The sequence below is a fragment of the Arthrobacter sp. 10T425 genome (assembly GCF_056393985.1).
In genome coordinates this window covers 1-57501 of record NZ_JBFTGZ010000013.1, presented here as the reverse complement: position 1 = coordinate 57501, position 57501 = coordinate 1, and the positions used below count along the sequence as shown (strand labels likewise).

Annotated in this window: 51 protein-coding genes and 1 tRNA gene (1 of these 52 only partly in view); 14 read left to right on the top strand and 38 right to left on the bottom strand. The window is 67.6% G+C overall.

The window, feature by feature from the left end; genetic code table 11:
* From AC1DDH_RS15270 to AC1DDH_RS15255, 4 genes are all read right to left on the bottom strand, one after another.
* Positions 1-2 carry a 2-nt sliver of an ABC transporter ATP-binding protein gene (locus AC1DDH_RS15270; RefSeq protein ID WP_476947236.1) on the bottom strand. The gene continues 1102 nt to the left of window position 1, outside the view, so just 2 of its 1104 coding nucleotides fall inside the window; its start codon straddles the left edge of the window (only 2 of its three bases are visible, at positions 1-2); its stop codon lies off the left edge, out of view.
* A 226-nt stretch (positions 3-228) separates the two neighbouring features.
* On the bottom strand, positions 229-1395 hold the full coding sequence (gene rsgA, locus AC1DDH_RS15265) for a ribosome small subunit-dependent GTPase A (protein ID WP_476955755.1): 1167 nt from the start codon (positions 1393-1395) through the stop codon (positions 229-231).
* A gap of 355 nt (positions 1396-1750) precedes the next feature.
* Complete coding sequence (locus AC1DDH_RS15260) at positions 1751-2206, bottom strand: NUDIX hydrolase (protein WP_028275721.1); 456 nt, start codon at positions 2204-2206, stop codon at positions 1751-1753.
* 34 nt (positions 2207-2240) lie between these two features.
* On the bottom strand, positions 2241-3179 hold the full coding sequence (locus AC1DDH_RS15255; RefSeq protein ID WP_476931165.1) for an N-acetylglucosamine kinase: 939 nt from the start codon (positions 3177-3179) through the stop codon (positions 2241-2243).
* A 51-nt stretch (positions 3180-3230) separates the two neighbouring features.
* On the opposite strand from AC1DDH_RS15255, the gene AC1DDH_RS15250 reads away from it, so the two are divergent.
* Entirely contained in the window at positions 3231-4301 is a 1071-nt protein-coding gene (locus AC1DDH_RS15250; protein WP_476955754.1) for a nitronate monooxygenase, read from the top strand.
* Positions 4302-4470: 169 nt separating this feature from the next.
* Here the strand turns inward: AC1DDH_RS15250 and AC1DDH_RS15245 are convergent, their stop codons facing one another.
* The gene (locus AC1DDH_RS15245) at positions 4471-5493 is read right to left on the bottom strand and encodes a LysR family transcriptional regulator (RefSeq protein ID WP_476955753.1); all 1023 of its coding nucleotides are present in this window, start codon (positions 5491-5493) and stop codon (positions 4471-4473) included.
* A gap of 92 nt (positions 5494-5585) precedes the next feature.
* Between AC1DDH_RS15245 and AC1DDH_RS15240 the strand changes: the two genes are divergently transcribed.
* Positions 5586-6899, top strand: a complete 1314-nt coding sequence (locus AC1DDH_RS15240; protein ID WP_476955752.1) for an MFS transporter — start codon at positions 5586-5588, stop codon at positions 6897-6899.
* A gap of 16 nt (positions 6900-6915) precedes the next feature.
* Here the strand turns inward: AC1DDH_RS15240 and AC1DDH_RS15235 are convergent, their stop codons facing one another.
* The gene (locus AC1DDH_RS15235) at positions 6916-8079 is read right to left on the bottom strand and encodes a trans-sulfuration enzyme family protein (protein WP_476955751.1); all 1164 of its coding nucleotides are present in this window, start codon (positions 8077-8079) and stop codon (positions 6916-6918) included.
* A gap of 133 nt (positions 8080-8212) precedes the next feature.
* On the opposite strand from AC1DDH_RS15235, the gene AC1DDH_RS15230 reads away from it, so the two are divergent.
* Positions 8213-8710 (top strand): Lrp/AsnC family transcriptional regulator, encoded by a 498-nt coding sequence (locus AC1DDH_RS15230; protein WP_018773770.1) that lies wholly within the window; start codon positions 8213-8215, stop codon positions 8708-8710.
* 63 nt (positions 8711-8773) lie between these two features.
* Here the strand turns inward: AC1DDH_RS15230 and AC1DDH_RS15225 are convergent, their stop codons facing one another.
* Positions 8774-10012 (bottom strand): MFS transporter, encoded by a 1239-nt coding sequence (locus AC1DDH_RS15225; protein ID WP_476955750.1) that lies wholly within the window; start codon positions 10010-10012, stop codon positions 8774-8776.
* A 177-nt stretch (positions 10013-10189) separates the two neighbouring features.
* On the opposite strand from AC1DDH_RS15225, the gene AC1DDH_RS15220 reads away from it, so the two are divergent.
* Positions 10190-10729, top strand: a complete 540-nt coding sequence (locus AC1DDH_RS15220; RefSeq protein ID WP_476850369.1) for an Lrp/AsnC family transcriptional regulator — start codon at positions 10190-10192, stop codon at positions 10727-10729.
* Between the two features lie 7 nt (positions 10730-10736).
* Entirely contained in the window at positions 10737-11732 is a 996-nt protein-coding gene (gene corA, locus AC1DDH_RS15215; protein WP_230009012.1) for a magnesium/cobalt transporter CorA, read from the top strand.
* Here the strand turns inward: corA and AC1DDH_RS15210 are convergent.
* From AC1DDH_RS15210 to AC1DDH_RS15190, 5 genes are all read right to left on the bottom strand, one after another.
* Positions 11729-12052 carry a hypothetical protein gene (locus tag AC1DDH_RS15210; RefSeq protein WP_476850318.1) on the bottom strand — a complete coding sequence of 108 codons (324 nt, stop codon included), beginning with the start codon at positions 12050-12052 and terminating at the stop codon, positions 11729-11731. The two genes, corA and AC1DDH_RS15210, sit on opposite strands and share 4 nt — an antisense overlap.
* Before the next feature lie 158 nt (positions 12053-12210).
* A complete protein-coding gene (locus tag AC1DDH_RS15205; RefSeq protein ID WP_476955749.1) occupies positions 12211-12945 on the bottom strand; it encodes a hypothetical protein in 735 nt (244 codons plus the stop codon).
* 166 nt (positions 12946-13111) lie between these two features.
* Complete coding sequence (locus AC1DDH_RS15200; protein WP_476850316.1) at positions 13112-14704, bottom strand: ABC-F family ATP-binding cassette domain-containing protein; 1593 nt, start codon at positions 14702-14704, stop codon at positions 13112-13114.
* Positions 14701-15171, bottom strand: a complete 471-nt coding sequence (locus AC1DDH_RS15195) for a GatB/YqeY domain-containing protein (protein ID WP_018773763.1) — start codon at positions 15169-15171, stop codon at positions 14701-14703. Before AC1DDH_RS15195 ends, AC1DDH_RS15200 begins: the two co-directional genes overlap by 4 nt.
* Positions 15172-15196: 25 nt before the next feature.
* The gene (locus AC1DDH_RS15190) at positions 15197-15565 is read right to left on the bottom strand and encodes a hypothetical protein (protein ID WP_476850315.1); all 369 of its coding nucleotides are present in this window, start codon (positions 15563-15565) and stop codon (positions 15197-15199) included.
* A gap of 298 nt (positions 15566-15863) precedes the next feature.
* Here AC1DDH_RS15190 and AC1DDH_RS15185 point away from each other — a divergent pair, with 298 nt between their 5' ends.
* Entirely contained in the window at positions 15864-16730 is an 867-nt protein-coding gene (locus AC1DDH_RS15185) for a glycosyl hydrolase (protein WP_476955748.1), read from the top strand.
* A 17-nt stretch (positions 16731-16747) separates the two neighbouring features.
* Here the strand turns inward: AC1DDH_RS15185 and AC1DDH_RS15180 are convergent, their stop codons facing one another.
* Positions 16748-16939: a phosphodiester glycosidase family protein gene (locus AC1DDH_RS15180; RefSeq protein WP_476855744.1), complete on the bottom strand. Its 192-nt coding sequence runs from the start codon at positions 16937-16939 to the stop codon at positions 16748-16750.
* Between the two features lie 28 nt (positions 16940-16967).
* Here AC1DDH_RS15180 and AC1DDH_RS15175 point away from each other — a divergent pair, with 28 nt between their 5' ends.
* Positions 16968-17483, top strand: a complete 516-nt coding sequence (locus tag AC1DDH_RS15175; protein WP_476955747.1) for a hypothetical protein — start codon at positions 16968-16970, stop codon at positions 17481-17483.
* On the opposite strand, the gene AC1DDH_RS15170 is transcribed toward AC1DDH_RS15175, so the two are convergent.
* A complete protein-coding gene (locus AC1DDH_RS15170; RefSeq protein WP_476955746.1) occupies positions 17480-18109 on the bottom strand; it encodes a GNAT family N-acetyltransferase in 630 nt (209 codons plus the stop codon). The genes AC1DDH_RS15175 and AC1DDH_RS15170 overlap by 4 nt on opposite strands.
* A 216-nt stretch (positions 18110-18325) precedes the next feature.
* Entirely contained in the window at positions 18326-20152 is a 1827-nt protein-coding gene (locus tag AC1DDH_RS15165; RefSeq protein ID WP_476955745.1) for a hypothetical protein, read from the bottom strand.
* Positions 20153-20486: 334 nt separating this feature from the next.
* Here AC1DDH_RS15165 and AC1DDH_RS15160 point away from each other — a divergent pair, with 334 nt between their 5' ends.
* Entirely contained in the window at positions 20487-20678 is a 192-nt protein-coding gene (locus tag AC1DDH_RS15160) for a hypothetical protein (protein WP_476955744.1), read from the top strand.
* Positions 20679-20696: 18 nt separating this feature from the next.
* Here AC1DDH_RS15160 and AC1DDH_RS15155 read toward each other — a convergent pair whose 3' ends face one another.
* The 9 genes from AC1DDH_RS15155 to galU all read right to left on the bottom strand — a co-directional run bounded on the left by AC1DDH_RS15155 (position 20697) and on the right by galU (position 28991).
* Positions 20697-20825 (bottom strand): hypothetical protein, encoded by a 129-nt coding sequence (locus tag AC1DDH_RS15155; protein ID WP_476955743.1) that lies wholly within the window; start codon positions 20823-20825, stop codon positions 20697-20699.
* Between the two features lie 229 nt (positions 20826-21054).
* On the bottom strand, positions 21055-22041 hold the full coding sequence (locus tag AC1DDH_RS15150) for a hypothetical protein (RefSeq protein WP_476858947.1): 987 nt from the start codon (positions 22039-22041) through the stop codon (positions 21055-21057).
* A gap of 135 nt (positions 22042-22176) precedes the next feature.
* Positions 22177-24036 carry a hypothetical protein gene (locus AC1DDH_RS15145; RefSeq protein ID WP_476955742.1) on the bottom strand — a complete coding sequence of 620 codons (1860 nt, stop codon included), beginning with the start codon at positions 24034-24036 and terminating at the stop codon, positions 22177-22179.
* A gap of 288 nt (positions 24037-24324) precedes the next feature.
* Complete coding sequence (locus AC1DDH_RS15140) at positions 24325-24597, bottom strand: hypothetical protein (RefSeq protein ID WP_476955741.1); 273 nt, start codon at positions 24595-24597, stop codon at positions 24325-24327.
* A gap of 668 nt (positions 24598-25265) precedes the next feature.
* Positions 25266-25338 (bottom strand) — tRNA-Ala (locus AC1DDH_RS15135).
* A 46-nt stretch (positions 25339-25384) separates the two neighbouring features.
* On the bottom strand, positions 25385-26197 hold the full coding sequence (locus AC1DDH_RS15130) for an SDR family oxidoreductase (protein WP_476955740.1): 813 nt from the start codon (positions 26195-26197) through the stop codon (positions 25385-25387).
* A gap of 108 nt (positions 26198-26305) precedes the next feature.
* Positions 26306-27304: a hypothetical protein gene (locus AC1DDH_RS15125; protein ID WP_476887744.1), complete on the bottom strand. Its 999-nt coding sequence runs from the start codon at positions 27302-27304 to the stop codon at positions 26306-26308.
* A gap of 143 nt (positions 27305-27447) precedes the next feature.
* Entirely contained in the window at positions 27448-28068 is a 621-nt protein-coding gene (locus tag AC1DDH_RS15120) for a GNAT family N-acetyltransferase (RefSeq protein WP_476955739.1), read from the bottom strand.
* Positions 28069-28073: 5 nt separating this feature from the next.
* A complete protein-coding gene (gene galU / locus AC1DDH_RS15115; protein ID WP_476855733.1) occupies positions 28074-28991 on the bottom strand; it encodes a UTP--glucose-1-phosphate uridylyltransferase GalU in 918 nt (305 codons plus the stop codon).
* Between the two features lie 104 nt (positions 28992-29095).
* On the opposite strand from galU, the gene AC1DDH_RS15110 reads away from it, so the two are divergent.
* The 3 genes from AC1DDH_RS15110 (at position 29096) to AC1DDH_RS15100 (ending at position 31210) form a co-directional block, all read left to right on the top strand.
* Positions 29096-29758: a 5-formyltetrahydrofolate cyclo-ligase gene (locus AC1DDH_RS15110; protein WP_476955738.1), complete on the top strand. Its 663-nt coding sequence runs from the start codon at positions 29096-29098 to the stop codon at positions 29756-29758.
* 139 nt (positions 29759-29897) lie between these two features.
* The gene (locus AC1DDH_RS15105; protein WP_476955737.1) at positions 29898-30149 is read left to right on the top strand and encodes an FmdB family zinc ribbon protein; all 252 of its coding nucleotides are present in this window, start codon (positions 29898-29900) and stop codon (positions 30147-30149) included.
* 161 nt (positions 30150-30310) lie between these two features.
* The gene (locus AC1DDH_RS15100) at positions 30311-31210 is read left to right on the top strand and encodes an RcpC/CpaB family pilus assembly protein (RefSeq protein ID WP_476955736.1); all 900 of its coding nucleotides are present in this window, start codon (positions 30311-30313) and stop codon (positions 31208-31210) included.
* Between the two features lie 98 nt (positions 31211-31308).
* Here the strand turns inward: AC1DDH_RS15100 and AC1DDH_RS15095 are convergent, their stop codons facing one another.
* From AC1DDH_RS15095 to AC1DDH_RS15065, 7 genes are all read right to left on the bottom strand, one after another.
* The gene (locus AC1DDH_RS15095) at positions 31309-35622 is read right to left on the bottom strand and encodes an AAA family ATPase (RefSeq protein ID WP_476955735.1); all 4314 of its coding nucleotides are present in this window, start codon (positions 35620-35622) and stop codon (positions 31309-31311) included.
* A 308-nt stretch (positions 35623-35930) separates the two neighbouring features.
* A complete protein-coding gene (gene guaA / locus AC1DDH_RS15090) occupies positions 35931-37520 on the bottom strand; it encodes a glutamine-hydrolyzing GMP synthase (RefSeq protein WP_079550220.1) in 1590 nt (529 codons plus the stop codon).
* 174 nt (positions 37521-37694) lie between these two features.
* Positions 37695-38204, bottom strand: a complete 510-nt coding sequence (locus AC1DDH_RS15085; RefSeq protein WP_028275738.1) for a DUF3817 domain-containing protein — start codon at positions 38202-38204, stop codon at positions 37695-37697.
* The gene (locus tag AC1DDH_RS15080) at positions 38201-39133 is read right to left on the bottom strand and encodes an SURF1 family protein (protein WP_476873757.1); all 933 of its coding nucleotides are present in this window, start codon (positions 39131-39133) and stop codon (positions 38201-38203) included. The genes AC1DDH_RS15085 and AC1DDH_RS15080 overlap by 4 nt, the downstream gene beginning before the upstream one ends.
* A 169-nt stretch (positions 39134-39302) precedes the next feature.
* The gene (locus AC1DDH_RS15075; protein WP_028275739.1) at positions 39303-39791 is read right to left on the bottom strand and encodes a PTS sugar transporter subunit IIA; all 489 of its coding nucleotides are present in this window, start codon (positions 39789-39791) and stop codon (positions 39303-39305) included.
* 89 nt (positions 39792-39880) lie between these two features.
* Entirely contained in the window at positions 39881-41632 is a 1752-nt protein-coding gene (locus AC1DDH_RS15070; RefSeq protein ID WP_476850306.1) for a glycerol-3-phosphate dehydrogenase/oxidase, read from the bottom strand.
* Positions 41633-41724: 92 nt separating this feature from the next.
* Positions 41725-42861, bottom strand: a complete 1137-nt coding sequence (locus tag AC1DDH_RS15065) for a GuaB3 family IMP dehydrogenase-related protein (RefSeq protein ID WP_476955734.1) — start codon at positions 42859-42861, stop codon at positions 41725-41727.
* A 54-nt stretch (positions 42862-42915) separates the two neighbouring features.
* Here AC1DDH_RS15065 and AC1DDH_RS15060 point away from each other — a divergent pair, with 54 nt between their 5' ends.
* Complete coding sequence (locus AC1DDH_RS15060) at positions 42916-43548, top strand: hypothetical protein (protein WP_476955733.1); 633 nt, start codon at positions 42916-42918, stop codon at positions 43546-43548.
* Here AC1DDH_RS15060 and AC1DDH_RS15055 read toward each other — a convergent pair.
* From AC1DDH_RS15055 to AC1DDH_RS15045, 3 genes are all read right to left on the bottom strand, one after another.
* Entirely contained in the window at positions 43535-45385 is a 1851-nt protein-coding gene (locus AC1DDH_RS15055) for an ABC transporter ATP-binding protein (protein WP_476955732.1), read from the bottom strand. The two genes, AC1DDH_RS15060 and AC1DDH_RS15055, sit on opposite strands and share 14 nt — an antisense overlap.
* Positions 45386-45574: 189 nt before the next feature.
* Positions 45575-47086: an IMP dehydrogenase gene (gene guaB / locus AC1DDH_RS15050; protein ID WP_018773740.1), complete on the bottom strand. Its 1512-nt coding sequence runs from the start codon at positions 47084-47086 to the stop codon at positions 45575-45577.
* A 289-nt stretch (positions 47087-47375) separates the two neighbouring features.
* The gene (locus tag AC1DDH_RS15045; RefSeq protein ID WP_476887742.1) at positions 47376-49460 is read right to left on the bottom strand and encodes an acyltransferase family protein; all 2085 of its coding nucleotides are present in this window, start codon (positions 49458-49460) and stop codon (positions 47376-47378) included.
* 180 nt (positions 49461-49640) lie between these two features.
* On the opposite strand from AC1DDH_RS15045, the gene AC1DDH_RS15040 reads away from it, so the two are divergent.
* On the top strand, positions 49641-50609 hold the full coding sequence (locus AC1DDH_RS15040; protein ID WP_476931080.1) for a DUF389 domain-containing protein: 969 nt from the start codon (positions 49641-49643) through the stop codon (positions 50607-50609).
* 140 nt (positions 50610-50749) lie between these two features.
* Here AC1DDH_RS15040 and AC1DDH_RS15035 read toward each other — a convergent pair whose 3' ends face one another.
* From AC1DDH_RS15035 to AC1DDH_RS15020, 4 genes are all read right to left on the bottom strand, one after another.
* Positions 50750-52831, bottom strand: a complete 2082-nt coding sequence (locus AC1DDH_RS15035) for an acyltransferase family protein (RefSeq protein WP_476955731.1) — start codon at positions 52829-52831, stop codon at positions 50750-50752.
* Between the two features lie 269 nt (positions 52832-53100).
* A complete protein-coding gene (groL, locus tag AC1DDH_RS15030; protein ID WP_018773736.1) occupies positions 53101-54711 on the bottom strand; it encodes a chaperonin GroEL in 1611 nt (536 codons plus the stop codon).
* A gap of 81 nt (positions 54712-54792) precedes the next feature.
* Positions 54793-55089: a co-chaperone GroES gene (groES, locus tag AC1DDH_RS15025; RefSeq protein ID WP_028275747.1), complete on the bottom strand. Its 297-nt coding sequence runs from the start codon at positions 55087-55089 to the stop codon at positions 54793-54795.
* Positions 55090-55626: 537 nt separating this feature from the next.
* Positions 55627-56061: a hypothetical protein gene (locus tag AC1DDH_RS15020; protein WP_476873025.1), complete on the bottom strand. Its 435-nt coding sequence runs from the start codon at positions 56059-56061 to the stop codon at positions 55627-55629.
* Between the two features lie 66 nt (positions 56062-56127).
* Between AC1DDH_RS15020 and AC1DDH_RS15015 the strand changes: the two genes are divergently transcribed.
* Positions 56128-57351, top strand: coding sequence for a class I SAM-dependent methyltransferase (locus tag AC1DDH_RS15015; RefSeq protein WP_476955730.1), 1224 nt, complete (start codon positions 56128-56130; stop codon positions 57349-57351).
* Positions 57352-57501 lie beyond the last annotated feature (150 nt).

The following is a 57501-nucleotide window of genomic DNA, read 5'->3' as shown; positions in this document are numbered from 1 at the left end:
ATTTCCGGGCTTACCTAACTGTTGGCGGCAACATTGGTCGGGCCAGCGCACGGTTCGTCAGTGTGCTGGCCATAAAGCAGTTAGCTCATAGACTAACCAGCACCCCGGACTATGTCAGCGGCGCGGGGCTCCCGTAAGGCTTCGGAAGCACAACGATTTTGGATGGGTGGCGCGCCGGAAATCCTTCCGGCGCGCCACCGCGGCCCTTGTCTCACCCGGCGGTGTGCTTCAGCGGGGCCGCCGTGCACCCTTCGCGCCACTGTTATTTCTGCTATTTCCGTCCTGGCGGCTCTTTCCGCCGCCGTGCGCGTTCTCGTGGTTGTCCCGTTCGGCCGACCGCTGGCTCTTGCCCGCTACGACGATCTTCTGGTGCCATTCGCGCTGGTAGGCGCGCCGCGCGGCCGCGTCGTGGCGGCGCGCCAGGGCGGCGAGTTCGCGTTGCAGCTTCAGGTAGCTGGCCCACCGGCGGTCCTCCAGTACGCCGTCGGCGAGCGCGGCCTGCACGGCACAGCCGGGCTCCCGGCCGTGCGCGCAGTCCGAGAAGCGGCAGTGCTCGAAGAGCCCTTCGAGGTCGCCGAACATCTCCTCCATTCCTCCCTCGGCGTCGAAGACCCCGAAGCCGCGCACCCCCGGCGTGTCCATCAGGACGGCGCCGCCGGGCAGGGGAACGAGCGCGCGGGACGTGGTGGTGTGCCTGCCCTTGCCGTCGCCCGCCCGCACTGCCCCCGTCTCTTGGGCCGGGACGCCGGCGAGGGCATTGATGAGCGTGGATTTTCCGGCGCCAGAGGGCCCCAGCAGCACCAGCGTGCCGCCGGGCGGCAGATGGCCCAGCACTTCGTCGAGGCCATCGCCGTTCTCGGCAGAGGTGGTGACGACGTCGACGCCGGCTGCCTGGCGCACGACCGTCGCCACGACGTCGTCCGCGAGGTCCGCGATGTCCGCCTTCGTGATGATCACGAGCGGCGTGGCACCGGAGTCCCACGCCGCAACCAGGGTCCGTTCGAGCCGGTTGTGCGTGAGCGGACGATCCACCGGAACGACGATCCCGACGACGTCCATGTTGGCGCCAAGGACCTGCGCCTCGGACGAGGCCTCGAAGGCACGCTTGCGGCTCAGCTCCGAGTGGCGGGGCAGGATGCCCACGATGGCGGGCTCCCCCGCCGCGTTCGGACCCAGCCAGACCCAGTCCCCGGTGGCGGGAAGCTCCCCGCCGCGCGGGTAGGGCAGGTGGGCGGTTCCGCCGCCCTCGGCCACCAGGACGAGGTTGCGGTCCACCCGGATGACGCGGCCAGGGCGGTCGCCGCCCGGCACCGGCTGGGCCGCGAACCGCTCGGCGACGCCAGCCGTGTAGCCGTAGAGGACAGGCCCCTCGGGGCCAGACTCATCGGAGGGCACGGCCGTATGAGGCACGGACGTATGAGGCACAGATGAATGAGGTTCGGATGAATTGGTAATGAGGGCGCTGCCGGCGCCCCGGGATGCAGGATGAATGGTCAACGAAAACCCTTTGGTGGGGCCCCGTGGTGCGGCGCATTGCGGGCGGCGGCGGTTTGGATGCCGCGCGCGGAGACTAGCGCTCGATGGCTAGGCTGCGCCGTGGGACGGGGCAGGAGTAATGACATGGCTTGTATCGGTGCGCTGCGCGCTCAGAAATATCGCAGTCATTGCTTCCACCTCCCCGTCGATTGCCGGTCTGCTGCGGCCGGCGGTTTCTACAGGATAGCGATGGTGCCCGTGCCTGGCCAGCGGTTTAGCCGGAAAGTTTTCCGTTCAACGGCCGCTCACGGTACAAACGCAGCCCGGCATCCACGAGCGAGACCCGGTTTAGCTGCGCCACCTCATCCAGTGGAATCCAGGCCGCGTGGGTGGTGCTGCCGTTCACTTCGTGACGCAGCTCCCCGCCCGTGATCGTCGCCTCATAGACCAGCCGGAGCGACTGGAAGTCCCGTACGCCGCCGTCGAGCCGGACTTCGGACGGCCAGTGCCCGACGTCGATCCCCAGCATGGCGCCGACCTCGGCGTCGTAACCGGTTTCCTCGTGAATCTCGCGTCGGCACCCGTCCACCGGGTGTTCAGCCAGGTCCAGGCCGCCGCCGGGCAGCGTCCAGCCCTCGCGGCCGTCCTGCTTCCAGTACGCCAGGAGGATCCCGGCATCGCGGATGATGACGGCGTAGGCGGCGGGCCGGGTGTCGAATTGCATGCTCATCCCCCCAGCGTAGTGGCCGGAGGATTGCCTCCGCCTAGCCCTGTTCCGCCACCAGCTGCAGCACCCCGAACACCGGCTCCTGCGCCAGGACCCGGACATCGGTGATCCCCGCGGCGGCCAGTGCCGTGCGGAACGACTCCTGGAGCCCCGGCACGTTCATGCCGAGTCCGCCGCCCAGGATGACGGGGCCCTCGATGCCGAGCTGCCGGACGGTCTGCGCGGCGAGGTCGGCGAGGTCGCGCCCGGCCTGCTCCATGAGGGCCCGGCTCGGCGCATGCCCGGCGTCTGCAGCCTCCACCACGAGACGGGCCTGCTGGGCCCAGAACCGGCGCCCGGTCTCGGGCGAGTGGAACATGGCGATCAGCTTGTTCGGGTCATCCACCCCGCAGGATGCCAGCAGGGCAGTGGAGAGTTCGTCGGGTTCCAGCCCCTGGTTCATCCGGCGCAGGCTGTGGCGGACTGCCTCCCGGCCCAGCCAGTAGCCGCTGCCCTCGTCGCCGAGCAGGTAGCCCCAGCCCCCGGCCCGGGCCTCCTCGCCGCGGCCGTTCTTGCCCCACGCGGCCGATCCGGTGCCGGCGATGACGGCGACGCCGGTGCTGGCGCCGCCTGCGGCAAGCAGCAGCCGGGAGTCGTGGACCACAGTGATCCGGGCACCGGGCACGTGCGGGGCAATCAGTGCCGCGAGCGCCGCGGCGTCGTCATCGGTGTCGATGCCGCCGGCTCCGGCGTAGACCTGGGCGACGTCTCCCCCGCCGATCCTGGCGAAGAGTTCCGCGAGGTTGAAGGCGGCTTCCTCGGGGCTGACGTTCTGGACATTGGAGCTGCCCACCGATTCATCGGCAACGGGCGCGCCGTCCTCGAACCTGACGCCCCGGGTTTTGGTGCCGCCGATGTCCAGTCCGATCACGGCACCTGTCCTCGCCGTGGCAGATGGCGTGGTGGAAGATGGAACGGAGTCCGCCGCCGGCGGCATATCAGTGTTAGTCACTGGATCAGGTTACTGAATCGCTGCAAGGAGCCCGCAATGCCCCACGATCTTTTCGGCACACCCGTCATCGCGGCGCCCATGGCCGGCGGCACCTCCACACCGGCCTTCGTCGAGGCCGTGCACCGGGCCGGCGGGCTGGGCTTCCTCGCGGCCGGCTACAAGAGCGTGGCGGCCATGCAGGCGGAAATCCGCACCATCCGGGAGTCCGGCGCCCGGTTCGGCATGAATGTGTTTGTCCCGGATCCGGCCCAGCTGCCGCCCTCCGCGGCGGTGCTGGCGGAACTCGAGGACTACCGGCGGCAGCTGCGCCCCGACGCCCGGCGCTACGGCGTCGAGCTTCCGCAGTTGCGGCTCGACGACGACGACGAATGGCAGGGAAAGATCGATGCCCTGCTCTCAGAGCCCGTGGAGCTGGTCAGTTTCGCCTTCGGGCTGCCCGGCCCGGACGTCGTTCGGGCCCTGCAGCGGGCGGGGTCGGCGGTGCTGGCCACTGTCACCACCGCGGCCGAGGCCGTGCAGGCGGCAGGGCAAGGCGTGGACGCCCTCGTCGTGCAGCACACGAGCGCCGGCGGACACAGCGCAGCGTTCCTTCCGGCCCCGGAGCCGCAACCGGCTTACACAGCGGAGCCGGGCGGCACAACTGCGCAGCCGGGCGGCACGACGGCGGAGCTGCTCGCCGAGGTGCGGTCCGCCGTCGACCTTCCGCTGGTGGCTGCGGGCGGCATCATGGATGCGGCCGGGCTGGACGCCGTGCTGCGTGCCGGGGCCGTCGCAGCCCAGCTCGGCACCGCGTTTCTCCGCACTGACCAAAGCGGCGCCAAGCAGCTGCACAAAGATGCCCTGGCCGATCCGCACTTCACCCGAACCCGGCTGACACGCGCATTCACCGGCCGGCAGGCCCGGGCCCTGGAGAACGAATTCGTCCGCGACCACCCCGAGGCGCCGGAGGCCTACCCTGCCGTCCACCACCTCACGGCGCCCCTGCGGGCCGCGGCCACCGCAGCCGGCGACGCGGAACGCCTGAACCTGTGGGCGGGCACGGGCTGGCAGAAGGCACAAGCCGGACCCGTGGCCGGCGTCGTGCAAGGGCTGCTCGCCGGCCGCTGACCGCCGCCGCCCCCCGCCGACCCCGTCCGACCCCCACCATCGGAATCCGGCCGGACCTGGCCGAACTCCGAAGTCGCCGGAAACGTGCCAAACCGCCGTCACCTTACGGCGACCTCGGGGCCCACCGGCGACCTGAGCGCACCGGCCCCGGCACACCCGTCGGCCCGGCTCAGCCTGCCGAGCGTTCGCGCACGAAGCCTGCCAGGAGCGCCGGACCGTCGCGGAGCACGAATTCGCGGAACAAGCGCACGGGATCGGACTCGCCATCGGCCACGGCATTCCGCGAAACCGGCTCCCGCCAAGCGAGGCCGATCTCGCGGAACGCCAGGACTGAATCCAGGGGAATCTCAACCCAGCCCGGTCCGCCGTCGTCGGCTTCGGTGCCCCGCGACGGGTGGTGGCTGTTTTGTGCGGCTCTGCCGGGTGCGGAGCCGCCGGGCGGCAGAATGCTGACGCCGAGCCCGGCCGAGACGAGGCCGCGGACGGTGTGCGAGTCCTGGCTCTCGAAGGCAATGCGCGGGCGGAACCCCGCCTCCCGGAACAACGCGTCGGTCAGCGAGCGCATGCCGTAGCCGGACCCCATCGCCACGAAGGGCTCCTGCCGGATCTCGGCAACCTTGGCCCGACGGCGGCCGGCCAGGGCATGCCGGTGGTGGACCACCAGACGCAACGGTTCGCGGTACAGCGCGGCCGAACCGATTCGCTTGCTGGGTGTGGCAACGGGTGCCGTGAGCGCCACGTCGGCGGAGCCCGCGGCCAGTTCCGCGAGGCAGCCGTCCCGTGCACCCTGGCTGAGGTCAAAGGCAGTCTGCGGGTGCCTGCTCCGGAACGCACTGATGAGCAGCGGCAGCATTGCCTCGCCGAAGGTGTGCTGGAACGACACGGCGATCCGGCCGCGGACCACCTCCGACTCGTGCCTGACGCTGTCCAGCCCCGTCTGGAATTCGGCCAGGGCAGCCTCGACGTGGGGCATGAGCGCCTTCGCCGCGGGCGTCAACCGCACGCCCCGGCCGTCCCGGATCAGCAGCTCCGTCCCCACGATGGCACTGGCCCGCGCAATGGCACGGCTCACGGTCGACTGCGGCAGGCCCAGGAGCTCGGCCGTCTCGGTAATGTGCTCCGTCCGCCCCAGTTCCGCCAGCATCGGCAGCAGGGGCAGCAGCTGCACGAGCTGCCTGTGTTCGACGTCCATGTTCCCCTCCAGCACACTGATCCATATTTGCTATCTATTCTATGGAAATCATGCATTGGAAGCATCCCTCGGGCAGGCTTTAGCCTGAAGGCATGCCACGCATTTCCGCACCCACCGGCACCGGCCCACGCCCTGCGGCCAAGGACGCAGCTGATCCTGCAGCCAACGCTGCCGCATGGGCGGGCCACCCGAAGGGCTCCACGGCCTACCGCCGGATCCTCGCAGGGCTTGCCTTTGCCGGCGTCGCAACCTTCGCCCAGCTCTACTCCACCCAGGCGGTGCTCCCGCTCCTGGCGGCGGATCTTCGCGTCTCGGCCGCCGAGGCCGCGCTGACCATCTCCCTGGCAACGGTAGGGCTGGCCCTGACGGTGCTCCCCTGGTCCTTCCTGGCCGACCGGATCGGCCGGGTCCGGGCAATGATGTGGGGCATCACCGCGGCCACCGTCCTGGGCCTGCTGGTCCCCCTGGCCCCCAGCTTCCCCGTGCTGCTGTGCCTGCGGATGCTGGAGGGAATGGCCCTCGGCGGCATCCCGGCGATCGCGATCGCGTATCTCAACGAGGAAGTCAACAAGGCCCATGCCGCCGTCGCCGCCGGGAGCTATGTCGCCGGGACCACCCTGGGCGGCCTGGCCGGCCGGCTGGTCGCCGGGCCTGCGGGCGAACTGTGGGGCTGGCGGGCCGCGGCCCTGGCGGTATCCGTTCTGGCTACCGGAGCGGCAGTCCTGTTCCTTGTTCTGGTGCCCCGGGCCAAGGGCTTCACCGCCGCGGCCGCGGGCGGCTTCCGCGGGGCCTTCGGCACGCTGGCCGGCCATGGCCGCAATCCCCGGCTCCTGGCCCTGTACGTCCAGGCATTCCTGCTCATGGGCGGTTTCGTGGCCGTCTACAACTACCTCGGATTCCGGCTCTCAGGGGAACCGTTCAGCCTGCCCGCCACCGCGATCAGCCTGATCTTCCTGGCCTACCTCTCCGGAACCGTCTCGGCGCGCTGGGCAGCGGGCCTGACGTCGCGGTTCGGCCGGCGCACCGTCCTGATCGCCGGCACCGCACTGATGGCAGGCGGCCTGGCCCTGACGCTCACGGAACAGCTGACCGCGATCCTGGCGGGATTGCTGCTGTTCACGGGCGGCTTCTTCGCGGCACACAGCATCGGATCCGGCTGGACCGGGCTGATCGCCACGACGGGCCGGGCGCAGGCCGCCTCGCTGTACAACCTTGCCTACTACCTCGGCTCCAGCGTGCTTGGCTGGGCCGGCGGCCTGGTCTTCCAGCGGTTCGGCTGGAGGGCCCTTGCGCTGACGGTCATCGGACTGGCCGGCGCGACGGCGGCAATCACCGCCGTCGCGCATCCCGCGCCGGTGCCCGCAGCCGGCACCGCGGCCGCCGGCAGGGTCACGGCATCGGGCTAGGCACCGGACCCGCGGGCTACTGCGTTGCCTCGATCGCCTGCACGAGGTCGGCGACGATGTCGGCCGGGTCCTCCAGCCCCACCGAGATCCGCAGCAGGTTAGCGTGCGGCTTGGCCGCGGCTTCGACCGGCCGGTGGGTCAGGCCGGCCGGGTGCTGGATGAGGGTATCGATCCCGCCGAGGGACACGGCGTGGGTGATCATGCCGACGGCGGCCGGGATCCGCTCGGCGTGCTCGGCGCTGGCGAGCTCGAAGGCCATGAGCGATCCCGGCCCGGACATCTGTGTGCCCACCAGGCCCTGCGGGTCGCATTCGGCCAGTCCCGGGTAGTAAACCCGCCTCACGAGCCCGTGCCCTGCCAGGGCAACCGCGACTTTTTCGGCGCCGGCCTGCTGGGCGCGGACCCGGACCGGGAGCGTTGCCAGCCCGCGGTGCAGCAGGTACGCCGGCCACGGGGTCAGGATGCCGCCGGTCACGGCCCGGATCTGGCGCAGGCGCACCGCCCATTCAGAGCCTGCGGCCACCACGCCGCCCATGGCGTCCCCGTGGCCGCCCAGGAACTTCGTGGCGCTGTGCAGCACCATGGCCGCGCCGTGCTTGAAGGGTTGCTGCAGTACCGGGCTGGCGAAGGTGTTGTCTACCAGGAGCGGCACACCGTCGGCGGCGGCTGCCACGCGGGAGATGTCCACCAGCTCGAGGGTCGGGTTGGCCGGCGTCTCGAGGATCACCAGGCCGGTGTCCGGGCGGAGGGCAGCGCCGACGCCCTCCGGCGTCGTGAAGGTGACCTCGTTGCCAAGGACGCCGGAGGCCAAAAGGTAGTCGCTGCCGCCGTACAGCGGACGCACGGCGACAACGTGCTTCTTGCCCGCCGCCACAACCGCGAGGAGCACGGCGCTCAGCGCCGCCATTCCGGTGGCAAAGGCGACAGACTCGGGCGTGCCTTCCAGGACAGCGACGCCTTCTTCGAAGCGTGCCACCGTGGGGTTCCACAGCCGCTGGTAGACCGTGCTTTGCCCCTCCACATGTGAGCCGCCGGTGGCCATGTGCTCGTAGGCAAGGCCTCCGTCGTGCACGGACGGCAGGGGCGCCGTCGTGGACAGATCGATGGGCACCGCGTGGACGCCCAGTTCCGTGAGCCCGCTCCGGCCTGCGTGGACCGCCAATGAATCTTGAGAAAGCACCCTTGCTCCTTACGAATATTCACCATTGAATTCCGCAAGTATCTGGCAATAATTCGCGCTTTTGTAGAGGATCTGAATGGAACTGTCGGATAACGCCGTTTATGATGAACGGAGAACACTACTAGGAGGATCCGTGAGCAGCACCGCGAAGAATGTTCGGCCGGGAGCCAGCGAGCCGCTGGACGCGATCGACGAGCGCCTGCTCGCTGCCCTCGTCGCGGACGCCCGCATCTCGAACAAACAGCTGGCAGAGCTCGTGGGGATCGCGCCGTCGACCGCGCTGATGCGCACCCGCGCCCTGTCCGAGCGCGGCATCATCGAGGGCTTCGAGGCCAATCTGAGCCTGTCCGCGATCGGGCGTTCGGTCCAGGCCCTCATTGCGGTCCGGCTCCGGGCCCATGACCGCGAGCAGATCGACCGTTTCACTGCCCGGGTGCCCAAACTGCCGGCAGTGCTCTCGACCTTCCACACGTCCGGGTCAGTGGACTACCTGCTGCACATCGCCGTCGCCACCACCGAGGACCTCCGGGACTGGGTTCTGGACAACCTGGCCACCGACCCCGTGGTGGGCCACACCGAAACCACGCTGGTCTTCGACCACATCCAGGGCAACCACGGCCCGCTGCCCTAACGGGCCCGGCCGGCGCAGTTAGACCCGGCGCAGTCAGCCCCGGCGCAATTAGACCCTGGGCAGTCAGCCCCGGCGCAAAGCGCCTCGCAGCGTAACGGCCGCCAGCGTCAGCGCGGCGGCCGCGCACACCGTGACGAAACCGGCGACGGCGCTCTGCAGCCCGACCATCCCGGCCGCGAGCCCCAATCCGATCACCGGGAAGGCGCTGCCAAGGTACGTGATCACATAGACGGTGCTGATGATCTGGGCGTGCCGCGCGGCCTCCACCCGGCCGGCAACATCGTTGAACACGGTCCGGAAGGCCACGCCCTGCCCCACGCCGGCAGTGATACTGGCCAGAATCAGCAGCCACGGGCTGCTCCAGGCGGCGGCCGCGGCGATCAGCAGGACGGAGACGCCCAGGACGGCCAGGCCGGCGGACACGGCAAATCGTCCCCGGATGGCCAGCAGCTGGCTCAGGGCTGAGGACCCCAGCGTCAGCCCTGCCAGCAGGCCGATCAGCGGCCGCGAATCGGCGTGGACAATCTGGGCGAAATAGCCGGGCGCGAGCGAGAGGCAGAAGCCAAAAACGGTGAAGCTCAGGAAGCCCACGGACGACGCCAGCCAGAAGGCGCCGCGCGCGTCGCTGGAGACCGAGGGCCGCCGCGGTGCCAGGACCCGCAGGGTCTGGGGACCGGCGTGCAGGCTGATGGCGGGCCGCGCCTTGAGCAGGTACAGGGGCACCAGCACGGCGGCGAGGACGATGGAGTGCAGGTAGTACGGCGTCGACGTCGGGCCCGGCAGGAGGGACAGCATTCCGCCGATTGCGGGGCCGGCCGCCACCCCGCCGGCGGAGGCCAGGAGCGTGAACCGTGAGGCCCACTCCGGCCGGCTGGGCAGCAGCTCGCGCAGGGCAGCCGAGCTGGCCCCGGTGGCGAGCGCTACGGCGACGCCCTGCAGGGCGCGCCCGGCGGAGAGCGCCACGAGGTTGCCCGCGGTGGCGAAGACAAAGCCGCCGGCCAGGCCCACCAGCACTGCCAGTACGAGGGCGGCGCGGCGGCCGATGTGATCGGACCAGTGGCCGGCCAGGACGAGTGTGGCCACGAGGGCCAGGACGTAGGCCGAGAACGCCACCGTGACATCGAGCGCCGTGATTCCAAGTTTTGCCTGCAACAGCGGGTACAGCGGCGTCGCAAGATTCGCGCCGACCAGCAGCGTAAAGATCACAACCCCGGCCATCCCGAGCCGTGCGGTGGTGGAAGCGTCCCAGCCCCAGCGGTCAGCTGTGGCCGGGCGCATGCGGAGTTCGCTAAAGACTGTCATGGCCGTGCCCTTGCATGAAATCGGGCCGCATGCGTTCCCTGTGGGGAACACCGACGGCCCGGTCGAAAAGATTGGTACCTACAGAATGCAATACCAATGATCTGGATGTCCAAGTTCTGTGCCAAAATTGAGCAAAACAGTCATTCTCAGACTGCTCAAGTGAACCGGAGTGATGATTTGAACAGTCTGGACCCCACCGACCTGAAGATCCTGCTGGAGCTGATCCGGGATCCGCGGATCCAGATCGGCGAGCTCAGTGACGCCCTGGGCATCGCCCGGAACACCGCCCAGTCGCGCGTGCGGCGCATGCTGCGCTCCGGTGTGCTGCACGACGGCGGCCGTGAAATCGATCTGGAGGCGGTGGGGTACGACGTCGTCGCCTTCGTGACGATCGAGGTCAACCACCGGGAACTCGACGGCGTCGTGGGGGCCCTGCGGCTGATCGCCCAGGTTCTGGAAGTCCACGAGATCTCCGGGCGCGGCGACGTCTGGTGCCGGGTGGTGGCGACGGATACGCACAATCTCCAGGCGGCCCTCCGGTCGATCCTTCGGATCAAAGGCGTCATCCGCACCGAGACCGTCCTGGCGCTGCACACCCATATCCCGTACCGGACCGAGCCGCTGATCAGCCGGCTCGCCCAAGGCAACGCGCTCGCCCCCGGCCGGTCCGCGTCGCGGCGGGCCGGGTCCGCCGAATTCCAGGTGGACAAAGGATAATGTCCCGGTGACTATCATCGACAACGCCGTCTACGTTGACGGCATCCGCAGCGCCGAGCCGCGGAACCTCGAGCAGACTTTTGAGACCCTGACCGAGCACGGGGGCATGGCCTGGATCGGCCTGTACCGGCCGACCACTGAGGAAATGGCGGCCGTGGCGGCAGAATTCAACCTGCACGGGCTGGCGGTGGAGGACGCGATCTCTGCCCATCAGCGCCCCAAACTGGAACGCTACGACGACAATCTGTTCACTGTGCTCCGCCCCGCCAGATACCTGGACGAGACCGAAACCGTGGAGTTCGGCGAGCTCCACGTCTTCACGGGGCGCAACTTCGTGGTCACCGTCCGGCACGCCGAGACGAAAGTCGTGGGCCAGGTCAGGCGCCGGATGGAGGGCCGGCCCGATCTGCTGCGCCACGGGCCCGAGGCCGTCCTGTACGCGCTCATGGACCAGGTGGTGGATGACTACGGTCCCGTGGTAGCCGGGCTGGAAAACGACATCGACGAGATCGAGGACCAGCTCTTCAGCGGCGACCCCCTGGTGTCCCGGCGGATCTACGAGCTCGCCCGTGAAGTCATCCATTTCCAGCGCGCCATCCACCCGCTCCCGGCAATGATGCAACAGCTCCGCCGGGGCTTCGAGAAGTACCGGGTGGACATCGAACTGCAGCACAGCCTGCGCGACGTCGAGGACCACGTGGAGCGGCTGATTTCCCGCGCCGATTCGTTCCGTGACCTGCTGCAGAATGCGCTCACCCTGGACGGAACCCTGACCGCCAACCGCCAGAACGAGGCCAGCGCGGAACAAAACGAGCAGGTCAAGAAGATCTCGTCGTGGGCCGCGATCTTCTTCGCGCCGACATTTGTGGCCGGACTGTATGGCATGAACTTCGACAACATGCCGGAGCTGCACTGGACGCTTGGCTATCCGATGGCAATCACGCTCATGGCCGGCACGGCGGCGCTGATGTACGCCATCTTCAAGAAGAAAGGCTGGCTCTAGCCAGCGGCGCGGCGGTTCCGGACCTGGACCATGAGCCGTCGGAACGCCAGGACGAACACGACCTCGATCAGCACCATCAGCCCGAGCAGCAGCCACTTTCCGCTGCCGATGAAAACGATGGCCCCGGTGAGGACCAGAATGCTCCCCAGCGCCAGGGAGTAGACGGCAAATCCGAGGGCTACCCTGGCGCTGCGGACGCCCGTGCGGAAGCCGAAGCCCTGCGGTTTCCCACCGGGGTACCCGGCAACCCGGTCCGGACCGGCGGGCTGGAGCTTGTCGAACTCCTCCCACGGGTCGCGGTCCTGCTGCTGATTGGTCATGGTTCCATTATCCCGCGGGCCCGGAAACGCCGCGCCCCTGAGACCGAACCGTTGGACACTTTCGCGCTGAAACACTTTCGCGCTGAAATATTTTCGTGCCGTCACGACGACGGGGCCAGGACCAGTGGTCCGGGCCCCGTCATTGCATGCCGATTGGGCTACTTGCTGTGGCCGTGCCCGCCCGAGTCGCCGCGCTTGCTGTTCTTGGCGGCGTGATCGCTTTCAAGACCGGCCGGAGCGGCACGGTGCTCGGCGGCTTTGGCCTGGCTGGCCGCGCGGTGCTCGGCGGCCTTGGCCTGGCCGGCGGCGCGGTGTTCAGCGGCGTTGGCCTGGCCGGCCGCGCGGTGTTCAGCGGCGTTCTGGTGTGCCCATCCGCTGTTGCCGTTCGATGCGTGGGACGCGTCGGTTTCCGGCGCGTCGGCCGAATCCTTGGCATCGTCTTCGGCGGGCGCCGGGGCCGGAGCAGCGGGCGCCGGAGCCGGGGCAGCAGGCTCCTGAGCGTCCGCGACCTCTTCCGCGCCATGGTCGTCCGCGTTCTGGTCGTCCGCGACCTCTTCCGCGCCCTGATCGTCCGCGTTCCGATCGTCCGCCTCCTGGTCATCCGACTCAGCCGGATCGCCCGGTTCAGACGATTCAGCCGGATCGCCCGGTTCAGACGATTCAGACGATTCGTGATCGGCGGCTTCCTGGTCGCCCACTACCGGAGTCTCCGACCCGGCCGGCTCAGAGGTTTCGGTGCCGGTCGCCGTCATGGTTGACGTCGGGTCAGCCGGGAGATTGGTGGTCGCGGTGGCCGCCGCTGCGCCGGCGCCGCCAGTGACGACGACGGAGGCCACTACTACTGCCTTGCCTGTGGTGCCCAGAGCACTGAGCCAGCCGATGATTCCTGCCACGGGAGATTCCTTTCAAAGCGGATAAGAGACCGCTGCCGTCCCCCCGGTCGGCAGCCAGCGCCACACTACCGCTCGGAAACGACCACTTGTCCGCCCTTTAGCCGCTCAGGCCACATCCTGAGCCAATGTTGAGCAAACACTGAGCCTCGGGGCAATCACCACGTCATTAGGCCGCGCGTACGTCGACCTCGCCGGGTTCTGCCCCGTCAGTGCCGAAGACCAGCTGACGGGTGGCGATCTTCTCGGTGAAGAAGCGGTCGTGGCTGACCACGACGACCGCGCCGGGGAAGTGGAGCAGTGCCCGCTCCATCACCTGGGTACTGGACATGTCCAGGTGGTTGGTGGGCTCATCCAGCAGCAACACCGAGGCCCCGGACAGCAGGCACTGGGCCATGGCGACGCGGGCTTTCTGTCCGCCGGAGAGGTTCCCGATCTTCTGTTTGAGGTCGGCCTCGGAGAACTGGAACATGGCGAGGAACCTGTTGACGGACTTCTTCGTGGCGCTGAAGGCCAGGCTGTCCGGCAGCGCGTTCACCGCGTGCGAAACGGTGTCGGCGTCGTCGAGCTCCTCCAGCATTTTGTTGTAGGAAACAAAACCCGGCCCCTTCGCCCAGACCACTTCACCGGAATCCGCCGGTTCCTCCCCGGTCAGCACTTTCAGCAGCGTGGACTTGCCGCTGCCGTTGGAGCCCAGGACCACAATCCTGTTGCCGCGGCGGATCTCAAAGCTCAGGTCCTCGAACAGGACCTTGTCGCCATAGGACTTGCCCAGTCCTTCGACCCGGCAGAGGACATCCTTCACGTGCAGCCCTCCGTAGATCTCGGTGACGATCTGGTCCACGGGACGTGGTGTCCGCGCTTTCTTGATCTTGGCCAGCTGGTTCCCCAACCCGCGGCTGGCGGCCTTGGCGGCCTCCCGGCGGTCGGCGATGCCCTCCGCTTCAAAAGCCAGCAGCTCGGACTCATGGACGAACTGGGCCTCGAGCGTCTTGAGCCGGAACTGCTTCTGGACCACGTACTCGGCGAAGTTTCCGGGGTACTCGTGCAGGTGGAAGTTTTCCACCTCGATGATCCGGGTGACCACCGCGTCGAGGAACTTCCTGTCGTGCGAGACGATGATCGCGGCGCCGCGGTAGTCGCGGAACCAGTTTTCGAGCCATTCGACACCGGCCACGTCGAGGTAGTTGGTGGGTTCATCCAGCAGCAGGACGTCCGGGCCCTCCAACAGGATCTTGGCCAGGGCGGCGCGGTTGCGCCACCCGCCGGAGAGTTCGTCAATCGCGCACGTGCGGTGGGCGTCGCTGAACCCCAGAGTGGTCAGGACCGTGTCGATGCGCCGCTTGTAATCCCATCCGTCGAGGCGGTCCATGTCCTCGAACAGCTCGGCCTGGCGCCGGATCAGCCGGTCCAGCTCCGCCTCGGCGGGGTCAGCCGCAATGGCGGCGTCGATGGCTGCCAGCTCGGCCTCGGCAGCCTTGATCTCGACAAACAGTCCGTCAAGGACCGCAAGGATGGTTGCCTCGCCGTCGAGCTCGGAAAACTGGGAGAAGTACCCCACCCTGGTCCCCTGCTCCACGGTGACCGTTCCGGTGTCCGGGGAGACCTGGTCCAGGACGAGCTTGAGGATGGAGGTCTTCCCGGAGCCGTTCTTGCCGATCAGGCCCACCCGGTCCCCGGGCTCCAGACGGAAGAACGCCTCGCGGAGGATCTGTGTGTTGTCGAAGCGGACGCTGACGTCGTGCAGCCGGACCAGGCTCACTGCTGCGCGAGACGGTTGCGGACGATTTCGCTGACGGCCTTGCCGTCAAAACGTCCGGCCACCGTGGCGGTGACGGGCTTCATCACTGCCCCCAGCTGACGCATGGACAGCTCGACGCCGTCGGCCTTGAGCGCCGCGATGGCCTCGTCCACGATCGTCTCGACTTCCGCCGCGGTCAGTGGCTTGGGCAGGTAGGCCTCGATCACCTCGGCCTCGGCGATCTCGGCCGCGGCGCGCTCGGCTTCGCCGGCCTCGGTGTAGATGCGGGCCGTGTCGCGGCGCTTGGCGGCTTCCTTTTGCAGGAGTGCGGTCACCTGTGCGTCGTCCAGCACGATTGGCGTCTTGCCCGATTTCTCCCGGGTCTCGATCTCGCCCAGGACGTTGCGCACGGTGGTCAGGGCAACCTTGTTGCGGTCCTTCATGTGGCTCACGACGTCGGCGTGCAGGCGTTCTTTCAGGGTGGTCATAGTTCTCCTCGTGTTGTTAACAAGGCTAGCGGCAGAACCCGTTGGCCCCGATCGCCGAGATGATCCGCTGGGCGTCTTCGTCCGGGAGGGCGGGGACGTCCCCGCTGAACTCCGTCTTTGCGGCAGCGATGAGCTGGTCCGCCGTCGATTGCCCCAGCAGTCGGCCGCACAGGCGGCGGGCCTTGTCGATTGCCTGGTCGTCTGGCAGGCGGGGGTTGATCTTGGCCAGCGCGGCCAGGAGGGCTTCCTGCTGGGCCGGGTCAGGCTTGGGCAGCGACGCCGGCAGGCCCGCCGCAGGGGTCCCGGCGGACGGCTCGGGGCTCGGGGAGGCGGAGCAGGCCGCGGTCAGCAGAACAGACAGCAGGGCCAGGGCGATCGGGGTGGTGTTCTTCATCGGTGGTGGCCTTGTCTGCGCTGGATGTCTGTCTTGGATGCCTGCGCTGGATTCGGCTGCCTTGCCGCTGGATTGCACGATGGTCTTGCCGCGCGGATTGCTGCGCCGGCGCGGCCACGGCGCCGTTCACGCAGGTTCACACCATCTCATGAAAACTCTTTTTTGGCCCGCACCCGGGGTCGCCGGTAGTGCGACACGTTGCGGCTGTTCCAAATGTCGAGAGACTGGCGTAGCGTGACCTTCGTCACATCCGGTTGAGGATTGGTATCGGCCCGCTTCGCTTCGGAAGAAGGAATCCATGGATCGCCGGACTTTTCTCACTGCAATGCTGACTGCCTTGGCCACGACCGGGGCCAGTTCCGCTGCCACACGCCCTAGGCCGATTCCGGCCCTCTTCACACCGTCCCTTGCCCGTACGGCCATCGCTGCCTCCCGGGCTCTCAAAGGCGCAGCCCACGGCGGAGATGATGCGCTGGCTTTGAGACAAATCCGGAGTCTCAACGCCAACTGGTACTACTCCTGGGGATCCGCGTATACCGTCACGACCAGCCCGGCCTTTGTCCCGATGGTGTGGAGCGCGAATGCTCTGCTCAGAAAGGACGCCCTTGGCGACGTGGCCAGGCAACTTCCCCAGACGAGGACCAAACACCTCCTAGCTTTCAACGAGCCGGACCACCCAGGCCAGGCCAGTATGTCCGTCGATGAGGCCATCCGGTTGTGGCCCCACCTTCAATCCACCGGCCTGCGTCTGGGATCTCCGGCCACGGTCGATGTCAGGAGCCCGTGGCTGGACCATTTCATGGCCAGGGCGGGGCAGGCGAACCTCCGCATCGACTTCATGACGATGCATCACTACGGCTCGCCGAACCCAGAGAGTTTCCTCGCAAAAGTCTGGTACTTGCATCACAGGTATGGAAGGCCGGTCTGGGTTACCGAATTTGGGGTTGCGGACTGGCAGGCAACCCCGGCACGCCCCTCCCGGTACACGACCCGCGAGACCGCCTACTTCATGCAGGTTGCGGTCGCCGGCATGCGCCTGATGCCCTTCGTCGAACGGTTTGCGTGGAAAGCCAGAGATCCCAGTGACCCCGCCATGGGCCCGTCTGCGCTCTATCAAACGAACGGCCGGCTGACCTCACTCGGCCGGCTGTACGCTTCGTTGTGACCGAAGCGGACCTGCCGCTACTTGTCCGTGCTGTCCGGCTCATCCTTGCGGGTTGGCAACACGGGGAGCGCGTCGCCGACGGGCCGTTCCGCACCGCCCGAAGGAACATTCAGGACGGTTCTTCCGGCAACAGCTGTTGTTGAGCCGCCGCCGTCCAGGTTGATCGCCTGGACCATGCCCCGTGACGCTGCGACGTCCGCATCCCTCACTGTCCGGGCCGCGGCTTAGGCTGGTCGCATGCCGCCAACACCTGCCCCGTCTCCGGTTCCGGTTGAAGTCCTCCTCCACGCGGGTCCGGCCGAGTGGTGGCAGATCGTTGCCGCGCTTGCCCCTGTTGCTGTACTTGTAGCGGCAGCCGTGGGAGCGTTCATGGCCTGGCGGACTCTGCGCCAGAAGGCCGTCGCCGACGACCGGGCCGAGTGGTGGAAACGGACCCAATGGGCGCTGGACCGTGCCCTGGGCGAGGACGGGGACAGCAAAGCCCTGGGGTTGGCAGCGCTGGATGTGCTCGCCCGCAGCGAGTTGGCCCGCAACGAGGAGCTTGAGCTTCTGGACATCGCGTGGGAGTCCGTGTACGGGGCCGGTGAAAGCACAGGCAGCGGGCAGAACGTCGCTGCGCAAGTTACCGGCTCGGCGGCCCTCTCGCATCACCGGGTTCTGGTCGCCGGCGCCAGGCTGCGCGTCAGACTGGACGACCGGCTCGGCCGCACAACCCCTCCCGGCGCTGCGGCCCTGGCCAAGGAAGCGCCCTAGCCGCGGCTGGCCCTGCCTCCGAGTGGGAGCACCAGGATGACGGCCACGCAGACGCACCCGGCGCCGCAGAGGGGGCAGAGGTAGCCGGCTGCCTGTTGGTCGTCCGCCCAGAAGCAGGGGATCGTCGCCACCTGCGCAAAACCGGCCCGTTCCAGCATCCCCAGGGAAGAGTGCTCAGGATCGGCCGAGACCCAGGACGCGGACACGACATCGCGGCAGCCGCGGGCCTTCAGAAAGTCCAGGCTGGCCGCGAGCATGGTCGAGCCGACGCCCGTCCCCCTGGCTGCGGGCGCGACGACGATGGACTTCAGCTCCCCGACCCGACGCCCGCCCAGGCCGGCATCGACCCCGGTGAGACGCAGGCGGTCCTGCAGTACGGCGTGGGACGCTTGGTCCAGGACGCGGGCGGTTGCCGCGCCCAGGAGCCCGCCGTCCCGGCCGCGGGCGCGGAAGAGGACTTCACCGCCTTCGACTGTGAGTTGCGCCAGAGCCGACGGCTGGATGAAACCGAAGCCGAGGGATTCGTTGAGCAGCGCTGCGGTCTCGCGGGCCACGGCGGGCCCCGGTGGACCGACGTGCAAGGTGACGTTCGACGTCGGCCGGGTCCCGATCTCTGCGGCAGTCACTTTGCTCCTCGTCTTGCGGGCGTGAGCGTGCGCCCTGGCGTCGCCCTGGAGCATACATGGACGATCCGGCCGGAGGCCTACAGGCGAGCCGACCGGGGTCGTGTCGGATTACGAGTACGTCAGGCCAGCAGCATGTAAGGCCAGTGTGGAGCCGGGACGGGCTAGCCTGGCCTCCCGGACCACGCGGGCATGCGGCGGGCCCGGGAAAGCCGTTGGTCAGCGGACGAGGTACGCTCCGCTGGTCCGCGACACGGTGGTGTAGCCGAACCGTGAGCCGGTGACGCGGACGGTGAGCTTGGTGCCGTTGTCGGCGGTCCGGACCTTGTAGGTCGACTCTGTGGCTCCTGAGATCGGGACGCCGTTGCGCAGCCAGCGGTACGTGAAGGCGGTGCCCCAGGTCCAGGTGCCCCGCTTCACGGTCAGGACGTTCCCGGCCGTGACGGTGCCTGCAATCGTCGGTGTGGCCGACGTCAGGGGCAACCCCGCCACCCTCGACGAAGCGTTGAGCGTCTGGCCCTTGCCGCCCGAGACAGTCGGGTTCACGTTGATCGAGAGCTTCGTGCCGGCGTCGGCCTTCGTCAGGACGTAACTCCAGCCGTAGGCCCCGGCGATCGGGGCGCCGTCGCGCAGCCACATTACGTCCGAGGTGATCCCCGCCCGGTCATACCAGGGGTCGGGAGTCAAAGTCACCTTCGACCCGACGGTCAGGGTCCCGCTGATGGCCCGCGTCGACTCACGCACGGTCACGGGCTTGGGTGCGGTGACTTGTACCCAGGCGGTCTCGTAGCCGGGGGCGGACGCGGTCACGACGACGGTGAGGGTCTTGCCAACTTGGGGCGTGTCCGGGGTGAACGTCGGGCCGCTGGCCGGTTCCTTCCCGGCCGAGGAGAGCCAGTTGTAGGTGAATGTCAGCTTGTCGGCCGGTGCGGACCAGGTGCCGGCCGAAGCCTTCATCACAGAGCCGGTCACGGCGTCCCCGGTCACGACCGGCTTGGTGACGTTCGTCAGCTGCTTCAGCTCCCCGGCCGCCGGCACGGCGACCGGGTTGGAGTAGATGTGGGTGTCGTACCAAATGCCGGACTCCAGGACAAGGGTGTGGCCCTGGTCCTTGGCCGTGATCTTGTAGGTCAGCGCGGTGGCTCCGGAAATCGCGACGCCGTCGCGCAGCCACTGGTAGGTGTGCGGGCGCGGGCTGGAAGTCCAGGGAACATCATCAGCGGCGGTGAGGACGTCCCCCAGGCCGGTGCCGCCGGTGACCACGGCGCCGGGGGCTGGATCGAAGTCAGAAACCTTTCGCTGTTTAGAGGTCACGGTGGCCGGCTTGAACCCGGGCGCGTGACCCGTGACCCTGACGCTGAATAGCCCCGTTGAACGGCAGCCCCTCGGGTCGAACATTTCCGCGGTGGCACCCGGGATGGGCTTGCCGTCGCAGAACCACTGGAACTGCTCGTGGATGACCGGAGCGCCCTTAAAAGTCGCCCCACCGGACACGAGGCGGCTGGGCCTATCCGGGTGGGTGTTAAATGAATAGATACCAACATACCCCGCATACACGACAGACGCGACGGTGCCGCCGGCGTTCGTGACAGGGGCGGTTTTGGTGGACTGCAGGGTCGTCTTTGCATAGCTCGGCGCTGCCGCCGTGGTCTTGACCCGGATGCCCTTGCCGAGGTCCGCCGTGGTGAGCAGATACGTGGGGCCGGTGGCGCCCAGGACCGGCACATCGTTGCGCAGCCACTGATGCGTGAGCTTCGCGGCGGCGGGGTCCCAGTCACCGTCAACAACGGTCAGGGTGCTGCCGACCTGGAGGGCCCCGCTGATGCCGGGCTGCGTGCCGGCGACGGCACCGCCGTTGACCTGCACCGGGTACGGATGCCCGTCCGGCGCCGTGCAGAACCTGACTGAGTCGACCACCGGGCCGCAGGAGTCTGAGTTCGGAGTGGCCCACATTTCCTCATCGGCCTGCGCCGGAACGGCGAGGCCCGCAAGCGAGAGCGCAGCGAGTGCCCCGGCCATGCCGAGGCGGATGGTCTTCTTGTTCAATTTTCCCCCAGTCTTTGAGCCGGCTCCCGGCTCCCCCGTCGCCGAGCATAGTGCTTAGGCACCAGTTCCACAATGATTGCGCAGGTCAGGGGCCTGAAGCGATGTCGCAGCTCGCCACTGGTCACGGGTATGCGGTCAACGCAGCCGGAGTCCAGGACCAGCGCTGGGCCGGCTTCATGCAGGCGACCGCCTGCCCTGACTACGTCGCGTTTGGCCCTCAGCTCGCCATTGAATCGGGTTAATTCCAATGCGGTCGCTCGTGATGCTCGCCTGCACCGCCAGTCCGAATCAGTAGCCGTGGTTCAAAGCTGAGGTCGCCACCCTCCGGGCCGGCATGAAGGCCCCCCCCACCGGCCGGACGCCTGTCCTTGGCATGCGCTACGGGGAGCTGGCCGTTGCTGTCCGCGACGCTGGCGGCTCACTCTTCGGCTGGGTGGACGACGCCGACGCGCGCGCCACGGTGGAGCGGATCGGCGCAGCATACCTGGGCCTGATGAGCAGGATCGTCGCCCGGGCCGTTGCCTGAGCGGCACGTATTCGCTTGCTAGTAGAAGTGCAGCTCGTGGGCAGTGCCCGGCGCAGGGTGCACCACCCGCGCCTGGCCGAGCTCGAGCAGGACGTCATTGATGCTCGGCTGGCCCTCCAGCTGCGTGACCGGGAGCGGCCGCGGCATCTATTTTCATGCCCCGATCCTATGTGCGGGCAGTTGGCACTCCCCAGGCCACGCCGATGGTCGTCAGGTCGGCGGAGTCACCGGACGGATACCGACGGGAGGACAGTGAACTGGGCCTGGTCCTCGTCGAGGAACATACGCTGCGTCAGACTCACGGGACCACCGTGACTGACAGGCTACAAAGCGAGAATGCCCCAACCGCAAAGGCTCGGTCAAGGATGCTCCCGGATTAGCCGGCGGAATACACGCTGCTGGTCGTGGTGACGGTCTTGTAGCCGATCTTGGAACCGGTGACGCTGACGGTGAGCTTGGTGCCCCTGTCGGCGGTCCGGACCTTGTAGGTCGAATACCAGGCTCCCGAGATCGGGACGCCGTTGCGCAGCCAGCGGTATTTGAAGGACGAGTCCAAGGTCCAGGTGCCCCGCTTCACGGTCAGGACGTTCCCGGCCTTGACGGTGCCGGCGATCGTCGGCGTGGACGAAGTCAGGGTCCCGGCAGCCACCTTCGCCGAAGAGAAGGCCCCTTGGGTCTTCAAGATCCTGCCATTCAGCGTCGAGGTGACCCAGATGTCGATCTTCTTGCCCAAGTCGGCACCCACAGGCGTGTAGTGGCGGCCAGTGGCCCCGGAGATCGTCACGCCGTCGCGCAGCCATAGGTAGGATTCACGCACCACGTTCATTTCATTACGTGCCCAGAGGCCGGGGACGACGGTCAGGGCCTTCCCCACGGTCGGCGTGCCTTGGATGTAAGGCGGTCTGGTTTGGGCCGGGTCACGCAGGGTCACGGGCTTGGGTGCCGTGACCCGCACCTCGGCGGTGTCGTAGCCCGGGGCTGTGGCCGTCACGAGGACTGTGACGGTCGCACCGACCTCGGACACGCCTGGCGTGAACCTCGGGCCGCTGGCCAGCACCTTCCCGTCCGGGGAGAACCAGCTGTAGGTGACCGTCAGATTGCCGGTCGGTTCCGACCAGGTTCCGGCCGTAACCTTCATCACAGAGCCGGTGATGAAGGTCCCGGTAACGACCGGCTCGGTGACGTTCGACAGCGGCTTCAGCTCCACGTCCGCGGCCGCAGGCCCGGCTGGCGCCTTGGGGTAGGTCGTGACGGGCGGGGCAGGTTGGGATATGTCATCGGCATGGGCCGGGACAGCGAGGCCGGCCATCGAGAGCGCAGCGAATGCCCCGGCGATGCCGAGGCGGATGATCTTCTTGTTCAATTTTCCCCCAGTCTTTGAGCCGGATCCCCGGCCACTGTCGTTGATGGTAGCCCCCTGCCCGGAATAAGAACACTCCGAGGAAGGGCGTCCGGTGATGCCAGGATCCCTTGCCTCACGCCTGGGCAAGGCCTGCGATCAGCGGGCGAAGTACGCTCCGCTGGTCTGGGAGACTGTCGTGTAGCCGAGCCGAGAGCCGGTGACCCGGACGGTGATCCTCTTATCCCGGTCGGCGGTCCGGACCTTGTAAGTCGAATCCGTGGCTTCGGAGATCGGAACGCCGTTGCGCAACCAGCGGTACTTGAAGGCGGTGCCCCAGGTCCAGGTGCCCCGCTTCAGGGTCACCACATTCCCCACCTTGGTGGTGCCGGCGATCGTCGGCGTGGCCGAAACCAGGACCGCCGCGGCCACTTTCGCCGTGGCATCGGTCGTCTGGGTCTTCAGGATCCTGCCGCCCAGGGTGGAGGTGACCTTGACTGAGATTTTCTTGCCGAAGTCTGCTCCCACCAGGGTGTAGTCGCGGCCTGTGGCGCCGGCGATCGGGGTACCGTCACGCAGCCACTGGCGGGTCTCGGTCAGCCCCAGGGCATAGCCGGACCACGATCCCGCGGAGACGGTGAGCTTCTGCCTCACGGTCGCGGTGCCGCGGATAGCGGGGGCTTTGGTCTGGGTCGGGTCAGGTGCGGTCACGGGTTTGGGCGCGGTGACCTTTGCCCAGGCGGTTTCGTAGCCGGGAGCCGTGGCGGTCGCTATAAGCGTGACGGTCGCCCCGAGCTGGGTCATGTTTGGGGTGAACGTCGGGCCGGTGGCTGAGACCTTCCCGTCTGGGGACTGCCAGTAGTAGGTGACGGTCAGTTTGTTGGCTGGCTCGGACCAGGTGCCGGCCGTTACGGTCATCGGAGTGCCTGCCACGCCGGTTCCGGTCAGGACCGGTTTGGTGACGTTCGTCAGCGGCTTCAGCTCAACGTCCGGGACCGACGGCACCTCAGCAACCGGAACAACCACCGCGTTGGAGTATGCATCGAATGTGTCCGTGTCGGTGAACAGGACCAGGGTGTGCCCCTGGTCCTCGGCGGTTATCGTGTAGGTCAGATCGGTGGCGCCAGGGATTGCCGCACCGTCACGCAGCCACTGATAGACGTGCGCGTAGTCCGTCTCGCCCCGGCCGTTGAAGTCGATCCAGGGAACGTCATCAACTCCGGTGAGGACATCCCCGAGCCCGGTGCTCCCCGTGACCACGGCACCGGGTGTCGGGTTCCAGGGTGAGATGGCTACCCCGGCGGAGGTCAGGGTGGCCGGATCGTAGCCCGCGGCGTAACCGGTAATTCTGACGCTGAACAGGGCTTTCCCCTCGCCGGTCGTGTTGAACGATGCCGCGGTGCCGCCAGGGATGGCCGTACCGTCCCGGAGCCACTGGTAACGGAACCTGATGCCCGGGGCACCAGCCCAGATGCCGGGGGCGGCGTCCAGGATGGGGTTGGGCGCGTCCGTGTCGCTGTCGCGCCGGCTGACCCCTACGGTCGCCGGCGCCTTGACCGACGGAACGGCGCCGGCGGCGCTCGTGACAGCCGCGGTCTTGAGGGACCACATGGTTGTCGTGGCATAGCCCGGTGCCGTCGCTGTGGTCTTGACTCGGACGTACTTGCCGATGTCCGCCCTGGTGGGCGTGTAATTGGTGCCCGCAGCGCCGAGGATGGGAACGTCGTTGCGCACCCACTGGTGCGTGAGCCTCGCGTCCGAGGGGTCCCAGGCGCCGTCAAAAACGCTCAGGGTGTTACCTACCAACAGGGCTCCGTCGACAGTGGGCCGGGGGCCGGAGGCCGCGCTGTTGAGCAGCACGGGATACCGCGTCCCGTCCGGCGACGTGCAGATCTTGACCGAATCAACGATGGGACCGCAAGACGCTTCGGTTGCGGCGTGCGTCGGAACGGCAAACCCGGCCAGGGACAGGGCGATGAGTGCCCCGGCGGCTCCGAGACGGATGGTCTTCGTGTTCAATTTTCCCCCAGTCTTTTAGCCGGCTCCCCGGCCCCATAGCAGATCGTAGTGCCTATCGGCCCGATGACGCGATGATTGAGCACTGAATGACAGCGGCGATCTCCAGCCGTCCGCGAATGCAGCGTCGGCACCGAGGCCGCCGGTGTCCACGCCGACCAGACAGCCGGCACCACAAGACCGGGAAGACCAGCCGGGTCGGCACCCGCAACGCCCAGCTGTGCGCCGTCCTCCACCACGGGTACAGCTAGCCCGGCCTCTCCGTCCCCGCCGGCAAGTAGCACCGACGTGTCAGCGGACGGCGTAGGCGCCACTCGTTTTGGTGACCGTGGTGTAGCCGAGGCGCGAGCCGGTAACCCGGACCGTGATCCTGGTCCCCTTGTCGGCGGTCCGGACTTTGTAGGTCGAATCTGTGGCCCCGGGAATCGGGACGCCGTTGCGGAGCCAGTGGTACGTGAAGGCAGTGCCCCAGGTCCAGGTGCCGCGCTTGACGGTCAGGACGTTGCCGGGCTTCAGGGTGCCGGAAATCGTCGGGGTGGCCGCAACCAGGGGCGCAGTGGCCACTTTCGTCGGGGTGTTGATCGTCTGGGTCGTCAGGATCTTGCCTTCGATCGTGGAGGTGACCTTGACGGAGATCTTGCTCTTGTCGCCGGAGCGGCACCGGCCCAGGCGCTAGCCTACGATTCCATCATCACCGGAAAGGTCGTCGGGCCGGACGGAAAACCCGTCCCGAGCCTCTTCGTGGCCCCTTTCACCGACGCCGACCAGCCCTACGCTTCGTCAAATCAGGACATGGCCCTGCCATGGACGAAATCATCTAAGGCCTGGGTTGGCAGCGCGCCAACAAGAGTTCTTCAGCGTGCCGTCGCTAGGGTGGCTCCATGCTGACACTGACGATTGGCGGTCTTACGGTCTCCTACGATGTGGCCGAACGTTGGGCTAGGGAATACCTCGTCGAAAATCCCGAACGGTCAGGCTACCCGGCGTATGATTCCTATCCGGGCCTGTCGTTCCGGCATCGTCGGGGTACAAACGCTGCCGTATGCTCACGCCTTCCCCTGTCCACATCCGCGGCTTGCTCAGCGTTGGAAATCCTAAGAGATCGTGCTGGTCCTCACTACACTGAGCGCATGACACAGAAATGTATAGCCCCGGCTGAGCAAGGTTCTGAAGCAAAGTGTTATCAAAGTATTTATTCGAGCACTCAAAGGTTCAAAAACCCTTTAGATCTGTGGAGCTAAGGAGATTCGAACTCCTGACCTCTTCGATGCGAACGAAGCGCTCTACCAACTGAGCTATAGCCCCGAAGCAACGCCGGTCCTGACGGAACGGCGTTGCCGGTGTCCCTAGGCTACAAACTATCTGCGCTGTTTTCCAGCCAGCCCCGGAAAGTCTCGGTGCCGTGTCGCGCCTCCGGCACCAGGTTCAACCCCTCGCGCAGGTAGCGGCCCATCGCGCCGGGCAGTGGTAAGCGCACGAGTTGACCCTTTGCGCGAGTGGCCCGCTGCCATTCCCGGGCAAAGTCGACCATGTCTTTGGATTCGGGGCCGCCGAGGTTCAGTACCCGGTGCCGCGGGCCCGCGGCTGGAACGGACGCCGGCTCAAGGGCGGTCTCCAGCAGAACCGCGGCTGCGTCGGCCGGCGATACCGGCTGGAACCGGGCACCTCTGACCACGGGGATGATCCGCAGCTTTGAGCCGGCGTCGAACATCATCGCGAGCAACGAGTGGAACTGGGTGGCCCGGACCACCACGGTCTCGAGTCCGGACAGCTCGTAGGCGTGTTCTTTGGCAGCTTTCGACCGGTAGAAGGAGGAGTTGCTGCGATCGCAGTTCACGATGGACAGCATGACGGCTCTGGCCGTTCCCGCGTCCTGTGCAGCGGCCAGAAGCCGCGCACCGCCGTCGGCGAAGTTCTTGCGCGCCTTCCCGGCGCGCCCTTCCAGGCAATCGATCACGACGTCGGCGCCGGCCAGGGCGGCCGCTATCCCCTCTCCCGTCGTGACGTCCCCGCGGAAGTATTCCGCGCCCGGGATGTTACCGGCGGCGCCGGCCCCCGGCGGGTTGCGGCTGAGGACGGCCACGGCGTGCCCGGCGTCGACGGCCAGGCGCACCACTACTCGGCCCACTTGCCCGGTTCCACCGGCAACGCAGATCCTTGTCATGACCCGAGGCTACCGCAGCGAAGCCCACCGGCGACGCTGCGGGGACATGAAAAACCCCGGGCCGCCATCGCTGGCTGCCCGGGGTAATCTCCGGAAGGACGGGTCGGATCAGGCGCGGCGCCGCTGGAGGACATCATCCAGGTTGCTCAAGGCGCTCTGGGCCTTGCTGAGCTGCTTAGTCTCAGAATCGTCGGCGGTCTGCGGATCGGACGCCGCCGGTCGCGCCGAGGCCTGCTTGAGAGACGGTTTCCCTACGGCCTTCGGCGCCTCGGGAAGGTCAAGGGGCATTGGGGCTGCACGTTCGGCCTTCGGGGCTTCGACGTAGGTGGGCTTGGGAACCTCGACGGGCTCCCAGCTCGTGCCCTCCGCTACTGCACCCGCGTCGGCTGCCATGGCCGCCGAGGCATCCCCAGAGGCGACGGCTTCAGCGAGGGCGGCCTGGCGGAGTTCCAGTGCGGTCAGCGGCTTCGGCGCGGGCTCGGGCGTGTCGCGGCCCGCTTCGGCGTCGAAGAGCGGGCTTTCCGGCCGGGCAGCGGGACGTCCGTCGGGAAGGGAGGGGGTCTGTTCGGGCACCGACGGCCGCGCAGGGGTGCGTTCCGGGCTGCCCATGGCTGCACGGAATGCAGCGTTCATCTTCCGCCGGCGATCGCGGACGGCAAGACGACGAAGCAGCGCCACTGCGGCGAAGGCGCCCAGGAGGGCGGTCACCGGCAGCCAGCCTGAACCGATGCCGAAAAGCCGAAGGGCTCCGGACACCACTGCCGTGAGGAGAGCCAGGAGCCCGGCTACCGCCAGCACCAGCCGCGCCCAACGAATCCGGAATGCCGGGGAGCCCGACGCAGCAATCGGATTCACCCGAGGGGTCGCCGCTTTGCCCGCCCCAGTCCCAGGTGTGCCGCCGGCCGGGTCTGCGCGCTGTGTGCTGATCATGGGTTTCTCCTGCTGCGCCGCCATTTTCATAACCTTCCCCGCATGTGGATCTGCTGGTTCCATGTCAATGACATCCGCCAGGAAGTCGCCTGCAGGCTGCAGCTGGTGGCGTCCGTTCCGGAGAACGTAAGGCGCCACCCACACGATCCAGAGCGCAACAGCAATGACAAGGATCACAGAGCTGCTAAGAGGGAAGTCCACACTCAAAACCGTATGAGGTATATGGGGTGCTGCCCCGCATTGTCAGGGGTGTGTCGCGCGCGCAGCGGCGACTGGCCGGCGTCGGGGCGTCGTGGCTGGTCAGGCGGCTCTCATGGGCCTCAGGACTGGCGGGTTCTCAGCCACCGCGCGAGGAGGCCTTCCGGCACTTCCTCAGCCGTGAGCGCGAACGTCCGGTGGTCTGCCCATTCACCGTTGATGTGCAGGAACCTGGGCCGGAATCCCTCATCACGAAACCCGAGTTTTTCCACCACGCGCAGGCTCGGCGCGTTCTCCGGCCTGATGTTGATCTCCATGCGGTGCAGGCCAAGGGCGCCGAAGCAATAGTCGGTCGCCATGGCCACGGCGGTCGGGGCGATCCCCCGGCCGGCCCGTTCCTTGTCGACCCAATAGCCAAGCGTCGCCATCATGGCCGACCCCCAGACAATCGAGGACACCGTCAGCTGCCCCACGATCACCGGCGCCTGATGGTCTGGTGTCCATTCCGCGATGACGAACGGCAGGGCCGTGGCCTGCGCGGCCTGGGCCTTGAGCGAGCGCACCATCTGCCGGTAGTCCGGCAGGCCGCCGCCGGGGACCGGGTTCGATGCCTCCCAGGGGGCCAGCCACTCGCAGTTGCGGGACCTGAGCGCTGTCCACTCCTTGCGGTCCCGGTACCGGATCGGGCGCAACACGATTTCGCCGCTCTCCAAGGTCACCGGCCAGGTGAAGCTGCCCCCCACGGGAGTTATTTGGCGAGGCTGGGGGCCAGGCTGGACGCGAAGCCGGGCAGCCATTCGCGCAGGCCCGGGCCGAGGTCCTCACTGTCGCAGGCGAGCTGGACACAGGCCTTGAGGTAGCTGAGCTTGTCGCCGGTGTCGTAGCGGCGGCCGCGGAAGATGACGCCGTACACGCCGTAGCCCTCGCCGGTGCCGGCCGAGAGTTCCTGCAGGGCGTCCGTGAGCTGGATTTCCCCGCCGCGGCCGGGCGCGGTGCGCTCCAGCACTTCAAAGACGGCCGGGTGCAACACGTAGCGGCCAATCACGGCCAGGTTGGACGGGGCGTCCGCGACATCGGGCTTCTCCACGAGCTGGTTGATGCGGACGTAGTCCTCACCGCCGATTGCCTCGACGTCCGCGCAGCCGTAGGCACTGATCTGGGACGGGTCCACCTCGATCAGAGCGACCACTGACCCGCCGGTCTTGGCCTGGACCTCGATCATGGTGCTGAGGAGCTCATCGCGGGCGTCAATGAGGTCATCTCCAAGGAGGACGGCGAACGGCTCATGCCCGACGTGCTGCTTGGCCCGGAGGACGGCGTGGCCGAGGCCCATGGGATCGCCCTGGCGGACGTAGTGGATGTCACCGAGGTTGCTGGCGGCCTGGATGGATTCGAGCTTCGCAGTGTCACCCTTCGCCTCCAGGGTGGACTCCAGCGCGGGGACGCGGTCGAAGTGGTCCTCCAACGCCCGCTTGTTGCGGCCAGTGATCATCAGGATGTCGTTCAGGCCGACATTCACGGCCTCCTCGACGACGTACTGGATGGCCGGCTTGTCAACGACAGGCAGCATTTCCTTGGGCATGGCCTTTGTGGCCGGGAGAAACCTGGTACCAAGGCCCGCGGCGGGGATAACGGCCTTGCGGACGGAAGCGATGGGTGTATTCACACGACTAATCTAACGGAGGGACCAATCATTGCGTAATCATTATGCGAACCGCCTGCCGGGCCCCCCGGTGCAGCGCGGCCGCAAAAGGCAGAGGACGGGCCAAGATGGCGTCAAAAGAGGAAATTCGCTCCAGCCACAGGGCGGCGCGTTCCGCACTCCCGCTGGCCGCACAGGACACCGCCGCGGCGGGCATCGCCAGCCACGGGCTCGCTTGGGCCTCCGGGCTTGGCCGCGGCCGCCAGGGCACCTTCGCGGCGTACCTCGGGGTGGGTGCCGAACCGCCCACATTGCCACTGCTGACTGCCCTGGTCGAGGCCGGGCACCGGGTGCTGCTGCCCGTTTGCGAACCCGACATCGAGCTCAGCTGGGTGTACTGGACTCCCCAGTCCGGGTTTGTCCGCAGCCGGTACGCGCCCATCCAGGAGCCTGTCGGAGAGCGCCACGGAACCGAAGTCATGCGGGACGCCACCGCAATCTTCCTGCCGGCCACCGCGGTGGATTTCTCGGGCAACCGAATCGGGCAAGGCGGCGGCTACTACGACAAGTTCCTTGCCGCCCTGGCTGCCATGTCCTCCGCATCCGACGGGGCGGACGCCGGGGCGGCCGACCCTGCGGCCGACGCTGTCGCGTTGCCGACTGCCGCCGTCGTCTATGACACGGAGGTGCTGCCCGCAGGCAGCATCCCCGCGGAGTCGTTCGACCGGAAAGTCGACACGGCGCTGACCCCGGGCGGGATCGTCCGGCTCGGCCGATCCCGGCCCGCCTGATCCGGGACCCCGCCAAGGTGATAGAATTGGCACTCAGGCCCTGCGACTGCTAAGGACGGAACAGGTCGATAGACATATCGGCGGTGATCCGGACTCCGCAGTACGGGACCTGCTCGATTGCCCCTGAGGAGGATTTCCAGTGCCCACGTATGCATACGCCTGCAAGGACTGCAGCCACGCCTTCGAGATCGTGCAGTCGTTCAGCGACAACTCCTTGACGTCCTGCCCCGAGTGCCAGGGCACGCTGCGCAAGAAGTTCAACAGCGTCGGCGTAGTGTTCAAGGGCTCCGGCTTCTACCGGACCGATTCGCGCGACGCCAAGGGCAGCACGGTTTCCCCGGCTCCTGCAGCTCCCGCGGCCAGCCCCGCGCCCGCCGCAGCGGCCAGCTAAGGTACCTGCCGGATTGGCGCCGGCCGCCGGCTGGGCTCCGGCCGGCTGATTCTGGGCACTGCCTGAATCCCTGTCCGCTGTTGCCGTTGCCGCTGTTGCCGTTGTCCACATAGGACGTTCCGCGGCTGCCGCCGCTCTGCGCGGATCCGTAGCGTGGCGGCATGGAACTTTTCCTCACCGCGGTTTCCCCGCCTTCGTTCAAGACGGCTGCCCCGGCGGCGCCTGTGCCGTCTTCCACGCCTTTGTTCAGGCCTTTCCGCGCCGCAATGCCTGAAGCTGGCCCCGGCCGCTGGTCCCGTACCGGTATCCGTCCAACGAGCCTTCCTGCCGCCACGTTTTCCGCCGCAGGCCTTCCGTTCCGGAGCCGGATCGGTCCCGTGAAACCCCGCCGGCGTCCGCCCCGCGGCCGTCCGTCGTGGCGCCGCCTGCGCGGCTGGCTGAATCGGAACCGGCGGCTTATCGCGGCCCTCCTGTTCTGCATCCCCGCCGGACTGACAGTTCAGCAACTGGCTCCAGCGCCCACTGACACTGTCGCAGCCTTCGCCGCCGCGGCCGATCTGCCCGCTGGAAAGTCCCTGGAACCCGGCGATCTCAGTAGGATCAGCGTGCCACCCGGCCTTATTCCTGCGGGCAGCCCCGGCAGCGAGACCGCGTTCGAGGGAAAACAGCTGGCCGCACCGTTGCGCCAGGGCCAGCTCCTCACCGACGCCCAGATCCTGGGACCGGGCCTGCTCGCCGGAAGCCCGCGAGGCTCTGCGGCCGTGCCGCTGAGGATGGCAGATCCGGCCTCCATCCAGCTGGTCTCCCCCGGGCAGCTCGTCAACGTGGTGCTCACTGCCGGCAACGGCATGGAACAACCCGGCGAAAGCCAAATCCTGGCCGAAGCCGTACCAGTGCTCTGGACGTCGACGCAGGGCGGCAAAGCCGGCTCCTGGCCCGCCACTGCGGAGACTGACGGGCTGGTGGTGGTGGCAGCGACGGCCGACCAGGCCCGCAGGCTGGCGGGCGCGTCTACCCAGGGCAAATTGTTTTTCGTGCTTGTGGCGTCACCGCCGGGCTAGCCGTCCAGCCAGCAGGGCGTTTCCGCCGGGCCAGTGGCCCGGGCCGTAGGCTCCGACGCGGGCCGCGCCCGCAGGCTCTGGGCTGCGGGCGCGGCCCGTCAGCCCCAGTGCGGCGGCTTCTGTTCCTGGAGCCAGGCGTCGTGATCGTAATTATCAGGCTGGTCACCCCAGCGCCGGGGGTCGTCTTCCGCCGCCTTGTTCGGCAGCACACCCTCCGGAACGGTGGCCTGTGCGTCCGAACGGCGCGACGTCTCCTTCGCGGCCTCCTGGTCCGGCCCGTCGCCGGTCGATTCCCCGGTCGATTCGCCGGCCTTCGACCCTGCGGTGTCGGCCGCGGCCCCCGTCGACTCACCGGTCTTCGGCCCCGCGGTGTCGGCCGCGGCGCCCGCCGCGCCGGCTTCGCGGGCGCCGGTGGCGCCGGCGTCGTTCGTGTTGCCGGCGTCGTTCGTGTTGCCGGTCTTGCCGGTGTTGCCAGTGATGCCGTCTGCACTCATGCCGCCGGCCTCCTTACTGCCTGTATTGCCTGTCATTGCTGATGCTGGTGCCTGCCGGCGGAATTCTTGGCCGGCAGTTTCATGGCCGCGGAACACCTGTCCCGAGGGTTCGGCCGCCACGTGGTACTCGGCGGCCCGCGCCTCGTCGATCGCCAGGTGTTCGATGCCGTCGTCGAAGAACCCGTGCGATGTCCGCAGCCGGCTGGACACGGCGGGCTTCTCCAACCCGAGGTAGCCGCCAATCCGGTCGGCGCAGGCCGAGGGGTCGGTGAAGACCTCTATGGTCCACAGGGGCATGTACCGCCAGCCAAGCCGCTCCAGGAGCTGCGGCCGGAGCCTGCTCCGTTCGCGGACGCTCATTCGCCGGTAGTGGCTGGTACCGTCCGACTCGATCGCCACCGGACGGGGAATCTCCGCATCGTCCTGGCCGATCGTGGTCATCGGATCGGCGGCCGCCACCATGTTCAGGACGCCGTCGTACTGGTGCCACACACGTGCCCCGCGGGCCCGGAGCCGGTCACCCAGGTCGGCCACGAGCGGATCGGCGCCGAGCGCCTGCTCGCTGGCCGCGGCCCGGGAGGCGGGGCTGCCAAGATCCGTGTTGCCCGCGATCTCACGGTCCAGGAGCTCGTAGAAGTCCACGGCGCCGTGGCTGAGGCGGCTGACATCAAGGTCTTCGGGCCGGAAGCAGCTGAGCACGTGCAGGGACCGGCGGGCACGCGTCATCGCCAGGGCGAATTTTGCTCGGCCACCTTCGGCGGAAAGCGGCCCGAGGCTGTGGAGGGTGCGCCCATGCGGGGTACGGCCATAGCCCGGGGAAAAAATGACGTGGTCGCGGACCAGGCCCTGGGCCCGTTCCAGATCCACTACGCGGAAGGACTCATCCCCCGCAGTGAAGAAGCTGCCCAGCATGGGGTAGTTGGGCAGTTGCGCCCTGATGGCCTCGCCGATCCGGGCGGCATGGCGAAGGCTGCCGGTCACCACGGCCAGCGACGTCCGGGGGCGGAGCCGGGCGTGCTCGAAGACCAGCTCCACCGCGCGGTTGACCTCGGCAACAACCGATTCGACGCCGTCGTGGTCAGCGCTGGGCAGCCCCGTGCCGTCGGGGAGGTACTCCACGCTGAGGGTACGGTCCAGCCCTGTGGCGGATTGGCCCTCCGGGAGGCGGGTGAGTTCCCCGCCGTAAAAACCCTTGCTGAGCTGGCGCACCAGGTCTTCATCGACCGCACGGTACACGGTCCTCAGGTTCCAGACCGGAAGCACGGCAGAGAGTGCCCGGTACGAGCTCTCAACGCTTTGGTAGGAGCTCTCCCCCGCGGCGAGCCGTTCGACGCCCACGGTAAAGGTCCGGGGGCTGGCGATCTGTTCGTCGCCGAAGGCGATGACCTGCCGGGACCGGGCGATCGCCGGGAGGACGGCCTGCAACGAGGTCGTCTCGGCGTCGAGGATCACGACGGCATCGAAGGTCTGCTCGATCGGCAGCAGGCCCGTCATGAGGTAGGGGCTGACGGACCACACCGGTACCAGGGTGGGCAGCAGCTCCTGCGCCTGGCCGCTCAGGGCTGCCAGGGTCACCCGGCCGTCCTTCAGCAGGCTGCGCAACAGCTCGGCCTGGCGGGGGTACGCCGCGATGGCAGCGCGCCAGCGCTCAGACAGGTTCCAGCGCAGCCGGGCAGCGCCGCTGGCGATATGGGCGTTGTCCGCGAGACGGTACTCCGCCTCAAGCTGGCGCAGGGCGTCGCCGTCGGACATGGCGAGGTAGTCATCGCCGCTGATCATGGCCTCCAGGGCCGACTGCCACCAGGCCAGCTCGAGTTCGGCGGTCACCGAACCCTCCGGGACCTCGCGCTCGGCAAGGTCGGCGAGAAGCTCGCCCAGGCCATGCTCTCGCATGCTTTCGACGAGCAGCGTGCGCTCCGGAAGGGTTTCAAGGGTCGCGGTGTCGGCGACGAGCCGCCGCACCCGGGGCAGGAGTTCGTCGTAGGGTGCGCGGTCCAAGTCGCCGCCGGCGGCGGTGTGCTTGACAGCCAGGCCCAGTTCAGCCAGTTCCGCTGCGAGCTCCCGGTAAAGGCCGCTGATTTCAGCCAGCCCGGACGGCACGGCCGGGTGCCGCTGCGTGGTCGCGTAGCCGGACCAGGCGGCGCGCTGTTCCTGCACGAGGACCAGGGAGCTGTGCAGGTCCGCGATGTGCACGCCGGGCCGGACGTACTCCTTGGCCACCCTGCGCAGGCGTGAGCGCTGCATGGACGGCATTTCGATCCCGCGTTCCCTGCGCCAGGCAGAGGACGCGGTGGCCGAGATCAGGTCGTGGACGGGCCGGTCAAAGATGTCGGGAGTGAACTTGTCCAGACTTTCGCGGACGGCCACGAGAAGTTCGATCTGCTCGCCCCATTCGGCGAAGGTCCGGCCGAGCCGGATCTCTGCGTGTTCCGCCACGGCATCCATGCGCCCGCGCAGCAACGGCAGTTTTTCCGCAACGGACTGGGCAACGCCCTGCGCTTCCTGCGTCTCCTTGCGGGTCAGCAGGCGCGCGCCGTGCCAGGGGCTGGTGGTCGACGCCCGGCTGAAGCTGCCGAGCTCGGCGGCGCGGCGGAGCCGGCCTGCGAGCTCCTCGCGGTCCCGGATATTGTCCAGCACGCTGCGCTTGAGCCGGACGGTCGTCGCCGGTGCCGGCTGGATGGAGGTCAGCTCTGCAAGGGACTGCATGGCCTCATACGGCGAGCAACCCCAGCGCGCCCGGACGTTGTGCAGGGAGGCTACGTGGTCCATGAGGGCGTGGCGGTGGCCGGTCAGGGTGGCGTGCAGGTTGCTCAGTTGCGGCTGCAGCGACTTCTCGTTGCGGACGATCGCCCGGACCAGCTGGCCCTTCAGCTGCAGCGGGCTGGCGCTGCCCGTCAGCTGCAAGAGGACCGAATCCAGGCCGAGGCCATCCAGCTGCCCGGAGATCTCGGCGAGGCTGGCCCGCCTGTCGCCAACCACCAGGACGGACTTGCCCTCGTCCACCAGGGCGCCGATGGTGTTGATGACTGTCTGGGTCTGGCCCGTGCCCGGCGGGCTGCTGACCACCAGCGAGTCGCCCGCCCGGACGGCGTCGACCACATACTGCTGGTCCGTGTCGGCGTCGAGCAGCAGAAGCTCGTCGGCGGGGTCACGGTCGTCCGTGCTGGGGAAGCGGCCGGGTTCCAGAGCAGGCACGTCGACCAGTTCGCCGGAACCGGACCGGGCCAGCGCGGTGACCAGGGGGTTGTTCTGGTTGATCCACGGATCATCGAGGTTGCCGGAGAGGTCGGCGAAGGTGGAGACGAGCAGGTTGTGTTCGACCTCCGCGCCGTGAATCGGCTGGACCAGGGTGCCCAGGCGGTCCAGAACGGGCTGCGGGTCGTAACGGGCCGTGCTGTACGCCATCCGCGTCACCGCGTTGACGTCGAAAACGATCCCGTGGACGGTCTTGAGGTGCCGGACCAGCGCCGGGTTGATCTGCGCCTGTTCGGTGAGCTGCAACTCATAGTCGTCCTCGCCGGGGCGCACCGTGAGGGATATGGCGGTGAGCATGACCGGGGCCGAGATCCGTTGCGGCTTACCGCCGACGGCGGACGTCCAGACGACCGTGCCGGCGGAGAAATACCCCGCGTCGATGCCGCGGTCATTGGCGAGTTCGAAAATCTTGGAGCGCAGGTTTCGTGATGCCCTGGCCGCGACAACGAATTGCTGGCGGTCGCGGATCAGGGTCGAGAGCCGGGTACGCCGCCCTGCCATCAGCTGGGCGAGCCCCGAGGGATGGGCATGAGTCAGGTCAATTGAGCCTTCGGGCGTCTTGGTGAAGCGCAGCATGGTATCTGCACCGGTGACGGGCTTGAGCCCCGACAGCCATTTCCTGAACTCCTCGGAGCCCTCGGGGTGGCCTTGACCAACTGACACTGCTGCCTTCTTTTCTGTGCTCGACTTCTCTGTGCCGGACCGCGGCGGGCTCGACTCTGGCGGGTTCGTCGTATCAACGCTCGTCTGTGTTGCGTCCGCGCTTTCCCTGGCCGCATCTTGTGTGGTCGCGGTTGCCAGGCTCGCGCGGGACGCCTTGGACCATACCGGCATGCTTTCGAGGGTAGCCCGAATCCCCCGCAGGTGCGGGGCCGCAACACTGGGCGGTGCGAAATTCAGGCTGAATTGTCAGAAACATTGTCAGGAACAAAATGAAATGGCCGGCCTCGAAAGGCCGGCCACTCAGATTGCTATTCCCACTCGATGGTTCCCGGCGGCTTGCTGGTCACATCCAGCACCACGCGGTTGACGCCTTCCACCTCGTTGGTGATCCGGTTGGAAATCCGGGCCAGGAGATCGTAGGGCAGCCGCGACCAGTCGGCGGTCATGGCGTCCTCGGAGGACACGGGGCGCAGGACAATCGGGTGTCCGTAAGTGCGGCCGTCGCCCTGGACGCCCACGCTGCGGACGTCCGCCAGCAGCACCACGGGCATCTGCCACACTTCGTCATCCAGTCCGGCCGCGGTCAGCTCGGCGCGGGCGATCGCGTCGGCCTTGCGGAGCAGGTCCAGGCGTTCCTTGGTGACATCGCCGACAATCCGGATGCCGAGGCCCGGGCCGGGGAAGGGCTGGCGGCCGACGATTTCCTGCGGCAGGCCGAGCTGGGCACCGACCGCGCGGACCTCGTCCTTGAACAGGGCGCGCAGCGGTTCAACCAGTTCAAACTGCAGGTCCTCGGGGAGCCCGCCCACGTTGTGGTGGCTCTTGATGTTGGCCGCACCCTCGCCGCCGCCGGATTCGACGACGTCGGGGTACAGGGTGCCCTGGACGAGGAACTTGATCTTCTCCCCGTGCGCCGCTGCCTCGGCGATGATCGCCAGTTCGGCTTCCTCGAAGGCGCGGATGAATTCGCGGCCGATGATCTTGCGTTTGGTCTCGGGATCGCTGACGCCGGCAAGGGCGCTCAGGAAGCGCTCCTGCTCGTTGGCGACGTAGAGCTTGACGCCGGTGGCGGCCACGAAGTCGCGTTCGACCTGTTCGGCTTCGCCCTCGCGCAACAGCCCGTGGTCCACGAAGACGCAGGTCAGCTGGTCGCCGACGGCGCGCTGTACCAGGGCGGCGGCCACAGCCGAGTCGACGCCGCCGGAGAGGCCGCAGATGACCCTGGCGTCGCCGATCTGGTCACGGATCCGCTGGACCTGTTCTTCCAGAATGTTGCCGGTGGTCCAGTTCGGTTCCAGCCCGGCGCCCTTGAAGAGGAAGTTTTCCAGGACCTGCTGGCCGTAGGCCGAGTGCTTGACCTCGGGGTGCCACTGGACGCCGTAGAGGCGCTTGTCCTCATTGGCGAAGGCCGCGACGTCGGCGCCCGCCGTCGTCGCCAGGACCTCAAAGCCCTCGGGGGCTTCGTGGACGGAGTCGCCGTGGCTCATCCAGGTGCTCTGGTGCTGGGGCATGCCGGCCAGGATGGAGCGGCCCTCGCCGAGGGTGGTGGTCTCGGTGGCGCCGTATTCGCGCAGGCCCGTCTGGGCCACCTTGCCGCCGAGGGCGTTGGCCATGGCCTGGAAGCCGTAGCAGATGCCGAAGACCGGGACGCCGGCCTCGAAGAGGTCGGCACCGACGCTGGGGGCGCCGTCGGCGTAGACGCTCGAGGGCCCGCCCGAGAGGATGATCGCGGCGGGGTTCTTGGCCAGCAGCTGCTCGGTGCTGTACGTATGCGGAACCACTTCCGAATACACATTCGCTTCCCGGACGCGGCGGGCAATCAGCTGCGCGTACTGGGCACCGTAGTCAACAACCAGAACCGGCCTGTGGGACGTCTGGGATGCAGTGGGAGTAGTCACCCCACTAGCCTACTTTGCGCCGCTGCCCGCCCGCACATTGAGAAGCCGGTGCTGGCCCGAATCGCGGGCCGAGGTAAGCGAACTCACATGCCCGACGGCGGCCGCCGGCGTCGAGTCACTGACCCGGAAGGACTGATCGGGACGGATCAGGAAGGGCGCCGGGCCAGGAGGGGTTCAGTACCGCTGGGGCGCCTGCGGGTTTGCTGCGAGTTCGGCCTCGACCTCGGCGTGGAACTTCTTCTCGACGAAGAAGGACAGGAACGGCACGACGCCACCCAGGGCCATAACCACCAGCTTGGTGAACGGCCAGCGCATGAGCGACCACAGCCGGAAGTTGGAAATCAGGTACACGACGTACATCCAGCCGTGCACGATCAGGACCGTGATGGAGAGGTTGACGCCCCCGATCACCCCTGGCGGCTCGGCGTCGGCGAATCCGAGGCCGAACGGCTGGCCGGTGACGGCGTTGGTGCCGCCGGCGAAGAGGTACTGACCGAAGCCGTACCGGGCGATCAGTTCGGCGCAGAGCAGCAGCAGCATCGTGCCCGTCAGGTAGGCGAGCACCTTGTAGAACTTCAGGGCGGACCGGATTTGGGCCTCGGTGCCGCCGAAGCGGCGCTTCTTCCCGGCTTTCCCCGTGCCGTTGGTGGACTGCGGCTGGATGGCGGGCTGGGGCTCGATCATGATTGCACTCTCGGGTCTGTGGGTTGGGGGGCTGTGGGATGGGAGTCGGTGGGCGCTTGGGCCGCCTGGTGGTGGGCCGCCTGGTGGTGGGCCGCGTTGTGGTGGGCCGCGTGGCGGTCGGTTGGGGGCTCTTCGCCGGCCGTTTCCTCGTCGAGCGCGTCTTCGAGGTCGCGGCGGTAGTCGTCCTTGACGAGCCGCCACCAGATGAACAACGCGAAACCGGCGAAGACCACCCATTCCACGGAATAGAAGAGGTTGAGCCAGTTGACCTGCTGCGCGGGCGGCTGCGGGCCGATCCGGAGGGGTTTGACGTCGCCGCCTGCGGCCGCGGCCCCGACGTCGGTGCCGCCGGCCAGTTCGGTGGTCGCTGCGACAAAGCCCGGGTAGCTGCTGACGTTCCAGTCGTTGATGAGTTCGGCAACCGAGACGGCGCTGGCGCGGCCGGGTCCGGGATCCGTCCGCGGCAGCGGGGACTCGGACGGCAACAGCCGCCCGGTCAGTTCGATGGTGCCCGACGGCGGCGCCACGGCGTCCGCGGGATCCGCCACCCATCCGCGTGCGACCGGAATCCAGGTCTGCGGTGTGGCCCCGCCGCCTTTCAGGGCCGGGGCATCCTTGACGGCGAAGGCCGACACGATCCAGTAGCCCTTCGCCCCGTCATTGAGCCGGCCGGGGACGAGGACCTGCTTCTGGGGGTCGTAGCTGCCGGTGGCGGAGACCATCTGGTCAGCCACGGATCCGGGGAAGAAACCACCCGGCTGCAGGACCGAGGTGAGCTGCCGCGTTTGCTCCGTTGTGGTGGAGACCGGGGCTTCGGCCTGCGTTGAACGGCCGAATTGCCACTGGCTGAGCAGCACAAAGACCCCGGAAATGGCGATCGCGAACACGAGTCCTGCGATCCAGCGGGGTTTGAGGGCAGTTTTCAGCACCCCTTAAAGGTACTTCGTCCCTGTGTAGAACAGCGAAACGGGCCATCGAGAGTGGGGCAGCCGGGTCCCTGCGTGGCGACGGAGTCGACACGAAAGGGCCTGCCCCTAGAGTGGGGCAGCCGGGTCCCTGCGTGGCGACGGAGTCGACACGAAAGGGCCTGCCCCAATCTCAGTGGTCGAAGAACACCAGGCTGGAATTGATCAGTTCGGCGATCACTTCGGCGTCGTAGGCGCGGCGGAGCGATTCGCGGAAGGACTCTTTCGACAGTGAGCGTGCCAGCGTCGCCAGCACTTCGAGGTGATCGGAAAAGGAGCTCGCCGGGGTGGCGATGAGCAGAATCACTGTGGCCGGGCCGTCGGCCGCGCCGAAGTCCAGCGCCCTGCCGTACTTCGTGATGCCGACCGCGATGGATGTCTGTGACACGAGCTCGCTGCGGGCGTGCGGCAGGCCGACACCGCCGGGCAGGCCGGTGGCGAGCTGGTGCTCCCGGGCATTGACCTGCTTGAGGAAGCCCTCGAGATCGGAGATACGTCCGGCAGCATGCATGCGTTCAGCGAGCTGGGCAGTGGCGTCGAGCTTGTCCGTGGCATCCATTTCGAGGATCACCATCTCGGGTGTGGTGAGCTCGGCGTCGTACCGGTCCAGTGGTTCCGCCAAGAGATGTCCCTTCGAAGTGGCGTCAGTGACGCCGGCCGGCAGTCCAATGACTAGCGTTGTAATCCTGCACTGCCGGCCGGCGCTGAGTCTTAGCGCAGGGGCACGATGTCCTCCACGCCCAGCCGTGCGGCGTCGGCGGATTCGTCGTCCGGCTGCTGTTGGCTCAGGCGCTCGGCATCAACCCGGGCCAGATAGTGCTTGATTTCGCCCTCGCGCTGCGCATCACTCCAGCCGAGAACGTCTCCCATTAGTTTAGCGACTACCGGAGCGGCGGACACACCGCGGTCCCACGCTTCAATCGAAATCCGGGTGCGGCGGGTCAGGACGTCCTGGACGTGCCGGGCGCCCTCGTGCGTGGCCGCATAGACGGCTTCGGCAGCCAGGTAGTCGTCAGCGCCCGGCAACGGTTCGGCCAGTTCCGGGCTGTCGGCGATGAGCGCCAGGACCTCCGGCGTCATGGCACCGTAGCGGTTGAGAAGGTGTTCGATCCGGGCAACGTGGACGCCGGTCTCCTCCGCCATCCGGTTCCGCTGGTTCCACGCGGCCTTGAAACCGCTCGCCCCCAGCAACGGGACGGATTCCGTGCAGCTGGCCGGGACACGCTCGTCCATGCTGCGCGTCGCCTCGTCGACGGCGTCCTTGGCCATGACCCGGTAGGTGGTCCATTTACCGCCCGCCACCACCACGAGACCCGGCACGGGGTGGGCCACCACGTGTTCGCGGGAGAGCTTCGCGGTGGAATCGCTTTCGCCGGCCAGCAGCGGCCGCAGCCCCGCGTAGACGCCCTCGACGTCCTCGCGGGTCAGCGGGCGCTTGAGGACCTTGTTGACGTGCTCGAGCAGGTAGTCGATGTCCTTGCTGGAGGCCGCGGGGTGGGCCTTGTCGAGGTGCCAGTCGGTGTCAGTGGTCCCGATGATCCAGTGCCTGCCCCAGGGGATCACGAAGAGCACGGATTTCTCGGTCCGCAGGATCAGCCCCACCGTGGACTGGATCCGGTCGCGGGGCACCACGAGGTGGATGCCCTTGGACGCCCGCACCTTGAGCTGCCCGCGGTCTGTCACCATGGCCTGGGTCTCGTCCGTCCAGACCCCGGTGGCGTTGATGACCTGCTTGGCGCGGATTTTGAAGCTGGAGCCGTCCTCGTGATTGACCACCTTGGCGCCGACCACGCGCTCGCCCTCGCGCACGAAGTCCACAACCGACATCTGGTTGACCGCGTGGGCGCCGTAGTGCGCCGCGGTCCGCACGAGGTTGGCGACGTACTTGGCGTCGTCGACCTGGCCGTCGTAGTAGCGGATGGATCCGACGAAGGCGTCGTCCTTGAGGCTGGGGGCGGCCCGCAGGGTCCCTCGCCGGGACAGGTGCTTGTGGAAGGGGACGCCGCGGCTGTGCCCGCCGGTGATGGACATCGCGTCGTACAGGGCGATTCCGGCGCCGACATAGGGCCGCTCCAGGAACGGTTTGTGGAGCGGGTACAGGAACGGGACCGGCCGGGCCAGGTGCGGCGCCAGGACGGAGAGAATGAGGCCGCGCTCATGCAGTGCCTCTTTGACCAGGCCGAAGTCGAGCATTTCGAGGTACCGGAGGCCACCGTGGATGAGCTTCGAGGACCGCGACGACGTCCCCGCAGCCCAGTCGTTCGCCTCGACGATGCCGACACTGAGCCCGCGGGTCACGGCGTCGAGGGCGGCGCCGGCACCCACGATGCCTCCGCCCACGATCAGGATGTCGAGCTCTTTGCCGGGGGCGGTGCTGCCCCTGAGCACAGTGATTGAAGCCTCGCGAGCCGTTGGCCCGAGGGCACCTCCGGCCTCGGCAGAACCGCCGGGAAAACTGTTCATGTCACGCCTCCATCCGGATCAAACCTCGTAGGGCACCAGACTACGTCCAAGTTTCCCGGATGGGCAGGGCCCTCAACGGCCCGCGCGCGGTTTCAGTTGCCGGCGTACGGCGAGACGACGACGTCGACGCGCTGGAATTCCTTCAGGTCCGAGTAGCCGGCGGTCGCCATTGAACGGCGCAGCGCGCCGACGAGGTTGGAGGTGCCGTTGGTGTGGTGGCCGGGCCCGAACAGAACCTCTTCGAGCGGCCCGACCGTTCCCACGTTGACCCTGTCGCCGCGGGGCAGTTCGAGGTGGTGGGCTTCCTGGCCCCAGTGCCAGCCCTTGCCGGGGGCTTCGTCGGCGCGGGCCAGGGCGCTGCCCAGCATCACGGCGTCGGCGCCCATGGCGATGGCTTTGACGATGTCGCCGGAGGATCCCATGCCGCCGTCGGCGATCACATGGACGTAGCGTCCGCCGGACTCGTCCATGTAGTCCCGGCGGGCCGCCGCGACGTCGGAGATCGCGGAGGCCATGGGCGAGTGGATGCCCAGGGCGCGCCGGGTGGTGGTGGTGGCTCCGCCGCCGAAGCCGACCAGCACGCCGGCGGCGCCGGTGCGCATCAGGTGCAGGGCCGGGGTGTAGCCGGCCGCCCCGCCGACGATCACGGGGACGTCGAGTTCGTAGATGAACTGCTTGAGGTTCAGCGGCTCGTGGTCCTTGGAGACGTGCTCGGCCGAGACAGTGGTCCCGCGGATGACGAAGATGTCGACGCCGGCGGCCACCACGGTCTTGTAGTGTTCCTGCGTGCGCTGCGGGGTCAGGGAGCCGGCCACCGTGACGCCGGCGGCGCGGATCTCGGCGAGGCGGGAGGTGATCAGCTCAGGCTGGATCGGCGCCTGGTAGAGCTCCTGCATGCGCCGGGTGACGGCCGGGCTGTTGGTCTCGTCAGCGAGGCCCGCGATTTCGTCCAGTACGGACTGCGGGTTCTCGTACCGGGTCCACAGGCCTTCGAGGTCGAGCACACCGAGTCCGCCGAGGCGGCCCAGGGCGATGACGGTCTCCGGCGACATGGCCGAATCCATCGGCGCAGCGATGACCGGCATGTCGAACTTGTAGGCATCGATCTGCCAGGAGACGGAGACGTCCTTGGGGTCACGGGTGCGCCGGTTGGGGACGATCGCAATGTCATCCAGGGAGTAGGCACGACGCCCACGCTTGCCACGGCCAATCTCAATCTCGTAAGTCACTGCTCTAGGTTATCCCAGCGGACGCGGGGCGCCGCTTCGGCGTACTGTGGCGTCATGCTTTGCCGTAACGGACAGCGTTGGATCTTCGACGGACACATTGCCGGACTCGGCACGGGATCGGGCCTGCGCGCGGTGGTGGGCCTGTGGACGCAGTCCCCGTTCGGGTCCTTCACCGACGCGATGGTCCAGCTGCCCTCCGGCCACCGGATCCTGCTGGCACCGAGCGTCGAGGCCGCCGGCTTCATCAGCGCGGTCTATAACTTCGACGAGACCTGCATCGTGCCCCTGGCATCAGAGCATGGGGCGGGGCAGCTCGCCGTCGACGCCGGGCCGCTGCGGATCCGCGCCCGGCTCGGGTCCCGCACCCGGCTGGGCGCCGTGGCGCGGCTGGTCCCCCGGGCTCTGGCGGTGCATCCGCGCTGGCTGCGTGCGGTCAACCCCATTTCGGGCAGAATCATCCCCGGCGTGCGCACTGCGGGCACGGCCAAGGGCGGCCGGCGGGAATACTACGGGGTCACCGATCTGCACCGCATCGACTCCGCGACCGTCAGCTGGGACGGCGCCGACGCCGGCCCGCTCACCGCCATCCGCCCCGCCGTCAGCTTCGGCTTCAGCAGCGTCCCGCCCGAACCCAGCCTGGCCCGGGTGCGGACGACCATCGAGGGCGCTCCGCTTACTCGCCGCTGACGTTCTCGGTGTCCGGGACGGTGAGCTGGGACTCGAACATCCGGAAGTACCGGCCGCGGCGCGCCACAAGTTCCCTGTGGGTGCCTTGTTCCACGATGCGGCCTTCCTCGAGCATGTAGACCACATCGGCCTTCTCGATCGTGGCCAGGCGGTGGCTGATGGCGATGATGGTGCTGCTGCGGTCGGCGAAGAGCCGCGTGAAGATCCGGTGTTCCGCCAGCGCGTCGATGGCCGACGTCGGCTCGTCCATCACCATGAACGATGCGCCGCGGTAGAAGTTCCGGGCCATCGCCAGCCGCTGCCACTGCCCGCCGGAAAGGCCGGAGCCCTTCCGCCCGCGCGGGTCCTCCATCCAGTTGCTGACGTGGTTGTCCAGGCCGTTGGGCAGTTTGTTGATGAATTCGAGGGCCTCGGCATCCGCGGCGGAGCGCCGGACCCGTCCGTCGTCGCGGGGCGAATCGACGTCGCCGAAGAAGATGTTTTCCGCCGCGGTGGCGAATTCATACTTCAGGAACTCCTGGCTGAGCACCGCCAGGTGCCGGTGCCAGGAGGTGACGTCGACGGCGGCGAGGTCCACGCCGTCGAGCAGCACCTGCCCGGAGTCGGGACGGTACAGCCCGGCCAGGATACGGATCAGGGTGGACTTGCCGGCGCCGTTCTCCCCCACGATCGCGATGTGCTGGCCCTGCCTGATGGTCATCGAAATGCCGCGGATCACCTCCAGTTCGCTGCCGGTGTAGGTGAAGCGGATGTCCCGCAGTTCCACCGTCTTCGGCGCCTGCAGCAGCGGCGGGGCGTGGCCGGACAGCACGGGCAGGGCCATGAAGAGCTCGTAGTCCGTGAGGTTCGCCAGGTCCTCGTCGATTGAGCTCAGTGAGGAGACGAGGCTGTTGGCGGTCGAGAGGGCGCGGCTGACAATCTGCTGGACATAGAGGAACTGCCCCACCGGCTGGGCCCGGGCGATGATCTGGCCCACCACCCAGATCAGCGAGACCACCTCGGCACCGTACTGCAGGGCATCGGCCGCGAGCTGTTTGGGGATGTAGCGCTTCTGGAAGTCCAGCCGGCGCTTTTCATCGGCGTCCCGCAGGCGGGAGCGCAGACCCATCAGGTAGCCGACAATCCCGTAAAGCCGCATCTCGGCGATGTGCTGCGGCCGCAGGAGGTTGGTTTCAATCATCCTGCGCTGCCGGCGCGAATCGACCTGGGTGTTCCAGTGCGCGATCTGTTCGCGGGAGAGCTTGAACTGCAGGTAGACGCTGGGGACGATCGCAACCAGGACGATCACGGCGATCCACCAGCTGACCAGCAGCAGCGCGCCGATCGCCAGCAGCACGGAGACGAGCTGGGTGAAAATGGCGGCGATCCGGTCCAGGACGCGGGCGTAGGAGTCGGAGAAACGCTTCGCCCGGTCGTACAGGTCCACGGTCTCTTTGTCGTCGTAGCGCCAGAAGTCCAGGGTCAGGAAGCGCTCGTACATCAGGTCACCGACGATCGCGCCGACCCGGAAACTCATGAGCTGCTGGATGTAGCGGTCCACGCTGCTGAACGATCCCCAGAAGAGCCCGAGTGCCGCGGTGATGATGACGTACACGACGGCCTGCGCGCCGGCGTCGGCGTCGCCCGCGTAGGCGGCGGCCAGCGCCGTGGTGGTCAGGGCGGCGAAGTACGTCGTGACCAGCGGCAGCAGTGCCGAGATCAGCGAGCCCAGGACCTTCATGACGACGGCGGCTGGCGAGGCCCGGAAGCTCACCCGCAGCACTTGTGCCACGGCGCGGGCGTAGGGCTTGAGCGCGAGCTTGCGTTTGGGCGCGCGTGCCGGCAGGAGTTCGGACATGCCTCCAGCCTAGGACACTCCCCCTGCCCAACTAGCTCGCAGCAGGGGGCGTTATGAGCCGCCAAAACGGCCCCTGCTGCTAGCTAGTTGGGTGGGGTCATGCCGCCGGGAATCGGGGCGCCCTTAAACCGGGTGAGCCCGCCGAAACCATGGTTTCGGCGGGCTCACCCGGGTTAAGGGCGGCGGGTCTTAGCGCGACCCGTAGTTCGGGGCTTCGACCGTCATCTGGATGTCGTGGGGGTGCGACTCCTTGAGCCCGGCCGCGGTGATGCGGACGAACTTGCCGCGCGCCTTCAGCTCCGCCACGGTCGGCGCGCCGGTGTAGAACATGGTCTGGCGGAGCCCGCCGACCAGCTGGTACGCCACCGACGACAGCGGACCGCGGTACGCGACCCGGCCCTCGATGCCTTCCGGGATGAGCTTGTCATCGCCGGAGACGTCGGCCTGGAAGTAGCGGTCCTTGGAGTACGAGGTGTTCTTGCCACGGGTCTGCATGGCGCCGAGGGAGCCCATGCCGCGGTAGCTCTTGAACTGCTTGCCGTTGACGAAAATCAGGTCGCCCGGGGATTCGTCGCAACCGGCCAGGAGGGAACCGAGCATCACGGTGTCGGCGCCGGCGACGAGCGCCTTGCCGATGTCACCGGAGTACTGCAGGCCGCCGTCGGCGATCAGCGGCACGCCGGCCGGGATGGCGGCCTTCGCCGACTCGTAAATGGCCGTGATCTGCGGGACGCCGACGCCGGCCACCACACGGGTGGTGCAGATGGACCCGGGACCGACGCCGACCTTGATGCCGTCGGCACCGGCGTCGATCAGGGCCTGGGCGCCTTCGCGGGTGGCGGCCTGGCCGCCGATGATGTCCACGTGCGCGGCAACGGGATCGGACTTGAGCCGGCGGATCATTTCCAGCACACCCTGGGAGTGGCCGTTCGCGGTGTCCACGAAGAGGGCATCCACACCGGCGTCGATCAGCGCCATGGCGCGTTCCCAGCCGTCGCCGAAGAAGCCGATCGCCGCGCCGACGCGCAGGCGGCCTTCGTCGTCCTTGGTGGCGAGCGGGTACTGCTCGGCCTTGGTGAAGTCCTTCGTGGTGATCAGGCCCTTGAGCCGGCCCTGCTCGTCAACGAGCGGGAGCTTCTCGATCTTGTTCGTGGCCAGCTTGTGCGAGGCTTCCTCGCGGCTGATGCCGACGTGTCCGGTCACGAGCGGCATCTTGGTCATGACATCGCTGACCAGCCGCAGCGGGAAGTCGGATTCGGGCACGAAGCGGGTGTCGCGGTTGGTGACGATGCCCAGCAGCCTGTTGCCCTCGTCCACGACCGGCAGGCCGGAGACGCGGTAGCGTGCGCAGATTTCGTCCAGCTCGGCCAGCGTGGCCTCGGGGCCGATGGTCAGGGGGTTGGTGATCATGCCGGATTCGCTGCGCTTAACCCGGTCCACCTGGTCGGCCTGGTCGGCGATGGAAAGGTTGCGGTGCACGACGCCGAGACCGCCCTGGCGGGCCATGGCGATGGCCATCCGGGACTCCGTGACGGTGTCCATTGCGGCGGAGAGCAGCGGGGTCTGGACCGTGATGCGCTTGGAGATCCGGGACGACGTGTCCGCTTCCGAGGGGATCACGTCGGTGTGGCCGGGCAGGAGCAGGACGTCGTCGTACGTCAGGCCGATGAAGCCGAAGGGATCGTGTTCGGGCTGGGTCATGAGTGCGCCTCTTACCTTGGGTTACGGGTTCACGGGTAGGGGTTGCAACAGATGACCAGCCCGTCATTACGGGTCTGGCCTGTGCAGAAGGTCATGCAGAAGGTTCGTGCAGATGATTCGTGCAGAAGTCCTCAATAAATAGTAGAACCTTGGCGGCGATAGCCATATTCCGGGCGGTAATGTCCGGTTTCAATGTGAGCCGCCCCATGCCGGACGGCTCCCCCGGCCGGCCGGTCCTGCTTCCGGCCGGCGGGCGTCGGCCTACTTCCAGCCGGTCGCGGCGAGCAGCCTACTTCCAGCCGGTGGCGGCGAGCAGCCGCCGTTCGAACATGGGGATCATGGTCTGGACGTACGTCTTGGTCAGGTGGTTGTCGTCCTTGTAGACGTACACGTTGCCGACCACCGCGGGGCATGTTCCGTTGGCGCAGATGAAATCGCTCATGTCCATGAGGTGCAGCCTGGGCACCTGGCCGCGGTACGCGTCCAGCGGCGAGGACCCCGCGAGCGATTCCTGCTCCGGCACGTTGCACTCCGAGGCATCCGGGCCGTTCTTCTGGACGCACTCGGGCATATTGATGGTGAAGCGGGGGTTGTCGCGGATGCCCACCACGTCCATGCCGGCGTCGGTGAAGGGCTTGATGCCCGCCAGGTACTCAGGCACTTCGGTCTCGAACGGCGCTTCCTTGTGGGTCAGGGACGCAACCGTGAAAACGGCGTCGGGGCGGTGGTCCAGGACGTACTGCGCGCTGGCCCGGTTGAAGGCGTTGCAGTCCGCGTCCCGCTCCGGGGACTCCCCGCCGAAGCGGCAGTTGCCCTTCAGGAGCGTGACAACTTCCCAGCCGTGGCTTTTCGCGATGGGGCCCAGCGCCGCCATGTACTGCTGGGCATGGGAGTCACCGAGCACCACGATCCGTTTGGTGACCTTGTCCGGCTTGTTGTTCTGCAGGCAGCCCTGAAGCAGGGGGTCGCTGGGGACGTTGGCGTCCGTGCACAGCCCGTCGATGTCCGCCCACTCGTTCTTCATCGCCGCCGGCGCGGGGATGATCTTGGCTTCCGGCGTGGGCTTGCCGGCGTTTTCCGGTGCCAGGGCGGCCGCGCCGGGAGTCAGTTCCTTGGGCTGGGACGCCGCCTCGGCTTCGTCGGCCAGGAGCTGGCTCTGCCACACGGCGACGGGACCCGCCAGCAGGGCACCACAGGCGGCAATCACGACGGCGGTGCGCCAGGCGCGGCGCTTGGGCCAGTGCCATTCGCGCAGGGGCTTCTCGACGAAGCGGGTGGTGAGCACGGCCAGGACGAGGGACGCGGCAACGATGCACAGCCCCTGGAACAGGTTGGGCGCCGTGATGCCCGCCCCGGCGAGGGCCAGGACCAGCAGCGGCCAGTGCCAGAGGTAGAGCGCATAGGAGTTATCCCCCAGCGCCACCAGGGGTTTCCAGGTCAGGAAGCGGTCAACCCCGAAGCGGCTGCCGCTTTGACCGGCGGTGATGATCGCCGCGGCGGCCAGCGTGGGCCACAGCGCGATGAATCCGGGGAACGAACGGTCCACGGTCAGCAGGAGCCCGCAGGAGAGCATGGCCACGAGGCCGGCCCAGCCGAGCACGACGCGCAGGACCCTGCCCGGTTTCAGGTACGGCAGGGCGAGGGCCAGGAGCGAGCCGAGCGCGAACTCCCAGAGCCGGGCTCCGGTATCGAAGTAGGCGTGGGCCTGGTTCGTTGCGGTCTGCTGGATCGAGTAGGCCAGGGACACGGCGAAGATGGCGCCGAAGGCCGCGGCCAGCAGGGAGCGGTAACGCAGCAGGACGTGGTCCTGGCCGGTCCGGCGCCGGAGCAGGCGGGAAAGAAGTGCGGTGCCGGCAAAGACGAGCGGCCAGAGCACGAACACCTGGCCCTGGATCGAGAGTGACCAGAAGTGCTGGAGCGGGCTCGCGCCCGAATGGTCCTGGGCGTAGTAGTCCACGGCGCTGTCCGCCAGGAGCCAGTTCTGCCGGTACAGCAGGGAGGCCCAGGCCTGTTCAAGGACGTCGGGCCAGCGGCTTTGCGGCAGGATGGCCCAGGTGCCGGCGAGGACGCCGAGAACCACCACGACGACGGCGGGCAGCAGGCGCTTGAGCAGATGCAGCCAGTGGCTGAGCAGCCGCAGCGGCGCGCCGCTTTCGACTTTCCGCGTGAAGCTGAGTGTCATCAGGAAGGCTGAAATGAGGAGGAAGATGTCCACGCCGCCGGAGACCCGGCCCAGCCACACGTGGTACGTGACCACCATGAGGACCGCGAGGGCGCGAAGGCCCTGGACTTCGGGGCGGTAGCTTGTTTTTCGGGTCGCCGGAGAACCTGCATCCGCCCGTGGCGGGGTGACGGTGGTTCGCTCGTTCGACACAAAGATCCCTTCAGGCCGGTTTCCAAAACATCAATGTTACCGAAACGTAATTTTCTTTGCCAATCACACGGGCCCGGCGGTGTCCTTCACACGCCTGGCCGGCGGCGCACCCAGGGGGGCGGCGGCGCCGTCGGCCCCGGGGCGGAAGCTAGGCTGGTAGGAGTCTGAGGAGGCCGCCACGTGATCGTGCAGGTGCGCATTTGTGTTCCGGGTGAATTGTCCGGAGTTGTTCTCGAAAGTTGTACGAACCACGTCGGCGTCTCGGAAGTGGCGCTCGCGAAGGCCTCTTCCGTCACGCCGCCCGGGGACGTCATCGAGGTTCTGCTGGCCCGGGAATCCGTGGAGGGGCTCGTGGAGAAGCTGCACGCCCTCGATGTCCAGCAACGGGGATCGATTACGGTCATCGCACCGGACCTTGTGCTCTCGGACCGCGCCGACAGGGCGGAGGCGGAGGCTCCAGGTGAGGGCGCGGACGCTGTGATCTGGGACGAGGTGTCGCGGCAGACCGGCGAGGATTCGCGCCTGACGTGGAGTTTCCTGGCGTTCCTGGTCCTGGCGACCCAGCTGGCGGCCATCGGCATCGTGACGGACTCCACCATTGCGATCGTCGGCGCCATGGCCGTGGGCCCGGAGTTCGGCCCGCTGGCTGCCCTGGCCGTAGCCCTGGTCCGGCGCCAGCGGCGGCTCGGACGTGACGCGGCGCTGGCCCTCGGCGTCGGTTTTCCCGTCGCGATGCTGGCCGCCGCGCTGACCGCGTGGCTCTCCGTGCCACTCGGGCTGTTCCCCGCGGACGCGCTGGACCACGGTTCAGCAGTTGAATTCATCTACCACCCCGGCCCTTATTCCCTGATCGTCGCCGTCCTCGCCGGGACAGCCGGGATGCTGTCGGTCATCAGCCGGCGCTCGGCGGCGCTGATCGGGGTGTTCATCTCCGTCACGACGGTGCCGGCAGCCGGGTTCGTGGCCGTGGCACTGGTCCTGGGCGAGTACCAGAAGGCAGCCGGCTCCGCCCTGCAGCTGTTCCTGAACCTGCTCGGAATCGTGGTGGCCGCCGTCGGGGTCCTGCTGTTCTACCGGCTGGTGACCAGGCGGCTGGCACCGGACACTGCCCGCCAGCTGCGGCGCAGGGCGGACCGCTCCCAGCACTGACGCACGGGCGCCGCAGGTGCCCGCAACGGCCGGCAGTCCTGGGGACAGTCGGCCGGCAGGCCCGGGGACCGTGCAGCTTAGGGGCCCGGGGACCGTGGAGCTGCGGGGACTACGGCCGGCAGGCCCGGGGACCGTGGAGCTTAGGGGCCCCATCCGGTCGCGGCGAGGAGCCTTTGGCTGAACATGGGGGCCATGCTGGCCGCATAGCTCCGGCTGAGGTGGTTGTCGTCCAGGTAGACGTAGGTGTTGCCGACCGCGCCCGGGCATTCCGTGCCATTGCAGATCAGGTCAGTCATGTCAACGAACGCGACGCCCGGCACCTTGCCATCCAGCGCGGCCAAGGGATTCGTTGCCGCAAGCATGCCCTGCTCGCGCGGCCTGCAGTCCGGCGCGTCGGCACCCTTGGTCGCTACGCACTCCGCCATGTTGAAGGTAAAACGCGGATTGTCCCGGAGGGCCACGACCTTGATGCCCTCGTCCGTCCAAGCCTTCGCGGTGGCTTCGAAGCCCGGGATCACGGTCTCCTGTGGCGACGACGGCGCCGCCTCAGTGCCCACGATGATGATGGCGTCCGGCGGGTTGTTCTTCACTTCGGATGCGACGGCCGCATTGAAATTGTCGCAATCCGCCGAGACGTGCTGCGGCGCGATGTTGGGCTTGCAGGCACCCTTGAGCATGGCGTAGAGCCGCCAGCCCTTCTCATCGCTGAGGGGAGCAATCGAGCCCAGCCATTGCTGTGCGTGTGAATCCCCGATCACGAGGACCTTTTTCGCTCCGGTGTCGGATTGATTGTTCTGGAAACAGTCCTTCTGAAGGACCGGGTCCTGCGGCTGCAGGTCACCGGAGCACGAGTTAGGGAGGCTGGCCCAGTCCTGCGGCAGCGTCTGCGGGGTGGGGAGCAGGACGGCGTTGGCGTCGGCCTGGTCCACATAGCCCGGCGTCAGCGCCAGGGCGCCCGGGTTGTTCTTCGGGGCTTGGGCCAGGACTGCTTCGCTTTCGAGGTGCTGCTGGATCTGAATCCCCGCCAGCGGCACGGCGGCGGTGACCACGGCCACGGCGATGGCAACGAGGGCGCCGCGCCGCCGCACCTCCGGCCACTGCCACTCACGCCAGGGCTTCTCAATGAAGCGGGTGGTGAGGTAGGCGAGCACCAGGGAAACAGTGACGATGACGGCGCCTGTGATCAGACCCGCTTTTTCCCTGTGCATCACGGCAAGGGAGATGACCAGAACCGGCCAGTGCCACAGGTACAGGGCATACGAAATGTCGCCCAGCCGGACCAAGGGCTTCGAACTCAGGATCCGGTCGACGCCCAGCTTGCTGCCCGACTGCCCGGCTGCGATGACACAGGCGGCCGCCAGGGTGGGCCAGAGCGCCACAAACCCGGGAAAGGAAGCCTGGACGTTGAGCAGGAGGCCGCAGCTGAGCATGGCCACAATGCCCAGCCAGCCAAGCCCGATCCGCCAGCCCCGCGGAAGCCGCAGGGCAGGAAGGGCCAAAGCCACGAGCGTGCCCAGGGCAAACTCCCACAGCCGGGCCCAGGTGTCGAAGTACGCCTCCGTTTGGCTCGCCTGGGTGAAGACGATCGAGTAGAGCAGCGAAACAACGAAGATCACGGCGAAGACGTAGGACAGCAGCACACGGTAGCGGAGCCCGAAGCGCTTGGCGACGAACGCGGCCCCCACAAAAATGAGCGGCCACAGGATAAAGACCTGGCCCTGGATCGAAAGGGACCAGAAATGCTGGAAGGGACTGGCCTGGCTGTGATCCGCGGCGTAGTAGTTTGTCGCCTGGGTCTGCAGGAGCCAGTTCTCGGCATAGCCCAGGGAGGCCCAGCCCTGGTTGATGATTTCCATCCACCGGGTCCGGGGCAGGAAGAGGACAGTTGCGGCAAGGATGGCCACCAGGACGGTGACGGCGGCAGGGACGAGGCGCCGGAAAAGGTGCAGCCAGTGTTTGATGAGGGCCATGGACCGGCCCTGCTCGTACCGGCCCACGAACTGCAGCGTCATAAGGAAGGCCGAGATCAGCAGGAAGACGTCCACGCCGCCGGAAACCCGGCCCAGCCAGATGTGATAGGTCATGACCATCAGCACAGCGAGGGACCGGAGTCCCTGGATTTCGGGCCTGAAGGTGGATTTTCGGCCAGACTTGGCTGCGGGATCGTGCCCCGTCGCGGCAATGTGCCGGGCAGGCCGGGGCAAGGTTCCTTGCTGTGTCATAGAACTACCCCTCAACCAGATAACCAAAGCCTCCATGTTACCAAACCGTAATTTTGATGGCCAATCGTCACGGCGGCCACTGAACCCCATTGAGGCATGCCAACGTGGGAGTTTCCAGTGAACCCGGGACGCTGGAGCGGCACCTGACGGGTTAACTCTGCCAGAATCACGGCAACTTGCGGCCACGAACACGGCAGGACGGCAGCAGAGACTCGACAGAAAAAGGGACGGCCCGGCAGATGCCGGACCGTCCCCCCTGCGGGCAGAGCCTAGTGCTTGTGCCCTGCGTGCTCGTCTTCGTCAGCCGGCTTCTCCACCACGAGGGTTTCCGTGGTGAGGACCAGTGCCGCGATGGAGGCCGCGTTGCGCAGAGCCGCACGCGTCACCTTCACGGGGTCGATCACGCCAGCGGCGATCAGGTCTTCGTATTCGCCGGACTTGGCGTTGAAGCCCTGGTTCACGGCGGATTCGGCGACCTTGGCAGCCACGACATAGCCGTCGAAGCCGGCGTTCTGGGCGATCCAGCGCAGCGGCTGGACCAGGGCGCGGCGGACGATGCCGACGGCCGCAGCCGCGTCACCTTCGAGGGCCTGGACGGCCGCGTCCTCGTCGAGCGCCTTCAGCGCGTGGATGAGGGCGGAGCCGCCGCCGGCCACGATGCCTTCTTCGAGGGCAGCGCGGGTGGAGGACACGGCGTCCTCGATGCGGTGCTTCTTTTCCTTCAGCTCAACCTCGGTGGCGGCGCCGACCTTGATCACGCCGATGCCGCCGGCCAGCTTGGCCAGGCGTTCCTGCAGCTTTTCCTTGTCCCAGTCCGAATCGGTGCGGGTCAGCTCGGCGCGCAGCTGGGCAACACGGGCGGCGACGTCCTCGGCCGAACCGGCGCCGTCGACGATCGTGGTGTTGTCCTTGGTGATCGTGATGCGGCGTGCGGTGCCGAGCACCTCGAGGCCAACGGTGTCCAGGCTCAGGCCCAGCTCCGCGGAGACAACCTGCGCACCGGTGAGGGTCGCGATGTCCTGCAGCATGGCCTTGCGGCGGTCACCGAAGCCCGGCGCCTTGACGGCGACGACGTTCAGCGTGCCGCGGATGCGGTTGACGATCAGCGTGGACAGGGCCTCGCCCTCGACGTCTTCGGCGATGATGAAGAGCGGCTTGGAGCTCTGCAGCGCCTTTTCCAGCAGCGGCAGGAAATCCTGCACTGAGGAGATCTTGCCCTGGTTGATCAGGATCAGGGCGTCCTCGAGGACGGCCTCCTGGCGTTCCGCGTCGGTGACGAAGTACGGGGACAGGTAGCCCTTGTCGAACTGCATGCCCTCGGTCAGTACCAGCTCGGTCTGCGTGGTGGAGGACTCCTCGATGGTGATCACACCATCCTTGCCGACCTTGCCGAACGCCTCGGCCAGCAGCTCGCCGACCTCGTCGCTCTGGGCGGAGATTGCGGCAACGTTGGCAACCTGCGTGCCTTCAACCGGGCGGGCGTTCTCCAGCAGACGGGCGGCGACGGCCTCGACCGAAACCTCGATGCCGCGCTTGATTTCGCCAGGCGCGGCGCCTGCCGCTACGTTGCGCAGGCCTTCCTTGACCAGGGCCTGGGCCAGGACGGTGGCGGTGGTGGTGCCGTCGCCGGCAACATCGTTGGTCTTGGTGGCGACCTCCTTGGCAAGCTGCGCGCCAAGGTTCTCGTAGGGGTCATCCAGCTCGATTTCACGGGCGATGGTCACACCATCGTTGGTGATCGTGGGGGCGCCCCACTTCTTGTCCAGTACGACGTTGCGGCCGCGCGGACCCAGCGTGACCTTGACGGTGTTGGCGAGCTTATCGATGCCGGCTTCAAGCGACCGGCGGGCAGCGTCGTTAAACGCAAGCTGCTTTGCCATGGTTTTGTCCTTTCAAGACAGAACCCCGCGCAACTGATCCATTCAATGCGAAAGGATCGGCTGCGCGGGGGTCCAAGAGAGTTACTTTACGACGATCGCCAGAACGTCGCGGGCGGAGAGCACGAGGTACTCGGTGCCGCCGGTCTTGACTTCGGTTCCACCGTACTTGGAGTAGATGACGACGTCGCCAACGGCAACGTCAACGGGAACGCGGTTGCCGTTGTCATCGAAGCGGCCGGGGCCTACTGCAACAACTTCGCCTTCCTGCGGCTTCTCCTGCGCGGAGTCCGGGATAACCAGGCCGGAAGCCGTGGTCTGCTCGGCTTCGAGCGGGCGGACAACAATACGATCCTCAAGAGGCTTAATAGAGACCGACACTCGGACCTCTCCTTTTCGTCAGCAAATTCGTGGACTATGAAGCGGTGATGCCAAGGCGCACAGACCGTCGTCGCGGTGCCGGCAGCGTGCCTGGCGGAACGCGCTTCATGTGTTAGCACCCTCCTAGGGAGAGTGCTAATGACGACTCTATGTAAATGGTTAGCACTCGGTCAAGGCGAGTGCCAGAAATTCGTTCCGGGTGAACATTTCCCCTTAGGGGACATGCCCATTTTTCGCTGCGGCCGGAGGACACTTGGGCGTCATGCTCTGTACCCGTGCTGAGCGATGGACATACCCAACGGGTGCGGGCTGCCCGGGAGGACATGCCCATTCTTCGCTGCGGCCAGAGGACACTTGGGCATCATGCTCTGTGCCCGCGCTGAGCGATAGACATACCCAACGGGTGCGGGCTGCCGGGGAGGACATGTCCATCCGTGGCGCAGGAGGCTGGGCATGTCCCCTGGCCCGTGGCCGTTGGCCGTTTGGCGGTGCGGTGCGCGCCCACCAGCGGCGTCTATTCGCGCGCCTACTCGATGGCTACTGGTCTGCGAGGTCGTCGAAGTCCACGTCCTCGCCGTCGTCTTCGTCCGTGTTCTGGCCTTCGTCATTCCGGTGCCGGAACGACAGCACGGCGCCGGCGGCGGCCAGCAGAATGCCGGCGACGAGGAAGATGATGCCGCCGAGCCGGGCCGCGGTATAGGTCTCGCGGATGGCCCGGGCCTCATCCGTGGCGTCCTGGACGTTCTTGCCGCCGACGGAATACACGGTGGCGTTGAAGGAATCGAGGAAGAAGATAATCACCAAAAGTGCGACGGACACGACGGCGATCACCGCGCCGGCGATCAGCGCCGGTTTTGCGTAGCGGGCAAGTCCCTGCGGCCGCCGGCGCTCCTGCCTGGCGTCGTCGTCGCCGGCCGTGTCCTGCCCGGCCGTGTCCGCTGAGATGCTGTCGCCTGTGCCGCTGTCTTCCATGCCATCAAGCCTAGCCCCCGCCGTCCGGTCACAACGCGCCCGCGGACCTCAACTACGCTGGATGCCATGACTGACGCACCGCAGGAATATATTGCCCCGATCCTCACCCCCGAGGGCTGGGAGCTGCTGGCGTCGTTGGGCCCGTACCGCGAGGACGAGGCCTTCCGCCTCACGGCGTCGCTGCGCAAGGCCGGCCACTCCCCCGAGCTGGTCTCGGCCGTGCTCACCCAGTCCCGGCTGCGGACCAAGGCCGAGGCGAAGTTCGGCGAATTCGCCCGGCAGATGATTTTCACGAAGGCCGGTCTGGAGCAGGCCACCCGGCTCACGGTGGCGGCACGGCACGCGCAGCGGTTCGCGGAGGCCGGGATCGGCCACGTCGCGGATCTCGGCTGCGGGCTCGGGGCGGACTCCATGGCCCTGGCCTCTCTGGACCTGGTGGTCACCGCCGTGGAAATGGACGAGGCCACGGCCGCCTGCGCCACGATGAACCTGATCCCGTTCCGCAACGCCACGGTGGTCCATTCCGATGCAACGTCGGTATCCCTCGAGGGGATCGACGGCGTCTGGCTCGACCCAGCCCGGCGCACGACGTCCACTTCGGGAACCAAGCGGATCTGGGATCCGGAGGATTTCTCCCCGCCGCTGTCCTTCGTGGAGTCACTCGCCGGCACCGGCCGCGCCGTCGGCGTGAAGATGGGCCCCGGCATGCCGCACGATTCCGTGCCGGCCGGCTGCGAGGCGCAGTGGGTCTCCGTGGGCGGGGACGTGACCGAAGTGGCCCTGTGGTTCAACGCGGTGCGGCGTCCCGGGGTGCGGCGCGCGGCCCTCGTGCTCGGCCCCCTTGGTTCCGCTGAGCTCACCAGCGGCGAGGACTTCGGTGCCGGCCCGGTGGCGCCCGTGGGACCCGTGGAGGGGTACCTGTATGAGCCCGACGGCGCGGTGATCCGCGCCGGCCTGGTGGCCGACGTCGCGCTCCAGCTGGGCGGGCACCTCGTGGACGAGCACATCGCCTACATCTGCGCCCCGGAGCTGCATGACACCCCGTTCGCCAAGGCGTACAGGGTCCTGGAGGTGATGCCGTTCAACGTCAAGGCACTCAAGACGTGGGTCAAGGATCAAGGCATCGGGGTCCTGGACATCAAGAAGCGCGGTATGGCTGTCACGCCCGAAGAGCTGCGCAAGCAACTCCTGCCCGGCGGCAGCGCAAAGCACAAGGACAAGAAATCCGCCACCCTGGTCCTCACCAGGATCGGCGAGGACCGGGTGGCCGTCTCGGTGGAGCCGGCCTAGCTGTACTGCCCAGGGACGTTGGTTCGGTGAATGTGATGACTCGCTGGAGTCGTTGACCTAAAGGTGAGGACCTCCGGTTGCACAGTGGAGTTGCTTAGACAACCGCTGCAGCGACCAGGAGGTCCTCAATGTMTCACGCTAATGCCGCTT

Excerpts from the sequence above, each read along its gene's own strand:
- AC1DDH_RS15020 (WP_476873025.1), bottom strand. The coding sequence starts at position 56,061 with ATGGAAGACAGCGGCACAGGCGACAGCATCTCAGCGGACACGGCCGGG.
- guaB (WP_018773740.1), bottom strand. The coding sequence starts at position 47,086 with ATGACCCAGCCCGAACACGATCCCTTCGGCTTCATCGGCCTGACGTAC.
- AC1DDH_RS15210 (WP_476850318.1), bottom strand. The coding sequence starts at position 12,052 with ATGACCAATCAGCAGCAGGACCGCGACCCGTGGGAGGAGTTCGACAAG.
- AC1DDH_RS15240 (WP_476955752.1), top strand. The coding sequence starts at position 5,586 with ATGCCACGCATTTCCGCACCCACCGGCACCGGCCCACGCCCTGCGGCC.
- AC1DDH_RS15060 (WP_476955733.1), top strand. The coding sequence starts at position 42,916 with ATGCTTTGCCGTAACGGACAGCGTTGGATCTTCGACGGACACATTGCC.
- AC1DDH_RS15260 (WP_028275721.1), bottom strand. The coding sequence starts at position 2,206 with ATGAGCATGCAATTCGACACCCGGCCCGCCGCCTACGCCGTCATCATC.
- AC1DDH_RS15185 (WP_476955748.1), top strand. The coding sequence starts at position 15,864 with ATGGATCGCCGGACTTTTCTCACTGCAATGCTGACTGCCTTGGCCACG.
- AC1DDH_RS15175 (WP_476955747.1), top strand. The coding sequence starts at position 16,968 with ATGCCGCCAACACCTGCCCCGTCTCCGGTTCCGGTTGAAGTCCTCCTC.
- AC1DDH_RS15245 (WP_476955753.1), bottom strand. The coding sequence starts at position 5,493 with ATGGACGTCGAACACAGGCAGCTCGTGCAGCTGCTGCCCCTGCTGCCG.
- AC1DDH_RS15015 (WP_476955730.1), top strand. The coding sequence starts at position 56,128 with ATGACTGACGCACCGCAGGAATATATTGCCCCGATCCTCACCCCCGAG.
- AC1DDH_RS15250 (WP_476955754.1), top strand. The coding sequence starts at position 3,231 with ATGCCCCACGATCTTTTCGGCACACCCGTCATCGCGGCGCCCATGGCC.
- AC1DDH_RS15070 (WP_476850306.1), bottom strand. The coding sequence starts at position 41,632 with ATGAACAGTTTTCCCGGCGGTTCTGCCGAGGCCGGAGGTGCCCTCGGG.
- AC1DDH_RS15225 (WP_476955750.1), bottom strand. The coding sequence starts at position 10,012 with ATGACAGTCTTTAGCGAACTCCGCATGCGCCCGGCCACAGCTGACCGC.
- AC1DDH_RS15100 (WP_476955736.1), top strand. The coding sequence starts at position 30,311 with ATGGAACTTTTCCTCACCGCGGTTTCCCCGCCTTCGTTCAAGACGGCT.
- AC1DDH_RS15130 (WP_476955740.1), bottom strand. The coding sequence starts at position 26,197 with ATGACAAGGATCTGCGTTGCCGGTGGAACCGGGCAAGTGGGCCGAGTA.
- AC1DDH_RS15190 (WP_476850315.1), bottom strand. The coding sequence starts at position 15,565 with ATGAAGAACACCACCCCGATCGCCCTGGCCCTGCTGTCTGTTCTGCTG.
- AC1DDH_RS15195 (WP_018773763.1), bottom strand. The coding sequence starts at position 15,171 with ATGACCACCCTGAAAGAACGCCTGCACGCCGACGTCGTGAGCCACATG.
- AC1DDH_RS15155 (WP_476955743.1), bottom strand. The coding sequence starts at position 20,825 with ATGCCGCGGCCGCTCCCGGTCACGCAGCTGGAGGGCCAGCCGAGCATC.
- AC1DDH_RS15255 (WP_476931165.1), bottom strand. The coding sequence starts at position 3,179 with ATGCCGCCGGCGGCGGACTCCGTTCCATCTTCCACCACGCCATCTGCC.
- AC1DDH_RS15110 (WP_476955738.1), top strand. The coding sequence starts at position 29,096 with ATGGCGTCAAAAGAGGAAATTCGCTCCAGCCACAGGGCGGCGCGTTCC.
- AC1DDH_RS15035 (WP_476955731.1), bottom strand. The coding sequence starts at position 52,831 with ATGACACAGCAAGGAACCTTGCCCCGGCCTGCCCGGCACATTGCCGCG.
- AC1DDH_RS15085 (WP_028275738.1), bottom strand. The coding sequence starts at position 38,204 with ATGATCGAGCCCCAGCCCGCCATCCAGCCGCAGTCCACCAACGGCACG.
- groL (WP_018773736.1), bottom strand. The coding sequence starts at position 54,711 with ATGGCAAAGCAGCTTGCGTTTAACGACGCTGCCCGCCGGTCGCTTGAA.
- AC1DDH_RS15055 (WP_476955732.1), bottom strand. The coding sequence starts at position 45,385 with ATGTCCGAACTCCTGCCGGCACGCGCGCCCAAACGCAAGCTCGCGCTC.
- AC1DDH_RS15160 (WP_476955744.1), top strand. The coding sequence starts at position 20,487 with ATGAAGGCCCCCCCCACCGGCCGGACGCCTGTCCTTGGCATGCGCTAC.